The sequence below is a fragment of the Paenibacillus polymyxa genome (genome assembly GCF_018614975.1).
GTDB lineage: Bacteria > Bacillota > Bacilli > Paenibacillales > Paenibacillaceae > Paenibacillus > Paenibacillus polymyxa_E.
On the sequence record NZ_JAGGNR010000012.1, the window covers coordinates 1 to 57,671 of the forward strand.

The following is a 57,671-nucleotide window of genomic DNA, read 5'->3' on the forward strand; positions in this document are numbered from 1 at the left end:
GAGCTCGGTTTTTCACCAACACAAATTTACATAATTAGGATATTCAACAGGCGTGATAAAAAAGCAATTAACTAAATAAATTGAACTGAATAATTACACGAAACGGAGAGGACAGAAAAAACTGTCATCGGAGTGATAAGTGTAAATATTCAATAGTTTAACTTATATAGAATATAAAGATGGAGTGATTACGATGAAACAACTTCCAGTAGAATGGAAGTCAGACCGACTTATTATCTCAAATGTGGAAGAATCCGATATTCCTGAACTTGAGTCCATATATGAGACCAGTCGGTACTTGCATCAGTGGGATGGACAAGAGCATGATCGGAACTATGTGAAAGAATGTTTTAAAGAAGGCCACCTTCCGCCGGGAGGCAGGCTGGAGAATTATCGAATTCAATCTATTCGCACGAATGAAGATGACCGCTATGTTGGTTTGTTAAGTGTATACCATGGGTACCCCTTGGAGGATTCGATCTATCTCGAATTTCTATATATCCAGAGCGAGATCCAGAAGCAGGGATATGGACAAGAATTAATTCAGGCGTTGACTCGTCACTTTTCCGAACTTGGTTACAAGGAAATTCGAATCAACGTGGCACTCAAAAATTGGGCTGCATTACGCTTCTGGATTAAATCCGGATTCAATCAGATTAGCGGAATTTATGGTGATCTTCAACATTCGGAGGATACCTTTGCCAATATAGAATTGATCAAATCTCTCTGAAAAATATAGCCAATAATGGGGAATAGACTGATGAAAACCTTCTTTCGTTATAACTGGATGGTACGTGAGCAATGGTATGTATGGTGTGAAGATGTACCGCTTGAAGAATTGCTTCGGCCTCGCACGGGCGGAGTAGGCAACATATTACAAACATTATTTCATATCATTGATGTAGAGTGGAGCTGGCTGCAGTTGCTTCAGGGCAGACCGGATGATGCAGAAGATTTTGCAAACTACCAGAATCTTGAGGCGGTAAGGAGACTCGATCGCAAGTTACGTCCTGATGTGGAGGCATTTGTTACAGCCTGGGATTCGAGTATGGAAAAAAGAGCTTATATCGATCATCGCTCAGCTGGCAAGGCTAGTACATATTCATGGGGAGAAGTTATGCGACATGTGATCGCCCATGAGATTCACCATATGGGACAGCTCTCGGTATGGGCCAGAGGATTGGGCAAACAGCCAGTATCCGCCAATGTCATTGGCAAAGGCCTGATTATACCTGACTAACAGGGAGAGAGCGGCATGACATGGAAGGAGGGGAATGATGACGATTCAACTTAGCCAGATAAATTGGATAGAACTGGATGAACGTATTCAGCAGGTGATGGAACAGGAGTATCAGATCATTCCCTTGCCACCTGGACTGGAAGCTAGTGTAATGAGAATTGAAATGGGTGATCAGCAGTACGTATTGAAAGTCTGGGACAAGGATTCCAAACCGGATATCGCCAAACAATATCGATTATTGTCCAAGCTTCATCAAAGTGGAATTCGTGTTTCCAAACCCTATGGTTGGGGATTAGACGAGCAAGAGAATCAAGTGCTGTTAACGAGCTATGATGGAAAGCCGGTTAACCAATTAACACAAACCAAACTGACATATTTGGCTGAGCGATTAGTGGAGGTCCATCGTTATCCGGTGAATGAAGTGGGGACTGGAGAAGATGAAGAATACATATTCAGGTATGATTTTGTTCAATACTTTTTCCTCAAATTGAATTACATGACGATATAAATGATCTTCTGGCAAACTTGATCCAGCAGGTCTAATGGAAAGGGTTCACAGCATGACTGTCCATAATCCATATTTGCATGAGAATCTGCTGTAATCGTAATACGAGGATATACAATGACGACAGTATACGATTAACTCATAGTAAGGCAGCGTTTTTCAAATAAAATAAACAGCCAGTCCTAAACTAGCGATCCTCGCATACCTATGATAGTAGAGGAGCGTGATCGATATGGAGCAGAAAGTGCAAACTTACTTTGAACTGAAACAGCAGCAAAAAGATATTGAGCAGCAGTTGTCTGTACTACGAGATGAGATTGTCGCGTATTGTGCAGAACAAGGGGTCTATGAGACACAGGTTGGTGGTTACACCGTGAAAACAGTGCTTCAGAACCGGAAGGAATACGATGATCAGAAGCTGTATGCTTCTCTTCCAGACCCGGACATCTGGCGATTGTTATCCAAGGTAGACAGCCATAAGCTGAAAAGCTTGATCAAGCTGAACATTCTGTCCGAGGAGCAAATTAACCCGGCATGCACCGTGAAACAGGTGACCTTGTTACAGGTGGACAAGCTGTAACGTTTCATACCCTTTTCGTATATGAGTTGAATTAAACGGAACATCACGATGAAATAGCACCTTCCAAGGAATAGTTCTGTTGCGATGAGCAGTGGGACATAGGTGGAGGTGTTTTTGTTGTGCGAACGGGGAACCGGATCATAAATAGTTAAATATGAGGGGGAAGAAGTATAATTTGTTCATTGTAAGCGTATTCAACAAACGATATGATGGATAAAAATGGGCAGGGAGGAATTGTAAATGCCAACCGAAATTCCATCACTACATGCTGCGTACGCTAATACGTTCAAAATAGGTGCTGCTGTACATACCAGAATGTTGCAGTCCGAAGGGGATTTCATCGCCAAACACTTCAATAGTATCACGGCTGAAAATCAGATGAAATTCGAAGAAATTCACCCGGAAGAGGATCGTTATACTTTTGAGGCGGCGGATAAAATTGTTGATTTTGCCGTTGCCCAAGGGATTGGGGTTCGCGGACATACTTTGGTCTGGCATAATCAAACATCCAAATGGGTCTTTGAGGATTCCTCAGGTGCTCCCGCTTCCAGAGAGCTGTTATTATCTCGATTGAAGCAACATATTGATACGGTAGTAGGTCGGTATAAGGGGCAAATATATGCGTGGGATGTCGTCAATGAAGCTGTTGAAGATAAGACCGACCTGTTCATGCGGGACACGAAGTGGTTAGAGCTGGTGGGGGAAGATTATTTGCTGCAAGCGTTCAGTATGGCTCATGAAGCTGATCCAAATGCCCTTCTTTTCTATAATGACTACAATGAGACGGATCCGGTCAAACGGGAGAAGATCTACAATCTGGTTCGGTCTTTGCTGGACAAGGGAGCGCCTGTACATGGGATTGGGTTGCAGGGGCATTGGAATATTCATGGTCCTTCGATTGAGGAGATCCGAATGGCTATTGAGCGTTATGCTTCACTGGATGTACAGTTGCATGTTACGGAGCTGGATATGTCCGTGTTTCGTTATGAGGATCGTCGAACGGACCTCACCGCGCCAACTTCGGAGATGGCTGAGCTACAGGAGCGTCGATATGAGGAAATCTTTAATTTGTTCCGTGAGTATAAATCATCCATTACCTCTGTGACGTTCTGGGGAGTAGCGGACAATTATACATGGCTGGACCATTTCCCGGTTCGTGGGCGCAAAAATTGGCCTTTTGTATTTGATCAACAGTTGCAGCCTAAGGAATCATTTTGGCGCATCATTAACCCTATGTCCTGAACATCAGGGAAGTGGAGAGAATCGGTCACAATGTGGCCGATTTTTTGCTGTACTCAATATAGATTATACAGTACGGCAATCTCTTTCCTGAAATGAGATGAGAAGATGGATTGCATCCGAAACTATTTAATTACTTTTGCCGGAAATTTTGCATTTAGTTATTATATTTTTGAAGAGGGTACTTTTGCCAAACCGCTGATGTTTGCAACATTGATGCTGTTGCTGATCATGACAATCGATTACATGAAAAGTAGAAACAAATATACATTGGATTAGGACATGTCCATGTTTTTAAACGATTCTGGAGCATAGGGTCGTTTGTTTATTGTATATAGAAACGCTTCCATTTACATCAAGACCATTGTTCATTACACTTGATGAGTAGCACATCATTAACTCGGTTTTCGTTAACTCAATTCAGATCATCAGGAGGATATCATTATGCATCAATCCGCACATATTCAGAAAGCAAGAGATTACATATTAAACCGAATCCATACCAAACCTGCCGTAGGCATGATTCTGGGTTCGGGACTGGGAGCGCTCGCGGACGAGATTGAAAATGCGACCGTTATTCCGTATACAGATATTCCGTATTTCGCCCAATCGGAGGCTATCGGTCATGCCAATGAATTGGTTATTGGTGAACTGATGGGCAAAACGGTTGTAGCGATGAAAGGCCGTCTTCATTATTATGAAGGTTTCACATTGGACGAAGTGACTTTCCCCGTTCGGATCATGAAGGCGCTGGGTGTCGAGCAATTGCTTATCACCAATGCCTGCGGAGCCATCAACACAAGCTTTGAGCCGGGTCAACTGATGCTCATTACAGATCATATTAACCTGGTAGGCAATAACCCGTTGATGGGACCGAATAATGCTGAACTGGGTGTGCGCTTCCCAGACGTATCACAGGTATACAATCGCGAACTGCGCAGCATTGCCCTTAAGGTTGCAGAAGAGCAAAATGTTGGCCTGCAGCAAGGTGTCTATGCATGGTGGAGTGGCCCGGCATATGAGACACCAGCGGAGATTCGCATGATTCGTACGATGGGTGCGGATGCAGTGGGTATGTCCACGGTACCTGAAGCCATTGTTGCCATTCATGGTGGCATGAAGGTACTAGGTATTTCCTGTCTGACCAACATGGCCTGTGGTATTCTGGATCAGCCGTTAAGTCATGATGAAGTCATTGAAGTGGCTGCGCAAGTGAAAACAACCTTTATCGGACTTGTAAAAGGCATCTTGAAAGAGATCTAATCGCGAGATGATTTCTATTCTAGGCCGCGATGGATAGGATAGAGTTTTCATACAGCCAAATCGAAACCACAAAAAAACGTATGCTTCACGAGTTGTTACTCGTGAGACATACGTTTTTTTATTTTGCAGAACTATGAACCATCTGAGAATTAGCCGGCATGATTGCTGGTGTAGACTCCCTGATGATGGGTTTGGTCACAATATGTGAGACCTGATACGGTTGTGTCGGGCTATTAATCCGGGATAACAGCATCTCCGCAGCCTTGATGCCCATCTCATTGCTATAAATATGAACCGTCGTTAATGCTGGCTCAATAATTCGAGATTGGGGTGCATTATCGAATCCACATATCGCAATATCCTGTGGCACAGCGACATTTCTGTCTTTTAACGCCCTGATCAGATCAACTGCTATAAAGTCATTAGCGCATACGTAAGCGGAAGGTACGGAGGCCAGCTCTGCCACTCGCTGGTTCAACCATCCTGGCTTGGAGAAACACAGGCGATCATTATCTACGATGCAATGGGACAGGTCGACCTGCAACCCCGCCTCCAACATAGCACGCTGATATCCAACCCATCGTTCATTAAAGCTCTTGCAGTGATTGTAATCTCCGACGAATCCAATACTTGTGTAGCCGCTCTCAATTAATTTTGTGGTTAACTGATAGATGCTGTGTTCATTCTCCATGAGTAGCAGATCTGCTTGGAATTCGGGATAACATATGTTGGAAGCGCAATCGATAAAGATGGTGGGAATGCCCAGATCGGTAATCAGCTGTGTATATTCCAGATCAAATAATTCTATGCAAATAATGCCGTCTACTTTGGCTATATCAAAATTGTTGGGAAGTGTAAGTGTATCTTGATCGTCTTCACGCACGATATGAATCGAGAGATTGTATCCCTCCGCACTGATTCTTTTCTCCAAACCACTGATTAACAACGAACCAAAGTGAGATGTATTCGGCAGGTTTTCAGTTAACAGGGCAATATTGCCCGGAGCCTTGGTTAGAACATGCTCATTGTCCATATAGGCAAACTGTTTATATTTAAGTTCAATTGCTTTTTTAATTACACGATTTCGGGTCTCATCCGGGATGTTTCCGCTATCGTTTAATGCTTTGGAAGCTGTATTCCTGGAGATCCCCAAAGCATCAGCGATGTCTTGTATCGTGACTTTTTCCTTTGCCATCTAATGCTTCACCTCTAATCATCAATAGTCATCCATATTCTTCTCTAAGTCAAATGTATAATAGAACGGGACAAATAGCAATCTCTGTTTTACAAATGCACAATTGTATTTACATTTAGATAAGCGAATTCTATTTTCATAATTGTTCCAGAAGTTTCGTTGACTAGTGTAACAATGATGATCTATTACAGTAATGATATAGAAATATCTATGCTGGTATTAACGATTCAGTGCTGTATATATGCAAATTTAATCCTCTTTAGTTACATTAATGCAAAGGAAAAATGATCAAATGCACAAATGTTTTTTTACAAAACGTATTGACTTAATCCGTTGAAACCTGATAAATTGTAAATTATTAAATAGGCAATTGTAAATATTGAAAGCCCTTACTGAAAACAATTGTCAACTTCTAGAATGAACGGGGGTATCGTGTTGGATAACATAGCCGACAGCAAAAAGGGCGAAGGAAGGGTACTGAAGGTGAGGGCGACAAGTGGTCATAGGTTGCAGCAGCTCAAAAAAAATTACTTTTTATATATGTTGCTTGCACCAGCCTTAATTTTGACTCTTATCTTCAAGTACATTCCGATGTACGGAGCCATCATTGCGTTTAAGGATTTCAGTCCGATCAAAGGCATCATGGGCAGTGATTGGGTAGGACTGAAGCATTTCGAGAAATTTATAGCTTCACCCAATTTCGATATCATTTTAATGAATACGCTTAAACTCAGCTTTTTGGGATTGATATTCAGTTTCCCGGTGCCCATTTTACTGGCACTCATGCTTAATCAGGTACGCAAAGCTGGCATCAAGAAAAATATTCAATTGTTTCTGTACGCACCCAATTTTATCTCGGTTGTCGTCGTTGTGGGTATGCTGTTCATCTTCCTCTCACCGACAGGGCCGATTAATCAATTAGCCACATGGATTACAGGTCAGCCAATCATGTTTATGTCTGAACCGGAATATTTCCGCTGGATCTACATTTTGTCCGATATCTGGACCGGAGCCGGTTGGGCTTCCATCATATACGTCGCGGCTCTGGCCAATGTTGATCCGGAGCTTCACAATGCGGCTAATCTGGATGGAGCCAATCTCCTTCAGCGTATTCGCCACATTGACCTTCCAACGATTCGTCCAATTATGGCCATCGTCTTTATCCTTGCAGCTGGCGGGATTATGTCCATTGGATTTGAGAAGGCCTATCTGATGCAGACGTCCATGAACCTGCCATCCTCCGAGATTATTGCCACGTATGTCTACAAGGTGGGGTTACAGTCTGGAGATTACGCTTATTCTGCGGCAGTGGGATTGTTCAACTCGGTTATCAATGTGATTTTGCTGGTGACGGTGAATCTGATTGTGAAGAAATTGAATGAAGGCGAAGGCCTCTATTAGGAAAGGAGTATTATCCATGGTTGTTAAACACACGGGAATGGATCGATTGATCCTCACACTCAATGCCATCTTTCTCACCTGTGCTGTACTGGTTGTGGTTGTTCCCCTGATTTATATTGTTATCGCCTCATTCATGGACCCCACTGTGCTACTGAATCGTGGACTGTCCTTTAATGTATCGGACTGGAGTCTGGACGGATATCAGATGATTTTGTCCAATCCAGCCATGATCCGGGGGTTTGCAAATGCGGTATTGTACTCGGTTTCCTTTGCACTGATCACCGTGACCGTATCCATATTTGCAGGTTATGCATTGTCGGATGAAAGGCTCGCGGGACGTGGATTTTTCATGATTATCTTTATCATTACAATGTTCTTCGGCGGGGGATTAATCCCTACTTATCTACTCATACGTAATCTCGGCATGCTCGATACGGTGTGGGCGATCATCATCCCTGGAGCCGTTAACGTCTGGAACATCATTCTCTCCAGAACCTTTTTCAAAGGAGTCCCTCGAGAACTGAAAGAAGCTGCAAACGTGGATGGCGCCTCTGAGATGAAGATATTCTTCCAGATCGTCATACCGTTGTCGAAACCGATCATTTTTGTACTTGCACTCTATGCGTTCGTTGGGCAATGGAATTCCTATTTTGATGCAATGATCTATCTCGATAATCCGAACCTGCATCCGTTACAGCTCGTTCTGCGTTCTATTCTGATTCAGAACCAGGCTGCACCGGGCATGATCAGTGATCAGCTAGCAATGGCAGAACTGAAACGGCTCTCCGAGATGATTAAATACTCAGCAATTGTCATTTCGAGTCTGCCACTCATCATCATGTACCCGTTCTTCCAGAAGTATTTTGAAAAAGGTGTCATGGTCGGTTCCCTCAAATAGTGAACAGCCTGCGATACAGTAAGTTGATCCAATCCAACTCATGGAGGTCATTATGATGAAAAAAGTGAACAAGTCCAGAAAAGCCGTTACAACGGCGTCCATTTCCATGTTATCTGCAATGCTCTTTCTAACCGCCTGTGGCGGGGGTGGAGGCGGCGCGGCAAGTGAGGCGCAATCACCTGATGGCAAGGTGACATTGAATTTTATAACACAGAGCTCTCCGCTGGCTCCCGCTGATCCGAACGACAAGCTGATTAACAAGCGACTCGAAGAGAAAACCAATGTGCATATCAACTGGAAGAACTATACGAGTGATGTGTTTGCGGAGAAAAGAAATCTGGCGGTCGCCAGCGGTGATTTGCCGGATGCCATATTTGATGCAGGTTACGGGGATTATGATCTCCTGAAACTGGCGAAGGATGGGGCGATCATTCCACTTGAGGACATGATTGAACAATACATGCCCAATCTGCAAAAGGTGCTGGAGGAAGCTCCCGAATACAAGAGCATGATCACGGCTCCAGATGGACATATCTATTCATTCCCATGGATTGAAGAACTCGGAAGTGGCAAACAACGCATTCAGGCAGTAGATAACTTGCCCTGGATTAATGTGGAATGGCTGAACAAGCTTGGACTGAAGATGCCGACGACAACCGAAGAATTGAAAGAAGTGCTGATCGCGTTTAAAACCCAAGATCCAAACGGCAACGGCAAGGCTGACGAAATTCCGTTATCTTTCATTAACAAACCGGGCGGAGAAGATCTGACATTTCTCTTTGCGGCATTTGGACTCGGAGAGAACTGGGATCATACCGTGGTAACCAATGATGGGAAAGTGGTCTTCACGGCAGCTGATGAAGGCTACAAGGAAGCGGTTAAATACATTCATGAGCTGGTTAAGGAAGGCCTCGTGGATGTCGAATCGTACCAACAGGATTGGAACACGTACCTAGCGAAAGGCAAGGATAACAAGTACGGGATGTACTTCACATGGGATAAGGCTAACATTACAGGCATGAATGATACGTATGATGTTCTGCCTCCGGTTGCCGGGCCTAACGGAGAGGTCAATGTCACAAGAACAAACGGGATTGGGCTTGATCGTGGTCGCATGGTCATTACCAGCAGCAATAAAAACCTGGAATCCACAGCGAAGTGGGTAGACCAACTGTACGATCCGCTCCAATCTGTGCAGAACAACTGGGGTACCTATGGAGACGAGAGTCAGCAAAATATTTTTGAATTCGATGAAGCCAAAGGGATGCTGAAGCATCTTCCACTGGAAGGATCTGCACCTGTGGAACTCAGACAAAAAACCAGTATCGCAGGACCATTGGCCATTCTCGACAGTTATTATGACAAATACACAACCAAACCGGAAGATGCAGCTTGGCGGATGGAGCTTCTCGACAAGGTTATGGTTCCGCATATGAAAGCGGAGAACGTATATCCAAGTGTGTTCTTCTCCATTGATGAACTGGATCGATTGTCCACGATTGAGACCGATCTCTTCGCCTACGTGTTACGTCTGCGTACAGAATGGTATCAGAACGGGAAAGTAGATCAGGAATGGGATGCTTATTTGAAAGAGCTGGATCGCCTTGGATTGCAAGAATGGCTACAGATCAAACAAGCAGGATATGACCGTAACAACAAATAAAGAAAAGTACGGAGGAGAAACCATAATGTCGACTATTCTTAAACAAGATTACAGAAATGAATACCATTTTTCACCGAAAGAGAAGTGGATGAACGACCCAAACGGCATGGTGTTTTTCAATGGGGAGTATCACTTGTTCTATCAGTATCATCCGTTTGGTACTACATGGGGGCCTATGCATTGGGGTCACGCGGTAACCCGAGATCTCGTCACTTGGGAGGAACTTCCTGTAGCTCTGGCACCGGATGAACATGGCATGATCTTCTCCGGCAGTGCGGTAGTGGACTGGAACAATACTTCCGGATTTTTCGAAGATGAGCCGGGGTTGGTAGCCATTTTTACACATCATCTGGAAGTACCAAATGAGCATCCTGTACAGCGTCAGAGTCTGGCGTATAGCAAAGACAACGGCAGAACCTGGACTAAATACGAGGGTAATCCGGTATTAACGCATGAGTCCTTTGTCGATTTCCGTGATCCAAAAGTGTTCTGGCATGAGCAGACCAAGGAATGGATTATGATTATCGCTTGTGGTCAAACGGTATGTCTGTACCGATCTCCCAATCTGAAGGATTGGACGCTAGGAAGTGAATTTGGCGAAGGGATCGGTTCACACGATGGCGTGTGGGAATGCCCGGACCTTTTCCCTCTTGCAGTGGATGGAGATTCAGGGCAGGTGAAATGGGTGATGCTTGTTAGCATCGGTGCAGATCCTGCATTCATAGAAGGGTCCAGAACGCAATATTTTACCGGGGATTTTGATGGAAGTACATTTGTCCCAGATGAGGCATCCTATACGATTCGCTGGATTGATCATGGCCGGGATAACTACGCGGGAGTTAGTTGGTCTGACATTCCGGCTGAAGACGGCAGACGCCTGTTTATGGGGTGGATGAGCAACTGGATGTATGCCAATCAGACGCCAACCAATGATTATCGTGGAGCAATGACCATTGCGCGTGAGCTGTCACTGGAGACAAGAGCCGGAGAAGTAATACTGATTCAACGTCCTGCGCGTGAACTTGAGCAAGCCCGTACGCCAGTATTGTCCCTACAGGATGCTTCGATTCAGCAAGTGAGTGAGCAGTTGAACGCTTTGCAACTTGTGAATTATGAGATCCATGCAGAGTGGGCTTCGGATCAGTCGTTTCATTTTGCCTTAAGAAGTGGAGCAGATAACGAAACGCTCGTTGGCGTAGACGCCAACCGAGGGGAAGTGTATATCGATCGTAGTGGATCGGGTATCGGCGATTTTCATGAACATTTCCTGAGCCGCCAAGTAGCTGAGTTAAAAGATGTAAATGCGAATCAAAGTTTGCGTATCTTTGTAGATCATTCATCTGTGGAGGTATTTGCAAATGATGGTCAGGCGGTTATTACGGATCTGATCTATCCGGATGTGGATTGCCAGGGCATCTCTGTTCATGCCGACAATACGGATCTGGTCTTCTCTTCACTTCATATCTATGAGATATCACCAACCAAGGCTAAAGGTTAATTGTAATGAAGGAAAGGAGCCCAGAACGATGCGTATTGGAGCCATAGAAGCGGGCGGAACGAAGTTTGTATGTGGTGTAGGTAATGAGCATGGACAGATTGAAGATCGGATCAGCTTTCCAACAGAACAGCCGGAGACAACTCTTGCCAAGGTGATCGACTATTTCAGGGATAAAAATGTGGAAGCCATGGGGATCGGCTCCTTTGGTCCGATTGATCTGCAACCGGATAGTCCCACCTATGGTTATATAACGACCACACCTAAGCCTGGGTGGGGAAACTGTAATGTGGTTGGAACCTTGAAGCATGAATTTCCGGTTCCTTTTGGATGGGATACGGATGTGAATGCTGCCGCGCTCGGTGAAGTGACGTGGGGATCGGCGCAAGGACTGGATAACTGTGTATATTACACGATTGGCACAGGCGTTGGTGTCGGACTTGTGGCAGGGGGCCAACGAGTACACGGATTGTTACATCCCGAGGGTGGACATATTCGCACAAGACGCCATCCAGACGATCACTTTGCCGGATTATGCCCGTATCATGGCGATTGCCTGGAGGGAATGGCAGCAGGTCCAGCCATTGAAGCTCGCTGGCAGATTCCTGGCAGTGAACTGCCGGCAGATCATCCGGCGTGGGAGATCGAATCCTTTTACATTGCGGAGTCGATTACAACGGCCATCTTGCTTCATTCGCCGCAGAAAATCATCTTGGGTGGTGGTGTGATGCAGCAAGATCATCTGTTTCCTATGATCCGGGAGCAGGTTGTACGGAATCTCAATGGTTATGTGAATGCAACCCCAATTACACATCAAATCGACCAATATATTGTCCAGCCCGGATTGGGCCAGCATGCAGGCTTGTGTGGTGCGCTAGCATTGGGTCTGGAAGCATTGCAACATGCAGCACAAGCTTCACATGTTTCATAGTTTTCTAAAATAATCTACAATCTACATCCCAGAAGGGATGGCTGCGGGTTCGCTTATTTGTATAAGCAAGACTGCACCGTCCTTTTTGGGCTTTTTTATTTTTTGAGGAGTTCAATAGGTTTGAAAAATATAGTACGTTCTAAAATCCGATGTTGCTCAAGTGAGCTGCCAAAGGTATGATTTTTAGTGTTCTATCGTGCGATATGACATTCAAAAATTAACGTGTCTCCACTGGAAAGGAATTCAACAAATGAACCCAATAACAATGCGTCAAGCTGTACAGGCAGACCAAGAGCAACTCGCTGATTTGCGAGCCTTGGTACTGTACGATGATCTAACCAGGCTGGGAAGGTACGATGATGTGAAGGTACGTGAACGTTTCCGGAATACATTCGACCCTGCCCAGACACAGATTATTGAACTTGAAGGATCAATGGTGGGTTGTGTAGCATTGAAGCCCAAGTCTGAGGCATATCTATTGGAACATTTCTACATCTATCCCGATTATCAAGGCCAGAGAATAGGAACTCAGGTACTGAACATGCTGCTGGAACAGGATGAAGTTCAGGGGAAAAGGGTTATTTTAAATGTTTTGCAGGGAAGCCCTGCTCGGCGATTGTATGAACGATTTGGATTTATATTGGACTGTGAAGATGAGGTCGATGTGTTTATGTCGGTCCAATTGCCACTTTGATCATATACATAATCCAAACGGGGTTGAATGCTTCATCAATTGAGGGCGCATCAAAGCACCTTTGAGAGAATGAATCCTTGTCGCAAGATAGGGATATCATCTTGAAGGGGGAAACCCATTAAATATTTGTGAATACATGGCAATAGTGATTGCTTGACTCAGGAAGATTATGATAGTATCGAAGTCAGAGAATATATGGAATATTTACAAAATGCAGGACTTTTTTGTTCCGATTCCTATACTCTTAAGCAAACGTTCAAACAGATTATGATCACAGAAATGGTGCTACAAAAATGGATTTTCTAAGATTACATGTCTCACATGGAGGAGGAATCTTTTTTGCAAGAATATCCTGTGGCTTATGATCAGTTTGATATACACTTCTATCAGGTAGTGGAAATGTTTTCTGAACACAAGCTGGATGTAAGTGCGTTAGAGGAGGATTTAAGAGTTCTTGGATTAAACTCCATTTCATTTATCAAACTGATCATTGCCTTGGAGAACGAGTTCAATATTGAGATGGACGATGAGTATCTTGAATTGGAGAACTTCACAACATTGCAACATCTGAAAGACAGTTTGCGTAAATGCATCAATTATGAGATTCCCAATGAGTCATAAAGGGAAAATGATGAAACAAGCTCATATCAGACAATCACAGCATCGAGTTCCGTTTATTGGACTTATAACCTTAAAATCAGGAGTGATATGTGATGAAAGTTGAACTGAATGCGGAGCAATTGATGTGGCAGGAGCAATTCAAGGATTTTGTAGACAGCGAGATTATTCCATATGCTAGTTTAAATGACAGCGAAGAACGAATTCACCCGGAACTCCTTGCGAAAATAACTGAGGCTGGTTATCTGGGCTCCATGTTGCCAAAAGAATATGGCGGGATGGAACTGGACAATATCACTATCGGGATTCTTAACGAAGAGGTTGGACGTGGGTGCTCCTCTGTAAGAAGTTTGTTAACCGTTCAGGGAATGGTGGGTTTAGCCATCTTGCGTTGGGGAACGGAGCAACAAAGACAGTACTGGTTGCCTGCACTAGCTACGGGAACAACTTTGGGTTCATTCGGATTGACAGAACCGAGTGTTGGAAGCGATGCCAAAAGCATTGAAACAACGGCCGTATTAGACGGAGACGAATACATACTTAACGGTCATAAAAAATGGATCACCATGGGGCAGCTTGCAGATGTATTTTTGATTCTTGCCCAATGTGAGAACAAGCCGACAGCGTTTATCGTGGAGAGAGATTCCATTGGGTTCAGCGTTGAACCTATGAGCGGGTTGCTCGGAGCGAGAGCATCGATGATTGCTGAACTGAAAATGGATTCTTGTCGTATTCCGAAGGAAAATCTCCTGGGTCAAGTCGGTACAGGGTTATCACATGTTGCTTTACCTTGTCTGGATTATGGAAGGTACACGATCGCTTGTGGCTGTGTCGGTTTAGCCAAGGCATGTCTGGATGCATCGGTGCATTATGCCAATTCCAGAATCCAATTCGGTAGAGCTATACGCGAGAATCAAATGATACAAAAAATGATCACTGAAATGTCAGTAAATATGAAAGCGGCACGGATGCTTTGTTACAGAGCAGGATATTTAAGAGATGTGGGTGATCCAGAGAGCATTATGGAAACTTGGACTGCCAAATACTTTGCTTCAACCATGGTGAATAAAGTTGCCAGTGATGCGGTGCAGATTCATGGTGCCAATGGTTGCCATCGAGACTATCCTGTAGAGAGATATTATCGGGATGCCCGAATCAATGAAATTATCGAAGGCACGACTCAAATGCATGAGATTTTAATTGCAACACAGGAGGTTGTAACACACCGTCGTGAAATGAGACGTTCAAATAAAGCAGAAAAAGTTAAGGATAGCGCAAATCGAAACGTTTAGATTTTGCATTTCAGGACCTAAGGAAGAGCCCTTTTTTTGCATTAGGCAGGTTCATTTATTATGCTATGGAAAAAGGGCTTGATCATTAGGTTCTTTGATGTTGTACCATAATTGATTTAGGAAAGATACGGAGTTGATTAGGATTGAAACGGATTGGGCAGGGACAGACAGCGGAAATATTCAGACATGGTGAAACTTCAATTCTGAAACTTTTCAGAGAAGATTTCTCTACGGAAGCGATTCAGCATGAGTTTGATAATACTCGAATCGTTTTGGAACTTGGAGTTAAATGCCCACAAACAATCGATATGGTGACGATCAATAATCGTAAAGGTATCATATTTGAGTTGGCAAGTGGAAGGACGCTATTGGAAGAGATGATTATCAAACCATGGTCCATTGAGCGCAGATCAAGGCAGATGGCAGCACTTCATCATCAAATACACCAGCAATCGGGTGAACAGATTCAACAAAAGCATAAGACTGTATTAGAAAAGAATATATCAAACGCAAGTGATCTATCGGACATTGAGAAGCAACAGATTATGGACTATGTACATAGTTTGCCGGAAGGCAGCTCTCTATGTCATGGGGATTTCCATCCCAATAATGTGATTACAGGCAAAGAATCCTGGATCATAGACTGGATGACAGGTGCATCGGGCTGTCCAGCAGCAGATGTGGCAAGGACGCTGGTGTTATTGAAATACGGAAATTTACCAAAAGGCACTCCATTGATGATGAAAGTTCTGTTGAAGATAATCAAAAGCAGGATGAGTAAGGCGTATATCGAGTATTACTTGTCTCTCTCGGGCATGGACATTCGCGAGATACATCGATGGGTTCTTCCCATTGCTGCAGCCAGACTAACGGAGTGGATACCACCTGAGGAAAAAAACGATTTATTGGATTACATTCGTAATCAGCTTAAAAAATTCAATACAACTTAGATCAAGATTGGGAATGAATGATAGCACCGTACTTGTCAAAACCGTCCGAAAAACAATCAGGAGGTTAACGATAATGGATTTCCAACTACGTTCTGTTGTTTCTTATGATATGGTCGTCCGTGAAAAAAAACATCTATTTGACTTGTCTCTCAGAAGACAGATTGCCATATTCGAGGTTATGGATGCATTGGAAATCAGTGTATTTAGCAAAACGGTGCAGGTTAAAGCAGGGGCTGTGCTGCTGGCAAATAAAATAAGACTGCAAAACTACGATAAACCTGTTCTGAAAATGAGAGGTATTATTTTTGGATCGGATCTGCTTGAGCGACTGCCAAGCTGTCACATATTAAGTGAGAATGGTAGTAAACACTATGATCTTGCTGTAAGTCTGTTGAACCGAACGGTAGAGAGTAGAGAGGACATCGAAATAGCTGAAAGAGATTTTCTTGAAGTATACTCCAGTTATTATCAAACGAATCTGGCTAATTTGATGCGACCGGAAACGGATCGGGAGGACTCGGTCAAACGGAACTTGGTCATGATATGCAAGTATATCCAAAACAATTATGAGCAGCCAATTACTCTGCAATTTCTGGCTGATATGGTTGGATATAATCCAGTGTATCTGTGTAATCTGTTTTCTAAGGTTTTCAATGTTTCGCCACTGAAGTACCTGCAGCAGATTCGGGTGGATAAGGCACAGGAGTACGTAACCAAGACGGATCTTCCAATCTCTGAAATTACGACGAAGCTAGGGTACAGTTCCAGTACACAATTTAGTGCAATGTACAAGAAAAAGGTGGGGCAAAGTCCGACCGAACATCGCAATCAATTCAAAAGCACTAAGGGAGATTTGCCCCTATCTATTCAATCTACATAATGTATTCAATAACACAGAAAATATTGTATTTTTTTACGTAAAATGATAAATTACGATAAAAATAAGAATACGAGGAATGATAGGGCTAATGAAGAAAATTCAACTTTTTTGTTTGCCTCATGCAGGTGGATCAGCCATGATTTTTCACCGCTGGAAATCATCTTTAAGCCCTTTTATTGACGTAATACCGATCGAATTAAAAGGAAGAGGCGCTCGAGTGGGGGAACCATTCTATGAAAGCTTTGAAGAAGCGATTGAAGATATCTACCCTGCGGTTTCCTCGCTAATTCATGGGCCTTATGCTATTTTCGGACATAGCATGGGAAGCTGGATGGCGCTTGAACTATATTACCGACTTGCACAGTCAACGAAACAATTACCTCAACATATGATGCTTTCAGGCAATCGTGCACCACATATTTTCAAGGATGAGAATATTCACGCATTGCCAGACGAAGAGTTCAGAGAGACGATTCAGAACATGGGTGGAACGTCGGATGAGATCTTTACCAATAAAGAACTCTTTTCGTTATTTGCACCTGTACTTAGAGCCGATTTCAGGATTGTCGAACTCTATCGTTTTCAGCCTAAGCCTTTCAAGGTTCAGAGTGATATTACCGTGTTAACTGGCAGAAGCGATACCCGAGTGAAATCTAGCGATCTGATCGGATGGAAGAAGTACGCTGGTTCACAATGTGATATTGTCAAATTGGATGGAGGACACTTCTATATCCAGGAAAATATTCAGGAAACAACGAGAATTATAAATGAAAAACTGCAACCTTATGTAATCTAGTTGACAAGGAGTGTGTTCCAGTTATGAGCATGTATAACTTGGCTCAATTATTTAACTCCCTTGGTTCAGTCACAGACAGAGGTATTACTTTTCTGAATGGCAGCAAAGAAGAAAAGGTTGTATCGTACAAATCCCTTCTGCAATCAGCCAAAATCCGATTAGGAGAACTTCAAGCATTCGGGATGCAGCCGGGTAATGAATTGATCTTCCAACTGAACTCGGAAGAAGAGTTTATTGTCACCTTTTGGGCGTGCACGCTTGGAAAAATCATACCGGTTCCGATAACCGTAGGCGGAAATCAGGAGCAAAGAATGAAGCTTTACAATGTGTGGAAAACGTTGAACCATCCGTTTATTGTTGCTGATCAGGATCTCACGGAAAGCTTGGACAAGTTTGCCCGGAAGAATGGACTGGAAGAGGTTGTCCGTGAAATGCATGCCCGAATCTTTATAGTACAGGACTTCTCGAACTTGCGAGAAGAACCTATTGTTGAGGGAATTGAAGCTAGCATCCAGCCGGATGACATAGCCTTTATCCAATTTTCTTCAGGTTCTACAGGACAAACCAAAGGTGTAGTAATTACACACCGCAATGTCATGATAAATATACAAGCTATGAATATAGCAACCCAAATCTCCTCTAAAGACCGTTCTTTGAGTTGGTTACCCCTGACCCATGATATGGGTCTGATTGCATTTCATCTTACAAGTACCTTCCAAGGTCTGCAACAGTTTATTATGCCAACTTCCTTATTTATCCGTCACCCTACATTATGGTTAACCAAAACTTCTGAACACCGTGTCACCCAACTATATGCCCCTAATTTTGCTTATAAATATTTTCTGGATTCATATAATCCACTAACCTTTTCATCAACAGATTTGTCTACGGTACGTTTTATTATGAACGGTGCTGAGCCGATATCTCCGGCACTTTGTTTGAATTTTTTGGAGGCGATGAGTCCTTATGGACTGGCTTCCAATACAATGCTGACGGCGTACGGCTTGGCCGAAGCAACCGTTGGTGTTTCCTTTGGTAACGTAGGTGATTTGACTTGTTATGTACTGGACAGAAGATATTTGGAGACCGGAAAACCTTTCATAGAAGTTGTAGCGGGCTCAGAACATGCTGTTTCTTTTGTAGAAGTAGGCAAGCCGGTTCAATACTGTGATGTACGAATATGTGATGATTATGATAAGCCGGTCGAGGAATTGGTGCTGGGCAGTATTCAAATTAAAGGATTGAGTGTTACGAGCGGTTATTACAACAATGCGGCAGCTACGGAAAAAGCAAGTACAGCTGATGGATGGATTCGTACTGGAGATATTGGATTTATGAATGATGGGGCACTAGTTATTACCGGCAGAACCAAGGACATTATCTTCATCAATGGTCAAAACGTATATCCGCATGATATTGAACGTGTAACGGAGGAACTGGAGCAGTTTGATCTGGGGAAAGTCGCTGTATGCGGGGTCTCCAATCCACTTACAGGATCGGAAAGCGTTGTAATGTTTGTACTGTATAAAAAGGACTTGCCATCTTTTATTCCAAGAGTTGGAGAAGCCAAAGCACATATTCAGCAGCGGATGGGGATTGAACTCAAGTCCGTGCTACCCATTAAGCAAATTCCTAAAACGACGAGTGGAAAATTTCAACGTTACAGGCTTCGGGAACGTTACGAAACAGGAGAATTTAGTGAAATGGAACAATCCATTCAGAGCATGTTAAGCCATATGCAGGAGATCAAAGAAGTACAACCAGCTCGTGATCATATCGAACAAAAGCTGATTGAGATTGTTGAGTCCGTAGCGGGACTCAGGAATGTCGGAGTAACGGACAACCTGGCTGAAGCTGGATTCGATTCACTCAAAGTAACGCAGATTCATCAGGCAATCGATGAAGCATTTCCAGACAAAATGGCAATTTCCAGCTTGTATTCACATACCTCTATTGTCTCATGGGCAAATCTGATCAGACAAGACAGCGTGGAACTGGAGCCTGTACGGATGGATCGGAGCTTTTTCCATACGGATCGAGGTTACGAAGCTTTGTCGTATCAATTCACTCTCCCAGCTTCATTGGTACAGGATATGCGACTGATTGCACAATCTGAAGCGATCAGTATTCATGTGTTGGCATCAGCTATGTATGCTTACTTACTACACACTTTGTCAGAACAACCCTCTATTGATATGCACGTATCCTATGGTACGGCGAGAATGATCACACCTGTACGATTGAATTTCGATCAATACAAAACAATGAAAGAGCTCTTTCAAAATGTTCATCAACAGATCATAACCAGGTCTTCGGATCAAGCGTTTTCCGTCGAGCAGATGAGCCAGATCAGAACAAGCAGCACGGAGTGGGCAATTATTCCTTTATATGGTGAACAGCATCTGTTCAAGGCATCGGATGATGTACTGAACTATTACGATCTGATTATCCTGGTGTCTGACGAAGGTGATATTCTGCAGTGCAATTGTCGTTTTAATGGACGTAAATTAAAACAGAGCCGTGTGAAGCGTCTTATTGCCAATTATGTGAGAGGACTTCAACTATTGGTACAACCGGAATTGAAATGAAATTTCATAGGGGGACGGCCATGCTTGATCAATTGTTCAACAGAGAGCTATGGGAAGAAGATGACCAGGATACCACTACCGTACTGGATATAACAACGTATAATACACATGATATAGCTGTTATAGGTATCGGTGCGAAGTTGCCGACCGGAGAGTCGCTGGATGAATTTTGGAAGATGCTTGATTATGGAATTGATTGCATACGTGAATTGCCCAATCGTCGAAAGGGCCAGTTGGATCAATACTTGCTTCACAAGCAAGGTTCATTGGAGCATGTACGTTATTTGAACGGAGCTTATCTGGACGAAATCGATGAATTTGATTATTCCTTCTTCCGTATGAGTGCACAGGAAGCCAAGCTGATGAGTCCGGTTCAACGATTGTTTTTGCAAACGGTATGGCGTGCGGTTGAGGATGCAGGTTATGGTGGTGACCGTTTGGCCGGAAGTTCAACAGGGGTGTACGTGGGTGTAATCGGAGATCAGGAAGGTTACAAGTACAAACAGATGGTCGAGGAATTAAGTCCGGACATGTTACCAATCTCCACCGTAGGCAACCTTTCGTCCATCATTCCTGCAAGAATTGCTTATCTACTTAATCTGACGGGGCCGGCTATGGTTGTAGACACAGCATGTTCTTCTTCGCTGGTTGCTCTGGATATGGCAGTACGTGCGTTACGTGAAGGAAGCTGTGATATGGCTATCGCTGGAGGGATCAGGCTGAATATGATTCCACTGGATAAAGAGTATTACAAAATCGGTATTGAATCCAGTGATGGAACTACAAGAACCTTTGATGAAGATGCGGATGGGTCAGGAATGGGTGAGGGTGTAGTGAGTGTTGTACTTAAACCTGTGGAACAGGCATTGCAGGATCATGATCATGTGTATGCAGTCATAAAAGGCACAGCTGTGAATCAGAATGGGTATTCGGCAGGGATCACAACGCCTAATGCGGTAGCTCATGAAAAAGTGCTGACGCATGCTTGGCGTGATGCTGGAATTCATCCAGAGAGTCTTTCCTATCTGGAAGCACATGGAACAGGTACGCTCATTGGGGACCCGATTGAACTGGAAGGAATTCAATCGGCTTTTCGCAGATTTACGGACAAAAAACAATTCTGTGCGATAGGATCGGTTAAGTCCAATGTGGGCCATTTGTACGACAGTGCAGGGTTAGCGGGGCTGCTGAAGGCGATTATGGCACTCAGATCCAAACGTATTCCCTCTACACTTCATTTTAATAAGCCAAACCCAAAATTCGAATTTGATAAATCACCAGTCTATGTCAATGTCATTTCAAGAGAGTGGGAAGCGGCCACTCCTCGAAGATGTGGAGTTAGTTCATTTGGGTTAAGCGGCACCAATTGTCATGTTGTACTGGAAGAAGCTCCGAACATATCAGTGGAATTGAGGCGCGATGAATATTATCCCTTTTTGATCTCAAGTGTATCATCCGGAAATCTCTCCCGTCAGGTGCAATCATATGTGAATTGGATCAATGAGAATCCGAGGGCCGATGTAAGGGATGTATGCTGCACAGCAGCTACAGGAAGACAGCATCATGCACACCGTGCAGTATGGGTGGTCAGTTCGTTGGATCAATTGCTGCAGCATTTAAACGACTTTCTTGCAGAACCCAAGACCGGTAAATATGAACAAGATACATTCAGGAAAAGTAATCAGTTATTCACTACAGAAGAACTTATCTCGAAGTGGCATATCGAAGGATGTGATAGAGCAACCGTCCTAGAGGAGTTGTGCACACATTATCAAGGCGGAGCTCAGATCAATTGGTCAAGAATCTATCCAGATGTGAACTATTACAAGTTGAGCTTGCCCGCATATTCATTTGAGGAGAGTAAGTGCTGGATCGATACGAATCCCGATAATTCGGTACAGACTGAGGAAGAAGCGATGTATTATTCATTGTCATGGAAGCCTTGGAGCGAGATCCCCAAGACTAATTCATCCAGCATCCATAATGTTGAATGTATTTTATTAATAAGAGATGATACACAGCCACATGCAACCCAGTTGGTGAACCGAATTCGTGAAGCTGGAGTAGCAGTTATCGAAGTTATATTGGGAACATCTTACCTTCAACAGGATGCACAGACATATGTAATTCGAAATGACGAGAGTGATTACATCAAACTTTTGCAGGAAGTGTCCTTTGGAGGGCCCTATCGGATCGTGCATATAGCATCACTTGACCATGTAGAAACTAAGGAAAACAGGCTCGACAAAGGTCTTATGTCTGTATGGAGACTTACCAAGGCATGCTCACACGTCATTGCAGAGCCGGTTCAGATTATTTTGGTGACAAGCTTTGCTAATGAAGTGACGGGTGACGAGAAGGTTCTGTATCCGGAGAATTCAGCGATGTTGGCTTTCGGACAGACGATACAGCGTGAGATTCAGAATCTCGAATGCTTCTGTATAGATGTTGACCAAGATTGGGATACCTCTCAGTATTTGCGTTACATTTTGGGGCCGTTGGAGAAGAAGTCTTTGGCGATTAGAAAAGGACAGTCATATCAAGCTGAATTCGCACCTGCTGATGTGTGTTCCATGCCTGATGCTGAGATGAACTGGAAAGAAGACGGCGTATACATTATTACAGGCGGACTTGGTGGTCTGGGGATGGAGATTGCTGAACGCTTACTGTCATTAGGACGTATGAATCTGGCTTTGATTGCAAGAACGCCACTGCCCAAACGTCACAATTGGGACATCATTCTAAATGCTAAAAATACTTCACCGGTTCTAAAAAGCAAGCTTCTTCGGTTGCTTGATATGGAGAAACGGGCCGGACAGATGATGTATCTTGGAGCCGATGTTGCCGATGCGGATCAGTTAAGTAAAGCCATTGAACAATTAAGAAGTCGATTTGGTTGTATACGTGGCATCATCCATGCAGCAGGCGTTGGTAGTACACAACATGCTGACCAGATGACCGAGGAAGAGTTTACGGCAATGCTGGCTCCGAAAGTGAAGGGGACTCATCTACTGGATCAGCTGACAGCCGAAGACCAGCCGGATTTTCTAGTCATGTTCTCGTCCGTCGCTACGTTATTTGGTTCTACTGGACAGGCTGCTTATGCCGCCGCGAATGCATATCAGGATGCCTATGCCCCACTGCGGAACCGCAAGGGAATGCGCACAATAACGATTAATTGGACCACCTGGAAAGAGGTGGGCATGGCTTCCAGAGCCGGGTTTGATTTTGACACCTTATTCAAAGCGATGCCCAAAGAGTGGGCATTAGATCGATTGTTCGAAGTAATGCGAAAACAGACCGACCGTCTGCTGGTGGGGGAACTAAACTGGAATTCACCCTATTTAAATATTTTGAATAACTACCACTTTCATCTTGATGCAAACATCGGACAAAGGTTACAAAAATTGATGAGAATGCCGGAGAGGGCAGAGCAAATATCAGTTAAGAAGGAATCCGCTTCTGCTGTTCAGATCGCAACGGAAGAGTATGGACTTGATATGGAATCTTCCGTGGAGATGGACCGGACTATTGCGAATATAGTCGGACATTATTTAGGCATTAAAGAGATGAATGTGCATGACAGCTTTTTCGAACTCGGTGCAGACTCCATTATGATTAAGCAGATATTCTTGAAATTGGACAAAACCTACCCTGGAAAACTCATACTGACCGATCTGTTTGAATATCCAAGTATCTCCAGACTAACTACTTATATGAGCACCACAGAAAAGCAGAAGCCTCACCATTCTCCTCAAAAGGAAACTTTTGAAGAGGAACGGGACACAGATCTTGAGAATCTGTTCGATGAGATCGAACGTGGAGCAATGGATCTGGATGAAGCAATCATCAACCTTCAAAAGATGTAGGGGGACGTGAAGCGTGGAGAAAATTCTGAAGCTCCTGGTAGAGAGTGTCAAGGACCAGAAAATGAACAAAACAACGGCGGCTCAGATCGTGAAAATGCTAAAAGAAGGGGAAAAGAAACCCGTTAAGGATATTGCCATTATTGGTGTATCAGCCAAGTTGCCCAATATGGAGACACTGGATGACTATTGGGACAATATTCAAAGTGGTGTGGATTGCATACGTCCTATTCCCAAGACACGAAAATCGGATATGGACGCTATTCTCTCTTATATGGATATACCTGAGGGAGATATTCAATATTACGAAGCGGCGTACCTGGACAATATTGACCAATTCGACCATGAATTCTTTCGTTTGCCTCCCAAAGAAGCCAGTTTAACGGATGTTAATCAGCGTTTGTTTATGGAGACGGCATGGGATGCCATGGAGGATGCAGGATACGGTAACGATAAATTATCGGGCACCAATACAGGTGTCTATGTAGGCTTTTCCAACAATATCAAAGATATGTATATGCGATATATTACCGAAACGATGCAGACAAGTGCACTGTCCATTGTTGGGAATTTGGCTTCCATATTATCCAATCGAATCTCGTATCTTCTGAATCTGAAGGGACCCAGTATTGTTGTTGATACAGCGTGTTCCTCTTCGCTCGTAGCTGTCGCCATGGCATGTCAGGCCATACGGAACAAGGAATGTGATATGGCAATCGCGGGCGGTGTGAAACTTCATCTCATGACACGCGAGAATCAGAATGAGAAGATCGGGATGGAATCTCCAGACTACCGGACCAAAACATTTGATGATTCTGCAAATGGGGCTGGAATGGGCGAGGGAGTCACTGCTTTATTGCTGAAAACACTAGACGCTGCAATACGTGATGGTGATCAGATCTATGCGGTAATTAAAGGTTTGGCCGTCAATCAGGATGGAAGTTCTGGCGGATTGACTGTACCAAACCCGTCCACTCAGGCTGAGTTGATTGTAAAAGCGTGGGAGGACGGTAACATTGATCCCGAAACGATCTCGTATTTCGAACCGCATGGTACGGGGACAGAATTGGGAGATCCTATTGAGATTAAGGGAATCCAGAACGCGTTTAAGAAATATACTTCCAAGAAACAATTTTGTGCGATCGGTTCGGTTAAAACCAATATCGGTCATCTGTACGAAGCAGCTGGAACTGCTGGCTTAATTAAAGCAATTCTGGCACTGAAAAATAAAAAACTCCCTCCAACCTTGAACTTTGAAAAGCCAAATAGAGCCATTGACTTCAGTGGATCACCCGTTTATGTGAATACTACATTGCGAGATTGGACCACGGATGGCACAACTCCAAGACGGTGTGGTATCAGCTCTTTTGGCATTGGGGGAACCAATTGTCATCTAGTGCTTGAGGAAGCACCAGATCGGGCAACTGCAGAGCCTAAAGCGAACACTTCTGTAACAGCTCCATCCATTCTGACGTTGTCCGCCAAGTCTGAGCAATCGCTACGTCAGATGATCAGTAAGTATATCTATTTTCTTGAAAAAAAAGAACTGCCGACATTACAAGATATATGTTATACGGCCAACACGGGAAGAGGGAAATTTCCATATCGGGTAGCAATCATAATGAACAGCAACATCGATTTGCATCAGAAACTTACCCAGCTGGAGCGTTCAAAGCAGCTATTTGGTACTTCACATGGTTCGTACATCTATACCGGCTTTCACAAGCTAGTTCAAGATGAGGAGGCAGCCGATCAGGAATTCAGAATGTCGCTCTCATCCAGGCATGAGCTGAGCGTATCACTGGGGCAAGCTCTTGGAAAATTTATGAACAGTGGGCAGCAAGACGTCAATGCGTTACATCAGGCTGCTTCATTCTATGTCTCTGGAGGCGATGCTGACTGGGAAGCGCTATATGCGAATCAGAGTGTATTCAAGGTCAGTTTGCCATCCTACGCATTTCAGACGCACAGATGTTGGATCGACATTCCAAAACGAAACAGAAGATCGGAAAAGGTACAGGCAGAGGGCATGTTTTATCAAGCTGTATGGCAACGATACACGCCCGTATCTCGGGATTCTGTTGTCTCAAAAATGAAAGGCACCGTACTTCTCTTCCGCGGAAACGATCAAGTCAGTGCTGCCTTGGCGGTCCGATTGGAGCGTGAGCCCGAAGTACGAGTCATTCAGGTAGCCTGGGGGGATTGTTACGAGAAGTATGATGATTCGCACTACGTGATTCGTGGCGATGAAAGTAACTACTTTCAGTTATTGGATGATATTAAGGGTCAGGGGCTAACCAGTATTATTCACGGGTTTACTCTGGTAGAGAACGATTCAGATGATTATTTACAAAGCGAGGAACAATTGAAGTTAAGCCAGGACCGTGGAATTCAGAGTGCATTCTATTTGACCCGTGCGATTCTACATCATCATATGACAGAGGGACTTCAACTTCAATTCATATCCTCTCTAGCGAATGCAGTTACGGGTTATGAAAGTCAGGTAAGACCGGAAAATGCAACGCTTAACGGATTCGCGAAAGTCATTGAACAGGAGTATCCGGAGATATCCTGCCGATTCATTGATGTGGATTCAAATACCGATGCGGATACGATCTATGCAGAATTGAATGGCTCCCATGACCGTTTCCAAGTGGCATATCGACATAATCAGTCATACGTAGAAGAATTGGATATTGCCAATATTCTGGAAACCAGTCATGAGGAAGTGACTATTCGTGAGAACGGTTTATATCTTATTGCTGGTGGAACAGGCGGAATTGGCTTGCAATTCGCGAAGCATCTGGCTGATGAACGCTGCATTCGTCTGGCACTAATCAGTCGTACATCGATGCCTGATCGAACTGTGTGGGACAAGCTTATTCAAGAAGAAGATCCAAAGATAATATCCATAGAAATGATTGAACGAATGAAAATCATTATGGAGCTTGAAGCCGGAGGATCAAGTGTTGAATTAATCAGCGCAGACATCACCGATCTGGAGCAGATGACTCAGGTTGTGCAGAGGTTGAGAACAAAATATGGGCAAATCCATGGGGTGATTAATAGCGCTGGTGTTGCCAATGATGGCTTGATTATCCGTAAGGAAGAGGCTGCATTCCAAGAGGTTCTGCGACCGAAGGTTCAGGGAACCTGGGTTTTGAATCAAGTTACAGCGCAGGAACCACTCGATTTCTTCGTTATGTTTTCTTCTGGCATATCCATGTTAGGAGAACCGGGACAGAGCGATTATGTTGCTGCAAACTGTTTTCTGGATAGCTTTGCGTCTTACCGCGCAAATGGATCCGGCCGAACGCTAACCATTAACTGGCCTGCCTGGAAGGAAACCGGGATGGCTGCCAGATTTGGTCTGAATGTGGATACAGCATTCAAGACGTTAGCGACTCATCAAGCGATCAGTGCCTTTGATATGGTATTGAGCCGTCGTATACGCCGAGTGTTGATCGGTGAGCCCAATTATGCGAGTGAACTCCTACCGTTGTTAGAGTCGTCAAGAGTTATTCGATTTTCGGAAGCCATGACAGCTCGAATTCAACAGGAACGTAATCATTTGAATTATCATAACAACCAGCTGACGAGAACTGAATATGAACAGAAGGTTGAACTGCACGGACGAGACAACGGTATATATACAACTACGGAGAAGGAACTTGCCCAACTGGTGGGACATGTTCTCGGGTTTACCGGGTTAGATGTATACGACAACTTGTTTGAACTCGGCGTTGATTCAATATCAATGATGCGCATTATTACTGAAATACGGGTACGCTACCATGTTCACCTAAACTACCACACTTTCTTTGAAGGTATGAATCTGGCGAAGCTTGCAATTCATCTGGTGGGTGCACTCAAGGAAACTGGAGCGATATCCGAGTATCCCCAGCAAGAGCCGGAACCGGCGACCCTGTATGAGGACTTCCCTTTGACAGAAGTACAGATGGCTTATCTGTTAGGTCGAGACGAGCGGTTTGAGATGGGGGGGACATCCACTCATTATTATCTGGAATTGGAAACCAGATTGAACATGACGCATTTCCAGACTGCATTGCAAAAAGTGATTCAGCGCCATCCAATGCTGCGAGCGGTCATATTGCCGGAGGGCATACAACGAATATTGCCACAGGTACCCGACTATCAACTGGAAATCGTTGATGTGTGCCATCTGAATGAGCAGGAAAAGTGGAAACACATTGAGGTGGAACGGGATCGAATGTCCCATCATGTGTTTGAGCCGAGTCAATGGCCGCTGTTTGAATTCAAAGCTTTTAAAATAGATGATACACGGCATTACCTGTTATTCGGTTATGATCTGCTAATCTGCGATAGTGCTAGTATCCAGATCCTTGGAGAGGACCTGGTGCATTATTGCCGTGAGCCGGAAACGGAACTTCCTGCACTCAAGTTTTCGTTCAAGGATTATATGATGGCATACGGACAACTGAAAAAGAGTGAGATGTACGCACGTGACAGGAAGTACTGGATGGATCAATTGGACACATTCCCTTCCGCTCCAGCACTTCCGTTGAAGCAGGAGCCCAGACATATCAAGAAACCGCAATTTTCACGGCTAAGCTGGATATTGGAACAGGATCCGTGGGAGCAATTAAAGCATAAGGCGCAGCAAAAAAATGTGACACCTTCCGCGCTTCTGTGTACTGTCTTTGCTCGAGTTTTGGCCCGTTGGAGCAATCAGGATCGACTTGCCATCAATCTGGCGGCGTTCAACCGCTTTCCATTTCATGAAGAAACCAATCAAATTATCGGTGATTTCACATCCATCATGTTGCTCGAAATTAACGAACAAAAAAATAAGCCTTTTTGGGAACAAGCAAGAGATGTGCAGAGTGGCATGCTCAATATGTTGGAACATCGCCATTATGACGGCGTGGAATTCATTCGAGAACTGGCCCGTCATCGAGAAGCGGGTACTTCCGCCATTATGCCAATTGTATATACCAGCACATTATTTGTGGATGCCATTGGAAGCTGGCAGCATATCGGAGAGCTGAAAATGGGTATCAGTCAGACCTCCCAAGTCTACCTTGATAATCAGGTAATGGAGACTGACGGGAAATTGACCATTAACTGGGACTATATACAGGATCTTTTTCATTCCGATACACTTTCCGCCATGTTCGATGATTATACAGCGATAATTACTCATCTGTGTGAGGAAGAGGATATCGAGTTTTTACCAGGTTTGCCTGAACAGGATAAGGCCATCTGGAATGCATTTAATGCAACAGCACAATCATTTCCTATATCTACACTGCATGGGTCTTTTATGGAGCAGGCGACCAAGACTCCTTATCAGACAGCATTGATTTACGGTAATCAGCAATTGACTTATCAACAGCTGGATGAACGTTCCAATCAGCTCGCTCATTACTTGACGCAACAGGGAATAACACGGGGAGACCGGGTGGGGTTGCTAGCCAAACGTGGTATGGAGACTATTGTGAATACCATCGGCATTCTAAAAGCAGGAGCGGTATACGTACCTGTTGATCCCGATTATCCTGAAGATCGTCAGCAATACATTTTACAAAATAGTAACTGTAAAATGCTGCTATTACCCGAACTTTATACCTTTGAGGGACTGGCTGAATTGTCGGTGGAGCCACTGGAAAATAGCGGAGCACCTGACGATCTTGCCTACATTATTTATACGTCTGGCAGCACGGGAACTCCAAAAGGGGTGGCTACTGCCCATGGCCCGGCAATGAATACCATTCGGGATATCAATATGAAGTTTGAAGTGACGGATCAAGATCGGATGCTTGGTATCTCTTCAATGTGCTTTGATCTGTCAGTCTATGATATTTTCGGTGCACTTGCGACGGGTGCGGCACTTGTGATCATTGCTGATCAGCGTGATATTCATGACATGTACGACGCGATACAACAGCATAAAGTAACCATCTGGAATTCGGTTCCAGCCATTATGCAACTGATGGCAGATTACGTAACCGATCAAACCAATGAACAATTAAGACTCATCCTGCTCAGTGGGGACTGGATACCTAAGAAATTGCCAGAGCAAGTACATGGGTGTTTTCCTTCGGCACAGGTTATTAGCTTGGGAGGTGCGACAGAGGCATCCATTTGGTCTATCTATTATCCCATTGATACTGTCAAGTCTGATTGGAAGAGCATTCCTTATGGAAGACCACTTGCGAATCAGACATTCTATACGCTTGACTACACGGGTTGCCTGAGTCCAGTCGATGTTATTGGTGAGCTCTGTATCGGTGGAGTAGGGTTGGCTCAAGGATACTTTAATGATCCGGTGAGGACCGACAATGCCTTTTTTAATCATCCGGAATTGGGACGCTTATACCGCACAGGTGATTTTGGAGTTTTGCGAAGAGATGGTTACATTGAATTCCTTGGCAGACGGGATTCCCAAGTGAAAATCAGGGGTTATCGGGTTGAACTTGGAGAAATTGAAAGCCGACTATCTGCAATTCCTAGCGTGAAGCAGGCTGTCGTTATAGATAAAGTGGACATGCAAGGAACAAGGGTACTAGTAGCCTATTACTCAGCGGAGCGCAGCTATGACGAATTGGAGATGAAGCGTCTTTTGGCAAAAGCACTCCCGGATTACATGGTTCCTCAGCATTTAATCCAGTTGCCTGAATTTCCACTCACACCCAATGGAAAGATTGATCGGAAAGCGTTACCGGAACCAACCTTTGGACAACAGTCCAGTGCACGTGCAGGAACGGAAAGTCCAACGGAGCAAAAGCTGATTGAACTCTGTGAATCGGTATTCGGTATGAATGGGATAGGAACTCACGACAGCTTTTTCCAGATGGGGATCAATTCAATTCTAATGGTGCAGCTGGTGAATCGGATTGGGCAGGAATTCAATCAGCGTCTCAGCTTCAAGGAATTTATGGCCCTGAGAGATATTTATGAACTGGCGGCTCTGCTTGAGAGCTCTGTGGAAAATGAAGAGTCAGTGGGAACAATTCATTATCCGCAGCATGATCCATGCCCTGATCCTGAAGGCCGGCCATTCCCGCTAACCGAGGTACAGATGGCTTATGTCGCAGGAAGAAGTCAGGCTTTTGAAATGGGAGGCACTTCGACACACGGGTACCTCGAATTTGAAACTCAACTGGAGATGACGCGCTTCAATGAAGCACTAATCAAGCTGATTGAACATCATCCTATGCTGCGGGCAATTATCCTGCCTACCGGAGAGCAACGAATCCTGCCACATGTACCGGTATACCGGATGGATATTGAAGATATTAGTGGTTTGAGTCCTGACGAGATGGAACGGGTGATCACAGCCGAAAGAGAACGCATGTCTCATCATATTTTTGAATTGGAGCAATGGCCATTATTTGAGATACGTGCGAAAAAAATATCTAAGGATACACATCTGCTACTGTTTGGATATGATCTGCTCATTGCTGATGGGGCAAGCATACAGATCTTTAATAATGATCTACTGAAATTTTATCATCATCCAGAGATTGATCCGGAGCCTAATCCATTTACATTCCGCGATTATATTCTTGCTTACAATGAATTCCGTAAATCGAATACGTACCTGGCTGACAAACAATACTGGCTTGCCCGAGTAGAGGAGTTCCCAGCAGCACCTGCACTCCCATTAAAGACAGATCCTGCACAGATCAGCGAACCGAAATTCAAGCGACTCAATGAAGTGTTTGAACCACAGCGTTGGGAGATATTGAAAAAGATTGCTAATGGACACGGGCTAACACCTTCAGCGCTTCTCTGTGCAGCCTATGCCCAGATCTTGTCGTACTGGAGCAATCAACAGAAGATTGCACTGAACCTGACGGTCTTTAATCGTTATCCATTCCACCCAAGCATACAGGATATCATTGGGGACTTTACTTCCATGATTTTAATTGATGTGGATATGACTTCGGGGAATGATTTTATGGGTCATGTGCGTCATGTTCAGGACAGTATACTGGAGGCGCTGGAGCACAGGCATTATGAAGGCATCGAATTCATACGTGATCTCTCCAAGCATCATCAAATGGGGAACAAGACCGTAATGCCAATTGTCTTCACAAGTATGATCTTTAATGAACGTGAGACATCTGAAGCAACTCAAGGACTGATTGGAAAAGTTCGAACTGGGGTCAGCCAAACATCGCAGGTATATCTGGATCATCAGGCTTCGGATGCGGGAGGGCAGCTAACGCTAACCTGGGATTACGTGGATGACTTGTTTGACCAACAGGTGGTCGAAACGATGTTTGCACAATATATTGCACTGCTGGATGGCCTAATTGTGGGAGAAACGATTACGGGGCCTGACATTCCTCCAGTCGATCGCAGCATTTTGGAAAGGTATAACCAATCAGAAGAAAATATCATGCCAACAACATTGCAACATTTGTTTGACCGTATGGCCAAACATTATCCAGATCAGGATGCATTGTTGTTTGAGGATGAGCGGATGACGTATTCGGAGCTGGACCGAAGATCCGGTCAACTGGCAGGATATTTACTTGAACAGGATATCGGGCGAGGGGATCGAGTTGGCGTTGTAGCAAGGCGCCGTATGGAGACCATTGTAAATGTAATGGCTATACTTCGCACTGGTGCGGCATATGTACCACTTGATCCGGATTATCCCGAAGAACGGCAAGCTTACATGCTTAAGAATAGTGATTGCCGAATTGTATTGGACGTGGATGCCTATGATCAGGTCTCGGCTTCAGGTTATCCTCTACTCGAGGGTGAGCCATCTGGAGCACCTGATGACATTGCATATGTAATCTATACCTCGGGAAGTACGGGGAGACCGAAGGGCGTTGCCATTACTCATGGGGCTGTAACGAATACGATTCAGGATATGAACAGAAAGTTCGGTGTTCATGAGAAGGATCGCATGCTTGGCGTATCTTCCATGTGTTTCGATTTATCCGTATATGACGTGTTCGGTGCACTTTCCTCGGGTGCAGCTCTCGTAATTGTATCTGACCAAAGAGATATCCGAATGATGAAAGAGGCCGTTGATCGTCATCAGGTTACAATCTGGAATTCGGTTCCAGCGATTATGGATATGTTCATGGATCGACTGGAATCCGATGCTGGACGAAGCTACCGTTGGGCAAGTGATGAAGAGATTCAAGCGTCAACCCAACTGGCTGTGGAGAAAGAGTCAGTAGAATCGGTGTACCACTGGTCATTCTCCACGCTGTGGCGAATGGATGGAAAGCATATCTACGTGGATGAGTTCAAATGCCCTGAATATGCAACAGGTATGTTCCCTGAACTGTATTTCTTGGCACAAAAGGGGATTCGGCAATCCGAGATTCCTTCTTTCTTCCCGAATGTACCTGCTAGTGAAGTGAATTCGCTCGTAGAACTTCTCATTCGCAAACGTGCTTTGGTCAGCGGACTTATGGAGCCAGCAGAAATTTTCAAGAAGCAGACGCAGTTATTCCGCAATCCGTATGACGAAAAGGTGACATACGATGCACAGGCATACGAGGCATTCAAAAAAATACAGTTGCATCGTAATTTCGGTGAGAACACCACACTTGAGGTCTCACTGGAGCGTGGTGTTGAATATCCTGATTTTATCTCCAAGCGACGTTCTCATCGTTCCTTTAAGGAGGATCAGCCTGTCACCATGAAACAGTTCTCCGATCTGATGGGAGTTCTGGGTCAGTATGATCAAGGACAGGAAATTCGTTATTACTATCCTTCTGCGGGAGGACTATACCCGATAGATGTGTTTGTGTATGTGAAGGAAGGAAGAGTTGCGGGAATGGAGGCGGGCTTGTACTACTTTAGTCCAGTGGATCACACGGTACGCCTTATTCATGGGAATCAGTCATTCACTGATGAAATGCACTATTACACGAACAGGTCCATTTATCAGTCTTCAGCGTTTACTGTTTTCTTCATTTACAACGCGGAAGCAACCATGCCGAAATATGGCGCGCAAGGCTATTTATACTCCCTTATTGATACCGGAATTATGGTGTCCACACTAAACAGTGTTGGAGAGATGTTGGGCATTGGGATGTGTTCGATCGGAGATATGCCTTTTGATAAAGTAAAACCGTTATTCAATTTAAATGAAAATCAGATCTGGCTTCACACGGTGGAAGCAGGATTGAAGCCAGATGATGAAATGGCTTCTACGGAAGAATGGAGCAGCAGAAATTATATCAGACAAAATCCAAGCGTATCGATATCCTATGGCGAAAACCCAAAGGCTGCTGACCCATACCTATTATCGGAACGTTCCGTAGCAGTCCTGGGTGCACAGACCGCTCCGCTGGTTAAGTTAAATATCCAAAGTTCTGATATAGAAAGAGCAGTAAACATCACAAACGAGGGTAACCATCAAAGCAGTCTTCGTCTTATACTACTCAGCGGTGACTGGATACCTCTATCGTTACCGGGCAAAGTCAGAAATCTGTGTCCTGATGCAAGCATTGTGAGTCTCGGTGGTGCAACAGAGGCTAGCATTTGGTCCATTTATTACCCTATTCATTCAATATCTGATGAGTGGAACAGTATCCCTTACGGGTATCCGTTGGCGAATCAAACATTCCATGTGCTCGATTATAAATTGCGTCCATGTCCGGTTGATGTTCCAGGTGAGATGTTTATCGGCGGAGTAGGTCTTGCAAATCAATATGTGAATGACTTGGATAAAACGGAGAAAGCATTTATTCAGCATCCGCACCTTGGTCGATTGTATAGAACGGGAGACCATGGCGTCATGCGCAAAGAGGGATACATTGAATTTTTGGGCAGAAAGGACAACCAGATCAAAATCAGGGGGCATCGTGTGGAACTTGGTGAAATTGAAGCCATATTCATTCAGCACCACGCCTTGAAGCGTGTGTATGTAATGGACAGGCAGAACGAGCATAAGAAAAAATATCTGTGTGCCTATTATGTCTCTGATCAAGAAGTTTCCATTGCTGAATTGCGAGAGTTTCTGATATCCAGATTGCCGGAGTACATGGTGCCTGCATTCTTTATCCAATTGGAAGCCATCCCTCTAACAGCAAATGGAAAAATCAATCGTAATGCATTACCTGAACCAACAGCTCTACACACTGCTCAGGTCCAGTACAAGGCTCCCGCCAATGATATTGAGAAACAATTGGTACAGATATGGAGCGAAGTACTTGGCAATGCTCACATTGGTGTGAATCAGCATTTCTTTGAGATCGGCGGCGATTCTGTTCTGATGATCAAAGCACATGCCAGACTTGATGACCAATATCCGGGAATTGTGAAAATAACCGATATGTTTAATTTGCCAACTATTTCGGATATAACCGCATTTATCGAGAATCAGTTGGACGAGATGGATGTAATCCATGTATCACGCTCCCGCATTCCCTTGTCCATGGATTATTTCGTGGAAGGAGATTCAACATCAAACGAAACAGAAGAGTTGCAGTTTGCCTTATCAGCAGAACTCTATGATCGTGTGTTGAATGCTGCCAGCAGGTGGGACGTGGAAGTGGATGATATTTTATTTGCCGGCTTTGCGTACCTTCTCGCACAGACCTCCAACAGTGATCAGATGAGTATACATGCAGCCATTGGGCAATCCGACCATATTCAAGTATTTGATCTGGACTTCGGCTCGTTGGAACAATTTAATGAATTATTCCAGCTTATCCATCAATCCAAGGGTCAAGATGGCAGAGAGACCTTCCACACCAAGCATGTTAGTACACTTTTACAGGAGCCCGGTACAGGAACATTACCTTTGTTCTATAACGCTGGTGCAGTTGCTTCGGGAGTGCCGTTGTCTGAACTGTACGACTTAACGTTACAAGTGGTTCATCAGGAGGACAGCCTGCACTTTGTATGTGGATTCCGTTCAATGAAATGGCGGAAGAGCAAGGTCGAGTCACTCTTGCAACTCTACTTTAAACTACTGAACCCGATACTCGAATGATCTCAAGCCGACTGTAAAGGAGAGCAAAATGAGAAAAGGATTAATGGGAAGTATTAAACTGGATGATCTCCTGGAATCCGGGGCAGAATCGGTCGATATTGAAAGTGTTTCAACTAAGGATATTGCCATTATTGGAATGTCCGGCAGATTCCCGGGTGCAGAGGAACTCGAGGCATATTGGAGCAATCTGATCAACGGTGTCGACAGTATCAGCGATTTCCCCGCAGAACGACAATCTTTCACAGATTATTATATGAAGACACGGGGAGAGTCGGTCGCGTATACCAAAGCAGGGTTTTTGAATCATATTGACCGATTCGATTATCGTTTCTTCAACCTGTCTCCCCGTGAAGCTTCTCTCATGGACCCCAATCAGCGGTTGTTTCTTGAAACGGCCTGGCACGCCATTGAGAATTCGGGATATGGAGGCGGGAAACTTAAAGGAAGCAACACAGGTGTGTACGTTGGGTTTCGTAACGATGAAGTATATGACTACAAAAGATTAATCACTGACTTGGAACCTCAGGCAGATCCCAGTGCAGTTCCGGGTAATCTGGCCTCCATTCTGGCTAGCCGGATTTCTTACTTGCTGGATCTGAAGGGGCCGAGCCTTTGTCTGGATACAGCATGCTCATCTTCTCTCGTAGCCATCCATCTCGCGTCCCAGGCCATTCGAAACGGGGATTGTGATCTGGCTGTCGCTGGTGGCGTAAAGATACGTTTGTTTCCCCTGGATGAAGGGAACAAGCTTGGTGTGGAAGCGCCAGATGGCAAAGTGAAGGCGTTCGATGCAGATTCGGATGGGACGGTGTGGGGTGAAGGCGCTGCCGCTATTATACTCAAACCTTTGAACAAAGCACTCAGGGATCGAGACCATATTTACGCAGTCATTAAAGGAAGTGCTGTGAATCAGGATGGAACTTCCGTAGGTATCACAGCGCCGAATACCGCTTCACAGACAGAATTGCTGGTGAAAGCATGGAAAAATGCGGGGATTAACCCGGAGACGCTAAATTATATTGAAACGCATGGTACAGGGACAGATATGGGAGATCCCATTGAGTTTGAGGCCATTCGCAGAGCGTTCCAAAAGTTTACGAACAAGAAACAATTCTGTGCTATCGGTTCAGTGAAGACAAATGTGGGCCACTTGGATTGTGTAGCTGGTATGGCTTCGCTTTTCAAGGTCATTATGGGAATGCGTGAAGGCATGATGCCACCCACACTTCATTTTCAGCGTCAAAACTCAAAAATCAACTTTGAAGATTCTCCGGTCTATCTCAACACACGCCCTAGAATATGGCATGCCGAAGGAGCTCCACGCAGATGTGGTGTCAGCGCGTTTGGTCTAAGTGGAACCAATAGTCACATCGTAGTTGAAGAGCCGCCACGTTATCACAGGCCAGATCCCGCAACGATTCCGGATATGCAAATTTTGACGATCTCTGCCAAAAGTGCTGCCAGCTTAACAAAGCTGGTGCACGCCTATCAGGCCTTGCTCGTTTCAGATCCTGAACTTTCGCTGGCAGATCTATCATTTTCGGCTAATACCGGAAGGGGTCACTATACTCAAAGGCTTGCGATCACTTACAGTGATCGCAAGGATTTGGAAAGAAAATTGAAGCTTGTATCAGACGCAAATGGTAGTCCGGATCTCCAGATAAACGGAGTACGCAAAGGCATGCATCGGATTATAACAGCGGGTGCAGGGGAGTCCACGCGAAGTACAGGGGAAATCACGGAGCAGGAGGTCAAGCTACTTGGACAGAAGGCCCAGGCATGGCTTACTGAACCTCATGTTCATTCGAGGCAAGTGCTGTTGGAGGCCATTTGTGATTTGTATGTTCAGGGAGCCGATGTGAGTTGGGAAGATCTATATAGAGAAAAGTCTGTGCGCAGGATTCCACTTCCGTCATACCAGTTTGAACCGAACATATGCTGGCTGGACTGGAAATCGGACATGGATCAACGGCAGACAGATGACATGTATCATAGCATGTATAGAACACGCTGGATCGCGGATTCTTTGGAACCGTCCAAACCCGATGAGGCGCAGCAGCCAATTGATGATGGGATAACCCTGATATTGCGAAAAGATAAAGACCCTGAAGGCGAAAGGCTTGAAACCACCTTGCGTAATCTGGGACGAAAGCTGGTATCCGTGACATTTGACGGAGATGTTGCCGTTATGGAAGGACTCTCAGGTCTAGTGCAACTTTCTTCAGAAGATGTTTATGATCATCTGCTTGGTGCACTGCCTTTCAATGATATAACCCGTGTTATTCATCTACTGAGTTCAACGCCCAGAATGCAGGTGCATAATCTGGCGGATCTATCTCAGGCGGAAATAGAGGGTCCTCTGAGTCTGTTCAGACTGGTCAAATCCCTTGTGCAGAGAGCAGTGTCTGGCCCTGTAGAAATATCAATTGCTACGACAACTGCTTATCAAGTGACGGGGGACGAAGTGGAACTGTATCCTGAGCACGCTGCCTTGATTGGCTGGGCTAAGGTTATAGGAAAGGAATATCCGCATATCCGTTGTCAGTGCATTGACAGAGATGAACATAGTTCACTTGAATCTATTCCGGAGTTGATTAGTGGCACAGGCATCTCCAACGAGAATTTTGCCTATCGGAATGGGATTCGTTATGTTGAACAGCTGGATGAATGGAACACAGAGACTCAGGAAAACAGGGACTGGCAACTGGTTGAAGATGGAGTATACATCATAACTGGTGGAGCAGGGGGGATAGGTTCAGAGATTGGGAGATGGATGGCTGGCCAGGCAAAGGTACGAATTGTCCTATTGGGACGGACAGAATTACCCAACAGAGAGCAATGGCCAATGCTTCATAAGAATGGGAAAGACCAAACTGCTATTCAGCAGATTATTCGTGAAATAGATGCCATGGAAAGTCTCGGAGCAATGGTAACTTATTTTAGCGTAGATGTATCCGATGAAATGCGTCTTACCCATACATTGGATATGATCAGAAAAACGTTTGGTTCTATACGTGGAATTGTGCATTGTGCAGGAACGGGCAGTGATCTGTCTACCGATCAGAAGAGTGAAGATGACGTCAAGCGCACGTTGGCTCCCAAGATCAGGGGGACATGGCTGCTTGATCAACTTACCCGACAAGATCAGCCTGATTTTATGCTGCTATGTTCTTCTGTCGCTACAACATTCAGCACGTTGACTATGGGGGATTATGTTGCAGCCAACGCCTACCTGGATACGTTCGCTGCACAACGAACCAAGCAGGGACTTCACACACTCGCCATTAACTGGGTGACCTGGAGGGAGCGGGGAATGGCAGCACGTTCGGGTTTTACGGCGGATACTATATTTAAGGCCATTTTGCCTGAACAGGCGATCCATACTCTCGCAGACGTTGTTACTCAAAAAGTAGACCGCGTTATTATCGGGGAATTAAACATAGATGGTGGGGGCATTCCTTTACTCGAACGTTCAGGGATTCGGGTTGCTCCACATTTGCTCGAACGATTGAAGAGAATGAAGTCTACGACCAGGTCTATAGCAGATATGGCTTCTGCCCGATCACTTTCACAACATGGCACGGGTCAGGTGATCCTCACGGGAAAAGAAAAAGAGGATTACACCGAAGCAGAACGACGTGTCGCTGATGTTTGCAGACAGGTATTGGGTTTCGAGGAAATTAACATCCATGAAAATTTCTTTGAACTGGGAGCCGATTCCCTCCTGTTAAAAACGATGCATGCCAGATTGGAACTGCTTGATCCAGGTTCACTTATGATTACGGATTTGTTTGAGCACGCAACGGTTTATAAGCTGGCCCGTTTTCTGGTAGATAAACGCCAGGAAAGCAACAACAACATGACTCATCATGCAACGATGAAAGGAACGGAACAGGACATAGCCATTATTGGCATTTCCGTCAAGCTGCCTAACGCCAACAACACGGATGAATTCTGGGACAATATTCGCAACGGGTTGGATTGCAGGACCGCATTGTCTGCAGAACGAAAGGATGCCATTGATCGCTATATTCGATATAAACAGTTTCCTGAGGGCAGCGTTGCTCTTGTGGAAGGGTCGTATATTGATGAGATTGATAAGTTTGATAGTACCTTTTTCCGTTTGTCTCCCAAGGAAGCAAGCCTGATGGACCCGCATCAGCGTCTCTTCCTGCAGGCATGCTGGGAAGCAGTTGAAGATGCCGGTTGTGTAGAAGGCATTAGTGGAAGTCATACCGGGGTATTTGTTGGATACTCGCCGAATATTCGCGATATGTATTCACGACTCATTTATGAAACCAATCCGACTCTGCTATCCAGCGCTATGGTGGGCAACACAGCAGCAGTTACCTCTGGAAGAGTATCTTATATGCTGGACTTGAAGGGGCCATCGATGGTCGTAGACACAGCCTGTTCATCTTCCCTCGTTGCTGTAGATGCAGCATGTCAATCGATTCGTAGTGGCAAATGTGAAATGGCCATAGCTGGTGGGATTAAAATCCATACCATGCCGATTCATCACACGAATACACGCATGGGAATAGGCATGGAATCCATGGATGGAATCACTCGTGCATTTGATGAGGAATCGGAAGGAACGGGATTTGGCGAAGGCATTGGAGTAATCATGCTCAAACCACTCGAAAAAGCTAAACAGGATGGCGACCAAATCTATGCGGTCATTAAGGGATCAGCATCCAATCAGGATGGCAGTTCTGCCGGGATGACAGCACCAAATCCGGCAGCTCAGGAAGACGTGATTCGCAAGGCATGGGATGATGCTGGCATTGATCCTGCGACCATTGGTTATGTGGAAGCGCACGGGACGGGTACACCTTTAGGGGATCCGATTGAAGTAAACAGTTTAACGAATGCATTCCGTATGTTCACCGACAAACGAAATTTCTGTGCTATTGGATCTGTCAAAGCCAATATGGGCCATCTGCTTGAGGCAGCCGGAATCGTCGGGTTGATCAAAGCGGCGTTGGCACTTAAAAACAAGGAATTGCCTGCAACCATTCACTTTAATCGGCCGAATGAAAACATCCCGTTTTACGATTCTGCCATATACGTCAACACCGTTACTCGTAAGTGGGAGGTTGAAGGCCATCCGCGGCGAGCTGGCGTCAGTGCGTTTGGCATGAGTGGAACCAATGCCCATATTGTGCTGGAAGAGCCACCGGCAGACTATGCCCATAAAGAACTGCCTGATCATGTTCCTCACGTTTGGCCACAGTTTTTCATGCTTTCGGCCAAATCACGTGAGAGCTTGCAGCAACTTGTTATAAGGTACGTTGCATATGGTCCGCAATTATTACAAATGGATCTGCAGGATATTTGTTACACGGTCCAGGCTGGTCGCAGTCATTATCCGCATCGATTAATTTTTGCAGTGAATACGACAATGGAACTTGTTTCACGTTTGAATGAGCTGAACCGGCTCGATTTCTGGGAATCTGAATTGGGTGACACCGACACGGTTTTCTATCGTTATGGAGAACACCGATTGGTGTCAGGCACGGATGGGATTAGACGTCCGGATGATCTTACTCTAGTTCAGAAGGAAAGTTTGAACGCCGAAATTCAAGAAGTGGCATTAGCGTGGAGGGACGGCCTGTACCGGGACGAATCCATGCAGGTCAAAATTAGTGAGTTGTATTCGGCGGGCGCAGATTTGCCACCATTATTATGGAATGACGGACAGACACCTCGTAAAGTGCGGCTCCCGGTGTATGCTTTCGAGCGTAAGACACACTGGCTGGACATACCCGACGTCGCCCCGGTAAAAGTGGAACGTATGGAACAACCATTTCATGTTATTCGTTGGGTTAACACGCCATCCAACGATGGGACATCATGGATGTCCTCCGAATCTGGAGATGTATTATTGTTCACAGGAAAAACCGCTCTTTCGGCATCGATCTATGAGAGATTACTGGCTGCGGGTCGGAAGGTTGTAAGAGTGGAGATTGGACTTCAAATGGATTCTACTCCAGGTGATGGATGGTATGGCGTTGATTCAAATAAACAGGCGTATGAGGATTTGTTAACAGATATTCAATCTGATTATCAATTCACACATATTATCCATATGTCAACGACTGAACAAACAGTATTTCCCGGGAGTATTGAACAATTAGAGGTTACCCAGCAACGTGGGGCTCGCAGCCTGATGTATCTTACACAGGCGCTGGCACACGTGGGTTATGAACGCGGGCTGAGCCTTACGCTGGTATCTGATTATGTGAACGAAGTGACAGGCAATGAACGTGTCCTTCAGCCACAACAAGCTCCTTTTATGGGAATGGGACGAGTTGTAGGGCAGGAATTGACGGGCATATCCTGCAAGTTTCTGGACGTGGATGATGTTGTCTCTGCTGAAGATGTGTTACAAGAGATCGGCCGAAAGTCTGATTTATATCTTGTTGCTTACCGGGAAGGTACTCGTTATGAGGAGCAGTTCGAGACTTTGGACGAAACGACGGTGATCGGCCATTCTCCAGCAATTCAAAATGACGGTGTATATGTGATAACTGGCGGCACGAAAGGCATTGGACTGGAAGTTGCCCAGTACTTGGCTGACAAGGGAGCAGGACATGTTGCTTTGCTTGCCCGATCACCTTTTCCGCCGCGTGACCAGTGGACTGAATGGCTTGATCAGAACAGAGACAGGGAAGTTTGCGAGACGATAAACCGGGTGATGGATCTGGAGAAGAAGGGAACATCATGTTTATTTTATCAAGTGGATATCGGTCATCTGGATAGGCTACGTGAGGTATTTGATGAACTTCGACATACCTGCGGTCCCATTCGTGGCGTAGTCCACAGTGCCGGTGTACCTGGTGAAGGCATGCTGATGCGCAAGACGGAGGAACAGTTCTCAGCAGTGTTTGGTCCCAAAGTCCAAGGAACGTGGGCGCTTGATCAGGTCACGCTTGAGGATAATCTTGACTTCTTCCTGCTCTTCTCCACGATCTCTTCGGTGTTTGCTGCTCCGGGCCAGGGGGACTATGCTGCTGCCAATGCATACCTGGATGCGTTTGCTGCATATCGAAGCAAGCTCGGGAAACGAACACTAACTATGAATTGGAACACATGGCGAGATACGGGGATGGGGGTTCGTTACGGCATCAATGTGGATGGCGTATTCTCCGCCATTCCTACGGAGCAGGGCATTGCATGGCTGGATCGTGCGATGGGAATGACCTTGAATCGGGTAATCGTCGGCGAGATCAATCGTGAAAGCAAATTGCTTGGCATGATGTCAAGTGTTGCTGTGAGACTATCTGATGACCTGAGATCCCTGGCTACTGGTGAGAAAACTGTGTTTACTGGAGCTCAGAATCAGACCGGTTATGCAGAAGTTACTCTGGATGGCAGGACAGGAGAAGGAGCATATAGCGATGCTGAGGATCTGATTGCCAAAATCTTCGGTTCCGTACTAGGGTTCAGTGAAATCAATATTTATGACAGTTTCTTCGAATTAGGGGGAGATTCGATCATGTTGGGCCAGATGCATGAGTTACTGGATCGTCATTTCCCCAATAAGATCAAACTGGTTGATCTGTTCGAATATACAACCGTAGACAAACTCAGCAATTACATTGCAGGCAATGAGCAACATATCCTGCAAGCTGCACCGATCACATCCGCATCAGAAGAGCAGGACGGAGATTGGAATGACTCATTAAGCCATATGCTGGACAAGTTGCAGGACGGGGAAGTATCTGTCGAAGACATTCTTCATCGTTTGGATGAAATACGGCCAGGGGAGTGAGCTTGTGGAGAAAGTCTACAAACATGTTGTTGAAAACATAGCCTCCGGCAAAATTGACAAAGTGACGGGGATTCAGGTCATCAATCTGCTGAAGCAGGAAGAAGCAAATCATCAAGAGGATATAGCAGTCATAGGCATGAGCCTTAAATTTCCCCATGCAAATCGCCCGGAGGATTACTGGCACATTGTTGAGCAGGGGATTGATTGCATAGGTGATTATCCATCTGATCGAAAATCTGTAACGGATGAGTACCTCAGACTAAGCGGATATTCAGACGAATTCCTTCAATATCTGGATGGTGCTTTTCTGGATGAAGTGGATCAATTCGATTATAAGTTCTTCCGTCTCTCGCCAAAAGAGGCCAGTCTGATGGACCCTTGTCATCGTTTATTTTTGCAAACGGCATGGCATGCCATCGAAGATGCCGGTTACGGCGGGCAAAGGCTTGCAGGAAGCAATACCGGCGTCTTTACCGGATTTGCCAATAGCAACAACTATAAGGAAATGATCAAGGATACCAACCCGGAAGAGTTGTCTATTGCGATGACTGGAAATATCGCGTCAATGCTTCCTACCCGCATCTCGTATCTGCTCAATCTAAAAGGACCGACTATGGTAGTGGATACGGCTTGTTCGTCCTCGTTAGTATCCGTTTATCTGGCTTGTAAATCGCTGATGAACGGGGATTGCAACATGGCGATTGCCGGAGGAGTTAAGCTGGATATTTTGCCAGTGGATAATGATTTTCTGAAGATTGGGATTGAATCCACCGACTACCGAACAAGAGCTTTTGATAAAGAAGCAGATGGGTCCGGTATGGGTGAAGGTGTGGCTGCAGTCATTTTGAAGCCGCTTCGTCAGGCTCAGAAGGATGGAGACCACATCTACGGTGTAATCAAAGGCATCGCCTTGAATCAGGATGGAACGTCCATGGGCATCACGGCCCCCAATCCGGTTGCTCAATCCGAAGTAATCGAGGAAGCGTGGAAGCGAGCAGGCATCCACCCGGAATCCCTGGCCTATATTGAAACCCATGGAACAGGAACGAATCTGGGTGACCCTATTGAGATTCAGGGGCTGGAACGTGCTTTCCGAAAATATACAAATAAAAAGCAATTTTGTGCAATTGGTTCGGTCAAAACCAATGTCGGGCATCTGTATGAGACAGCAGGTATGGCCAGTCTGATCAAGGGACTTTTATCATTGTATCATCGGAAGCTCCCGCCTTCCCTTCATTTTAATTATCCAAACCTGAATATTGATTTTGGGAATTCACCCGTCTATGTCAATACAAGGTTAAGAGAGTGGGAGCGAGGTGCTGATCCGCGTAGATGCGGGATAAGTACATTTGGTTTGAGCGGAACGAATTGTCATATGGTGCTGGAAGAAGCTCCTGTACAGGCCACATTGACCGTTACGGATGATGCGCATACGGATGTTCATCCATTCACGTTGTCTGCGGGATCTGATAATGGAATTCAAGTTCTGATGAAACAGTATCTGGACGGAGTATCTAAATTCCCCGACAGGTATTCATTACTGGATGTGTGTCGAACAGCTAATGCATGTCGCGGACATTATGCTCACCGAGTGATCATTTTGGCTGAACATTTGGAGGATTTGCGCATTAAGCTGACCCAGGTTATATCTGGAGACATTCACACGTTCACAGCACCTTGGTTTCATTATGGGGAACATCGACTGATCAGCGACAATAGGGAAGTTTCAGGGGTACATGATGTTACCCAGAAAAACGTTCGTGCGTTAAGTGAAGAGGTCAGACAAGAATTGAACCAGATGAATGAGGCTACATTCGACTGGGGGCGCCTGTGTACTCTTTACGTGCAAGGGGCATCGGTGGACTGGTGGCGTCTGTATGAGGGTAAGTCTACGAAGACCGTACCTCTGGCAGGTTATCCCTTCGATTTTCAGAAATGCTGGATTGACATGGGAAGCAGACCAGCAGAAGAGGGTGTCCACCATGATAACGGATTGTTTTCTCTCACGTGGCATGAGCTTGAGGGAGAGTACGAGGATAACGAAGTTCATTCAAGCGAGAGAGTTGTACTCTTTACAGCTGATGACAAAGGTGGGGCTGACCTTGCATTGTTATTGCAACAATCGGGTAAGGACGTCATTATGGTTTGCCCGGGAGATTGCTTTGAACAGAGGAATGATACTGATTTTCGAGTTGGTTCGAAAGAGGTCGATTTTGATTCTTTAGTCAATGCTATGGATTCAAAATCATGGTCACAGGTCATCTACGCACCTACCTTTGCTTCGGACACTTCTGTTCAGAATCTGGTGGAGTTGAATGAATCACAGGAACTCGGCGTTTACAGCCTGCTGTATCTGGTTCGTTCATTGACCAGACATGGTATTGATTATGATATGGATATGGTGATTTTGACCCAATGTGTCCATCATGTCACAGGCAAAGAACAGGTTCTTAGACCCGAGCTCGCACCGCTAGAAGGTCTTGCTAAGGTCATACGCAAGGAGCATCTGAACATACAATGTCGAGTTATCGACCTGGAAGATATGTTATGGAGCAAGGGGAGTGCAGAGTCTGTTTTCAGAAAAACAGATCACTTCCTTACCGCCATTCGAGACGGAAAACGGTATATTCAGTCATTCGGTACACTCCAGCCTGTTGCAGAGTCGGACAGTAACAATGGACAATTTCCAGCTCTTCATTCAGAAGGGATATATCTTGTGTCTGGTGGAGCCGGAGGTATCGGGATTGAAGTATCCAAATATTTGGCTGGCAGGGACAAGGTACATCTGGCCTGGATTAATCGTACTGCCTTTCCACCCCGGAGGGCATGGGAAGCGATTTTGGAAGCAAAGCAGGATCAGTCGTTATGCCGCAAGATTCAGGGAGTTCTTGATATTGAAAATATGGGAGCTACCGTTGAAATATACAGCGCTGACATTTCCAAAAAAGAAGAGGTAGTTCCAATTGTAGAAGAGCTGCGTCAACGTCATGGGAAGATCCGGGGGGTTATCCATGGCGCGGGAATCGGAAGATCCGACCTGTTGATGAATCGTACGGATGACCAGTTTAAAAGCATTTTCAATCCGAAGGTGATGGGTACACGTATCTTGGATGAAGTTACCCATTCGGATGATCTGGACTTCTTTATCCTGTTTTCTTCGGTAGCAACGATGTTTAGCGGAGCCGTTCAAGGAGATTATACCGCAGCCAATGCTTATCTGGATGCCTACGGTGAATATCGGAACAAGCTCGGCAGAAGGACACATGTGGTGAACTGGACGACCTGGAAAGAAACCGGTATGGCCCTCGAAGGTGGTTTCACAATTGATACCATTTTTAAGACGCTGCCAACTGGTAAGGCTCTTGAAGGGTTCGAGCAGGTGTTAGCCCATAATGTACCGAGAGCACTTGTAGGTTATCTCAATTATGAGAACGGTGGAGTCTTCCTGCTCGAAAAATCAGGGGTGATGCTATCTCCTGTGCTGACTGCGCAAATTGAACTATTCAAGGAGAAAAAGAAGCAGGAAAAAGCGACCAAAGCAAAGAGTGTAACGACAAATCCAGCAGGAGAAGTAAGTCTGACAGGAAGTCTCAACGAAGAGTTTAGTGATACGGAAAAACGTGTGGCCGAATGTTGCAGAAAAATATTGGGTTTTGATCAAATCGACATTCACGACAACTTCTTTGAACTAGGTGCAGACTCTATTCTGCTGATGAAAATTCAGAGTGAGATTGAGCGGATTTTTCCAGGAGCCATTAATGTTACGGACCTGTTCGAATACTCCAATGTTCATCATCTCGCAAAATTTATCGGTGGAAAAAACAAGAAGGAGGAACAGCGTCCTTCTCCAGCGATGCATCTCAGGAAGCGTACTGCGGCGGAACGAGATGGAGATATTGCGATTATCGGTATGGCTGTGAATGTGCCGCTTGCGTCCACACCTGAGGAGCTGTGGGAACATCTCGTTAATGGCACGGATATGGTACGTTCATTTCCGGAATCGAGAAAAGTGGATATTGACAAGCATTTTGCGTTCACAGGTCATGACCAGACACAGATGAAATACAACGAGAACGCGTATCTGGAAGACATAGACAAGTTTGATGCAGGTTTCTTTCGGTTATCGCCCAAGGAAGCAAGTCTTATGGATCCCAATCAGCGATTATTTCTTGAAGCTGCGTGGACTGCAATTGAGGATGCAGGGTATGGCGGCACCAGATTGAGTGGTAGTAAAACAGGCGTATATCTGGGATATGCGGCAACCTTGCGAGATCTGTATGCACGTCTCTTATATGAAGTTGATCCTGGGAGCGGATCAAGCTCCATGGTGGGTAATATGACAGCAATGATGTCTGCCCGGATCTCATATTTATTGGATCTAAAGGGTCCAAGCATGGTTATTGATACGGCCTGTTCATCTTCATTGGTGTCTGTAGACATGGCTTGCAAAGCTATTCGTAGCGGACAATGTGATTATGCACTGGCTGGCGGAATCAAGATTAACCTGTGCCCGGTGGATGATGAAAATATGAAACTTGGCATTGAGTCTACAGATCATCGCTCCAAAGCTTTTGATGATGAAGCAGATGGAGCAGGTATTGGAGAAGGGGTTGCAGTGGTACTGTTGAAATCACTTCAGCAGGCATTGGATGACCATGATTCGATCCATGCTGTAATTAAAGGCGGGGCTGTGAATCAGGATGGCAGTTCAATAGGCATCACGGCACCTAATCCGGCATCTCAAACAGAGGTAATTATATCTGCTTTGGAGGATGCAGGAGTCGAACCGGAGACAATCACCTACATTGAAACACATGGCACGGGCACGACATTGGGAGATCCGATTGAAATTAAGGGCATATCCGATGCACTGTCGAGCTACACAGATCGCAAGCAATTCTGTGCGGTGAGTTCCATCAAGACAAACTTGGGGCATTCTTCGGAGGCTGCTGGAGTGATTAGTTTGGTGAAGGCGGTTATGGCGCTGCGTGAGAAAAAGCTGCCTCCGACACTGTTCTTTAATCGACCTAATCGAATTATTGAATTTTCCAATTCACCGGTCTTTGTGAATACCCGTCTTCGTACTTGGCATTCTGAGGAAGGACCGCGACGTTGTGGGATCAGCGCGTTCGGGATTAGTGGAACCAATTGTCACGTTATCCTGGAAGAGGCCCCAGTACAGACATTTGTCCAAGCAGAGGAACGCAGACCTTATATTTTGCCTCTTTCCGCCAAAAGTAAAGACTCTCTGTCCAGATTGATCGCAGCTTATCGTGATTATCTCGATAGTTACGATGAACTGGATTTGTTAAGTCTGTGCGGAACAGCCGCTCAGGGAAGAGGACACTACAAGTTGCGTATCGCCATTGCTTTTAGAGACAAAGAAGAGCTGGTAGCCCGATTGGACAAGCTGCGTGGATGCCCGTTTAGCGAGATTAAACCGCCCGTTGCTTATGCATCTGAACATCGAATGGTTCCCGAGACGAAGGAGCCGGGTGTTGGTGAATTGACGGAACAAAAACTTCGTGAATTAAACGAGCAGTCAGATAGGGTACTGAAGCTCATTAACGAGCACGGATGGGAAGATCAGCATTTGGAGGAGATATCGATTCTTTATACACAGGGAGCCGATATTGACTGGTCAAGGTTGTACGCAGAAGAGGAAACTTTCCGGCTACATCTTCCAACGTATCCTTACGAGCGCAATCGTTGCTGGATTGATATTCCCGAACGAGCTGCGGTTCAACCATCCGTTGTGCAGAAGGAAGAACCAACGATGCATTACACCATTGGCTGGGTGGAAGCGAGTAATCCTGAGAGGCTCATTCCGAATCCGCAAACCGTCTTGCTTTTGAAGGGGACAATTCCGTTATGTGACAGTCTCTCCCGGGAACTTACTGAACGTGGAGCGCATGTCATTGAAGTTACTCTTGGTGCAACATATGCGAAGCTCTCTCCGGTTCATTATCAGATCGATGGTTCGGAGGATCAGTATCTGCAATTATTGAAGGCTACGAAGAACCACAGAATAGATCAGATTATTCACACCTTTACCATCAATGGTCATACAGCACCCGAGAGTCCGAAGGAACTGGAGGACGCCTTATGCCGAGGGGTGCATAGCTTGTTTTACCTCACAAAAGCCATTGCAGGTGCAGGATTGCGAAATCGAATGCGCATTGTGCTGTTATCCCAGTACGTTCACGAAGTTAGCGGCCACGAATCAAATCTTGCTCCTGAATACGCAACAATGTTTGGCTTGGGCAAAGCGATTGGACAAGAGCATCCTCAGCTGGAATGCAAGGTCATGGATATAGATGATGACACCGCTATTCCTATTTTGCTCAATGCAATGAATGCAGATGATGTTTTCTACTCCACTGCTTATCGGAAGGGTCAACGATATGTGGAAGAGTTTAGGAAAACAGATCTGTTGGGAGCTGAGCTCTCTGAAGTAACCATTAAGGAGCAAGGGGTCTATCTCATCACCGGTGGAATGGGCGGCATTGGCCGAGCATTTGCAGAACATTTTGCCAACAGACACAACGTTACCTTGATTCTTGCAGGCAGATCGGATTTCCCTGATCGGGAAACATGGCCAGCCATTGTGGAGGATAACAAGGATCTGGAGCAATGCAACAAAATTAAATGGATACATTCGATTGAGAACAAAGGTTCCACAGTAGGTCTCTACAGCGTGGATACAGGTGATCTTCAACAAGTATCAAGACTCATGGAGAACATCAGAGAGCAGTACGGCAAAGTGGATGGCATTGTTCATGGTGCAGGGGTAGCAGGTGAAGGATTCCTTGCGTCCAAGGATGCGGAGACCTTTAACCGTGTGTTGCTTCCAAAAGTGCAGGGAACCTGGAATATTGATCAGGCAACAGCCCACGACTCTATGGATTTTCTTGTTCTGTTCTCAACCACTTCAACATTATTCAGCTCTCCGGGTCAGGGAGATTATTCAGCAGCGAATAGTTATCTGGATGCTTATGCAGCGTATCGCAATCGCAGGGGTGGACGAACGTTAACGATCAATTGGGTGGCCTGGAAAGAGACCGGGATGGCCAAAGATTTTGGCGTAAATGATGACATGGTGTTCAAGTCTGTTTTAACAAAGTCTGCATTAAAGGCCTTTGACCACGCTTTTCAGCGTAAAGTGCCTCGATCTATCATCGGCGAACTGAATTATGACTCGGAATATATGGCCTACGTAGGTGATATGCCAATGATGATGTCGGAGGAAGTATACAACACGATTCAGGATCAAAGTGCCAGCGTGATTGCTGAAGTGGAGATGAGAAAGGCAACGCTGAACCAAGAAGTCTCGTTACACGGCCGCAATGATGGTCAATATACAGCCATGGAACAGATGTTATCCCGGATCTGGTCACTTCATTTGGGACTGACAGAAATGGATCTGTATGATGATTTTTACGAATATGGTGGAGATTCCATTATTGGACTCAAGATGGCATCGGATATATACAGGGAAACGGGGATACAGGTTAATCCTTCGGATGTGCTGCAATATCCGACGATCTGGGGACTGGGAGTTCACCTGCAATCTCTGGTCGATGTCGAGAATGCAACAGTCGGACAACAGTCTATCCCTCATGCAGAAGTCAAAGAAAAATATCCACTTTCATCAGCTCAAAAAAGGATATTCTACCTTTGCACGCAGGACCCGGACAACATCAGCTATAACCTGAACAAAGCGTTGATTATGGAGGGGAATTTTGACCCATTCACGTTGAACGGTTATATGAACACTCTGATTCAGCGCCATGAATCGTTCCGTACATCATTTCACTGGGAACAAGGAGAGCCGATTCAGAGAATTCACGAGAACGTGGATTTTTCAATCGAAACGTTGCCAGATGTCATTCGTGGAACGGAAGCAATGGAAGATGTAGTGAAGACGTTTGTCCGGCCGTTTGATCTGGAAGCGGCACCGCTAATTCGCATGATTGTCGGTTCGTTGGATGACGGTCGTCATCTGTTGATGTTCGATGTGCATCACTTGGTTACAGATGGTATGTCGATGGACAATATGATGTACGAAATCACGTCAATGTACAGTGGTTCACCTCTACCGGATATTCCTTATCAGTATAGGGATTATTCGGAGTGGAGCAACCATTATCAGCAATCGGATTCGATTAAATCACAGGAGGCCTTCTGGCTGGAAACGCTGAAAGGGCCATTGCCGACACTGCAACTTCCAACAGACTTTTCACGGCCTGATCGAAAAACCTATGATGGAGCCAAAATGACTTTTTATGCCGACGGGGTACTCACTGCTCGTATAGGCAAGCTCGGAGCACGTACAGGAACCACGCTATACATGTTGCTCTTATCCGCCTTAAATGTCCTATTGCATAAATATACGAACCAGAGTGATATACTCATCGGTTCGCCTGTAACGGGTCGCCAACAGGGTAACTTTGATGCCACCATTGGTATGTTTGTGAATACAATCGTCCTGAGAAACCACCCTGTGCCTGATGACTCATTCAGGGAGTTACTTCTGGACGTGAAGCAGCGTACGTTATCGGCTTTTGCGCATCAGGACTGTCAATTCGACCGAATTGTACAGCTTGTGAATAGTACACGTGATCCGAGCAGAAACCCGCTGTTTGATGTGTATTTTGCCCTGCAAAATGTTGGGATGTACACCGGAGAGATTGAGGCCTTCAAAGGTACATTAATCGATTATGACAGTGGAGTTTCAAGGTTTGATCTGGCACTGGATGCGATTGAGCGGGACGGTACGATCGAGTTTATTCTGGAATATAATACGAGTTTGTTCTTGCCTGGCACAGCTGAATATATCGCCAAAGATTTTGTGAAAATTCTTGAGATAATTTCAGAGCAGCCGGATACATTGATCTATGATATTGAAGTTGATCGTGTCACGGATATCACGGATGAAGCTGTAGATGAAGAAGTGAATTTCAATTTCTAGCCAGATCACAGAGGGGCGTTGATAGGAATGAAGGTTGGTGTAATCGGAGCAGGCGTCATGGGAAAAGGGGTTGCGCAGAGCCTTGCCCAGTCCCGGCACAACGTGGTTTTGATCGATGTGAGTGATGAAGTTTTGGATCAGGCGAGAACAGCCTTGTTTACTAATATCCGATTTTCGGGATTTTACAACAAGGATACCGAGGCCGAAGACCCGGAAACTGTGCTCTCGCGTGTGGAGTTTACGACACATTACGATTCGCTCAGCGATGCTGATTTTATTATTGAGAACGTGCCTGAGCAATGGGAGGTGAAAAAAGAGGTCTATGCACAACTTGAAAACTATTGCCCCGATTCTTGCATTTATTTGGTCAATACATCATGCATTTCGATTACAAAAGTTGGTTCCATCACCAAACGGCCTGACAAGGTCATCGGTGTACATTTTATGAATCCGGTCCCGTTAAAGCCCGTAGTCGAAGCTATTCAGGGTTATCACACTTCGGATACAACGATTGAAGCGACCAGATCCCTGCTCCATACCATGGGCAAAGAAGCCATACTGGTACAAGATCTCCCCGGTTTTGTATCTAACCGAATATCCCATCTGCTCATGAATGAAGCTGCCTTTGTCGTTCAGGATCAGGTAGCTTCACCGGAAGAGGTTGATGACATATTCGTCAAATGTTTTGGACATAAGATGGGTCCACTTCACACAGCCGATTTGATTGGTTTGGATACTGTGGTTCATTCATTGGATGTACTCTATGAGAGTTATCAGGACCCAAAATACAGAGTATGTCCCTTGCTTCGCAAGATGGTGGATGCCGGATTGTTAGGAGCAAAAAGCGGTCAAGGCTTCTTTGAGCACATGATTCTGTAAGTGTATCGACTATAAATTATACGAGGTGACTGTGCATGGAGTCCAAAGTCAAAGTAAAAACATTTCTGAGTCGTTTCTATCGCAAACGTGAAATTCAGGATGATGAGGATATCTTCGAATTGGGTTTTGCCAATTCCCTGTTTGCAATGCAGATGGTGATGTTTCTGGAGAAAGAATTCAACATTCGGATTGAGACCCAGGATATGGATCTGAGCAACTTCCGTACGTTGAACAAGATTAATGAACTGATTGAACGAAAGACAGCATAGACTGCCTGAAGGTCTTGAAGCAATCGTTTTGAACAATATACCAAGGAGGGGTTCAGGTATGGGTGATCCATCAGTAAGTTCGGTAATGGACAAGCAAAAGCAAGAGAAGGTGAAGCTGGTCGTCTGGGATCTGGATAATACAATTTGGGAAGGTGTCCTTCTGGAAGATGAGAATGTTGTCTTGAGAGAGGGAATTATTGATGTGATCCGGACACTGGACGAGCGTGGGGTTCTGCAATCCATCGCCAGTAAAAATGACCATCAGACAGCCATGGAGAAGCTTGAGGAATTCGGAATTCATGAATATTTCCTATACCCCCAGATTCACTGGAATTCCAAGTCCAGCTCCATTCAATCCATCATAACTTCTATTAATATCGGAGCGAATACGGTTGCTTTTGTGGATGATCAGATGTTTGAGCTGGAAGAGGTAAAGTTTGAGCATGCTGAAGTTCGATGCATAGATGCTGCCCAGTACCTGGACATTCCCCACATGGAGATGATGAATCCCCGTTTTATTACGGAGGACTCCAGACTTCGCCGTTTAATGTACAAAAGCGATGAGATCCGTAATAAGGCGGAAGAGGAATTCACAGGTCCCAAAGATGACTTTCTGGCTTCACTTGGCATGATATTTACCATTTCTCCTCTCAAGGGAGATGATCTGCAGCGTGCAGAAGAGTTGACGGTGAGGACTCATCAGCTGAACACCACAGGGTATACCTATTCCTATGAAGATCTGGAACAACTCAGTCAATCTCCTAATCACAAACTTCTCATTACAGGACTGGAAGACAAGTATGGAGCATATGGAAAAATTGGACTCGCTTTGCTTGAGATGGAAGAGGAATACTGGACCGTGAAGCTGCTGCTGATGTCTTGCCGTGTAATGTCGCGAGGTGTAGGCACAATTCTCATGAATTATATTCTGGAACAGGCGAAAGAAGCCGGGGTAAAGATACGGGCTGAATTCAAAATGACCGATCGTAATCGGATGATGTATCTGACCTATAAATTTGGCGGATTCAAAGAAATCCATCAGGAAGAGGACCTTGTCATTTTTGAACACGACATGAGCTATATTCAGAAAATTCCTTCATATGTGGAACTGAACATTATTAATAATTAAGACACCAACCCTATTAATGGAGGTTACGACATGGAAAAAATAGCACTGCTGTTTCCGGGACAAGGTTCTCAGTATGTAGGTATGGGAAAGAGTTTCTATGATCAATATAGCATTGCCAAGCAAACGTACGAGGAAGCGAGTGACGTTGCAGGTGTGGATCTGGCAAAACTATGTTTTGAAGGAAGTCTATCTGAACTGAATCAGAATGAGAACATGCAACCTGCTCTTCTGGCAACGAATGTAGCGGCCTTCAGAGTGTATATGGAAGAAGTGGGGATTCGACCACAATTCTGTGCTGGTCACAGTATGGGTGAATATTCGGCGTTGGTATGTTCAGGTGCCATGACATTTTCCGATGCTGTTCGAATCACCAAATTGCGCGGTGCAATGATGCAGATTCATATAGATCGTGGCACAGGATCAATGACCATTATGGACGGTATTGATGCATCCATCGTGGAGCAACTCTGTGAACAATACAGCGGCGAGCAGGGGGTAGCTGTGGTCTCCTGTTATAATTCGCCAACACAAGCTGCCGTATCCGGTCATCAATACGTACTGGAGGAGATCGAAGCAGCCGTATTGGATGCCGATGGTCAGGTTACTCCCCTAATGTCCAGTGCACCCATTCATAGTTCGCTGATGGCGGAAGATGCAGAGCAGCTCGGTCAAGGACTGGCAAAGTATTCGTACAATATGTTCAAATGGCCGGTACTATCCAATGTTACAGGTCAACCCTATGGTGATGTGGAGCGAATTCCGGGATTGCTGACAGATCAGATGGTCAAACCTGTGCAATGGACACGGATTCTTCAATACCTTGAGCGTTTTGGTGTCACACTTGCCATCGAAATGGGACCCAAAAATGTACTGAACAAATTGACCAAAACGAATTGTCCTGATATCCATTCGCTCTGCTTTGGGGAAAAAGCGGAACGTCAAAAATTGATCAGCATGTTTCAATCGGATGGCAAGAAGAAAAAAGGAGTACCCACAGTCATAACTAAATGTTTAGCAATTGCAGTGGCAACACCGAACCAGAATTGGGATGAAGCAGAGTATCAACAAGGTGTTGTTCAGCGTTACAAACGAATCCAGGCAATTCAGGAGCAGGTTGAAAATGCGGGGGACAAGCCCTCAAAAGAGCAGATGATAGAAGCGTTGGAACTGCTCAAGGGCATCTTTGAAACCAAAAAGTTACCCGTTAAAGAAAGAAATCAGTGGATGAATCATATCATTGATGATACTGGACATCACTACGAACTGGCGGAGTATCTGGTACACGAAGTTGTCGGCGTAAAGTGATAACATTAGGGGCGAAATGCGCTGAAATAGCGTATTCGCCCTCCCATGAATTCAGCAATACAGGCAATACATAAAGGGGGAGAACAAGTGAGAGTACTATCCGCTGAGAACGTCACTAAGTCCTATGGTAAACACCTAGCGTTAGATAACATGTCCTTTGAGCTTAACAAGGGTGAGATCCACACAATTCTGGGGACCAACGGTTCAGGTAAAACGACATTTATTAAAGTCCTGGCGACCCTGTTGACCAAGGACTCCGGAATTGTTAATATCGGCGGCTACGATTTGGATACCGATGCGAACATTATCAGGAGATTAATCGGATACGTGGGTCAAGATACTGAACGCTCTGCTTATGCGAGATTAACTGTTCGAGAGAACTTGATATTCTTTGGAAGACTTACCGGACTTAGCAAGCAAGAGATTTCAAACCAGATTGACAAATTAAGTACGTATCTGGATTTCTCGGAACATCTGAACAAGCAATTTATGCAATTATCGGGAGGCCAAAAGCAAACCGTTGTCATTATGCGAGCCTTGCTGCATGATCCTGAAGTGATATATCTGGATGAACCGACCAAGGGTCTGGACCCCGTGATCTCCAGACGTGTACGTGAGTTCATTAAAAGTTATGTGCGGGATGAGGGGAAATCCATTATTCTGACCTCTCACATTCTGACTGAGGTAGAAGACATGACGGACCGTGTGTCCCTGATGCGCAAAGGAACGCTCCTTAAAACAGGTACAATTGCCGAACTAAAATCCAATCTGGGCGCAGTCGAATTCATCGACATTCCCAGAGCAGATTTGCCCCCTTCCATTCAGGAGCGAATCACTGCTCTGCCGGAGGTAGCTTCCACCATTATTCGTGAGGAGGAAGATACGGTTTCCTTCGGAATCACGAACCTGTACGACGGGATGGGTGCGGTTATTAGTGAATTAAAAGAAGGCAATATCCATACGACCATTCAGCATAGACAACTAACACTTGAAGATTTGTTTGTTCAGCTCTATGTGAAGTCTGATGAGAACTTAGAGTACACATTGGCAGGAGGCAGAGAACAGTGAGTATCGAATACGCTAAAACCGGGACTGGTCAGGAAACGCTAAAGCTGCAAGCCATAGGTAAACCTACCGGATTTTTCACCGTCGTGTGGGCGACAACCGTGAAAGAATTGCAGATTGCTATAAGATATCTGCCCAACTTCTTCGGTAACTTCCTACAGTTGGGTCTACGAGTACTCTTTTTCCTGCTGATGTCCACGTTTGTTGTATACGAGGGAGAGAA

The 57,671-nt window shown here is 45.1% G+C and carries 30 protein-coding genes (1 of these 30 running past the window's edge); 29 read left to right on the plus strand and 1 reads right to left on the minus strand.

What is annotated here, in order from left to right; all coding sequences use genetic code 11:
- Positions 1-193: 193 nt before the first annotated feature.
- From J7E78_RS11005 to J7E78_RS11035, 7 genes are all read left to right on the plus strand, one after another.
- Positions 194-730 carry a GNAT family N-acetyltransferase gene (locus tag J7E78_RS11005; RefSeq protein ID WP_215076220.1) on the plus strand — a complete coding sequence of 179 codons (537 nt, stop codon included), beginning with the start codon at positions 194-196 and terminating at the stop codon, positions 728-730.
- Between the two features lie 30 nt (positions 731-760).
- Positions 761-1,240: a DinB family protein gene (locus J7E78_RS11010; RefSeq protein ID WP_215076221.1), complete on the plus strand. Its 480-nt coding sequence runs from the start codon at positions 761-763 to the stop codon at positions 1,238-1,240.
- 34 nt (positions 1,241-1,274) lie between these two features.
- Positions 1,275-1,748 (plus strand): phosphotransferase, encoded by a 474-nt coding sequence (locus J7E78_RS11015; protein WP_215076222.1) that lies wholly within the window; start codon positions 1,275-1,277, stop codon positions 1,746-1,748.
- Positions 1,749-1,977: 229 nt separating this feature from the next.
- On the plus strand, positions 1,978-2,325 hold the full coding sequence (locus J7E78_RS11020; RefSeq protein ID WP_081746078.1) for a hypothetical protein: 348 nt from the start codon (positions 1,978-1,980) through the stop codon (positions 2,323-2,325).
- A gap of 240 nt (positions 2,326-2,565) precedes the next feature.
- On the plus strand, positions 2,566-3,567 hold the full coding sequence (locus J7E78_RS11025) for an endo-1,4-beta-xylanase (protein ID WP_215076224.1): 1,002 nt from the start codon (positions 2,566-2,568) through the stop codon (positions 3,565-3,567).
- Positions 3,568-3,672: 105 nt separating this feature from the next.
- On the plus strand, positions 3,673-3,843 hold the full coding sequence (locus J7E78_RS11030; RefSeq protein WP_215076226.1) for a hypothetical protein: 171 nt from the start codon (positions 3,673-3,675) through the stop codon (positions 3,841-3,843).
- 165 nt (positions 3,844-4,008) lie between these two features.
- Complete coding sequence (locus J7E78_RS11035) at positions 4,009-4,827, plus strand: purine-nucleoside phosphorylase (RefSeq protein WP_215076227.1); 819 nt, start codon at positions 4,009-4,011, stop codon at positions 4,825-4,827.
- Between the two features lie 118 nt (positions 4,828-4,945).
- Here the strand turns inward: J7E78_RS11035 and J7E78_RS11040 are convergent, their stop codons facing one another.
- Positions 4,946-6,022: a LacI family DNA-binding transcriptional regulator gene (locus J7E78_RS11040; protein ID WP_215076229.1), complete on the minus strand. Its 1,077-nt coding sequence runs from the start codon at positions 6,020-6,022 to the stop codon at positions 4,946-4,948.
- A 540-nt stretch (positions 6,023-6,562) separates the two neighbouring features.
- On the opposite strand from J7E78_RS11040, the gene J7E78_RS11045 reads away from it, so the two are divergent.
- The 22 genes from J7E78_RS11045 to J7E78_RS11150 form a co-directional block, all read left to right on the plus strand.
- Positions 6,563-7,423, plus strand: coding sequence for an ABC transporter permease (locus J7E78_RS11045; RefSeq protein WP_223200008.1), 861 nt, complete (start codon positions 6,563-6,565; stop codon positions 7,421-7,423).
- A gap of 16 nt (positions 7,424-7,439) precedes the next feature.
- The gene (locus J7E78_RS11050) at positions 7,440-8,321 is read left to right on the plus strand and encodes a carbohydrate ABC transporter permease (RefSeq protein ID WP_215076232.1); all 882 of its coding nucleotides are present in this window, start codon (positions 7,440-7,442) and stop codon (positions 8,319-8,321) included.
- Positions 8,322-8,376: 55 nt separating this feature from the next.
- On the plus strand, positions 8,377-9,984 hold the full coding sequence (locus J7E78_RS11055) for an ABC transporter substrate-binding protein (RefSeq protein WP_215076501.1): 1,608 nt from the start codon (positions 8,377-8,379) through the stop codon (positions 9,982-9,984).
- Between the two features lie 25 nt (positions 9,985-10,009).
- Positions 10,010-11,482: a glycoside hydrolase family 32 protein gene (locus J7E78_RS11060; protein WP_215076234.1), complete on the plus strand. Its 1,473-nt coding sequence runs from the start codon at positions 10,010-10,012 to the stop codon at positions 11,480-11,482.
- Between the two features lie 28 nt (positions 11,483-11,510).
- Entirely contained in the window at positions 11,511-12,410 is a 900-nt protein-coding gene (locus J7E78_RS11065) for an ROK family protein (protein ID WP_215076235.1), read from the plus strand.
- Positions 12,411-12,660: 250 nt separating this feature from the next.
- Positions 12,661-13,104 (plus strand): GNAT family N-acetyltransferase, encoded by a 444-nt coding sequence (locus J7E78_RS11070; protein WP_215076237.1) that lies wholly within the window; start codon positions 12,661-12,663, stop codon positions 13,102-13,104.
- Positions 13,105-13,443: 339 nt separating this feature from the next.
- Entirely contained in the window at positions 13,444-13,725 is a 282-nt protein-coding gene (locus J7E78_RS11075) for an acyl carrier protein (RefSeq protein WP_215076238.1), read from the plus strand.
- A gap of 92 nt (positions 13,726-13,817) precedes the next feature.
- Positions 13,818-15,014 carry an acyl-CoA dehydrogenase family protein gene (locus J7E78_RS11080; RefSeq protein ID WP_047843977.1) on the plus strand — a complete coding sequence of 399 codons (1,197 nt, stop codon included), beginning with the start codon at positions 13,818-13,820 and terminating at the stop codon, positions 15,012-15,014.
- Between the two features lie 143 nt (positions 15,015-15,157).
- Positions 15,158-15,964 (plus strand): phosphotransferase family protein, encoded by an 807-nt coding sequence (locus J7E78_RS11085; RefSeq protein ID WP_215076239.1) that lies wholly within the window; start codon positions 15,158-15,160, stop codon positions 15,962-15,964.
- 73 nt (positions 15,965-16,037) lie between these two features.
- On the plus strand, positions 16,038-16,844 hold the full coding sequence (locus J7E78_RS11090; RefSeq protein WP_215076241.1) for a helix-turn-helix domain-containing protein: 807 nt from the start codon (positions 16,038-16,040) through the stop codon (positions 16,842-16,844).
- 88 nt (positions 16,845-16,932) lie between these two features.
- Entirely contained in the window at positions 16,933-17,640 is a 708-nt protein-coding gene (locus J7E78_RS11095) for a thioesterase II family protein (RefSeq protein WP_215076242.1), read from the plus strand.
- Positions 17,641-17,663: 23 nt separating this feature from the next.
- Positions 17,664-20,228 (plus strand): non-ribosomal peptide synthetase, encoded by a 2,565-nt coding sequence (locus J7E78_RS11100; protein WP_215076244.1) that lies wholly within the window; start codon positions 17,664-17,666, stop codon positions 20,226-20,228.
- Between the two features lie 20 nt (positions 20,229-20,248).
- Positions 20,249-24,097 carry a type I polyketide synthase gene (locus J7E78_RS11105; protein ID WP_215076245.1) on the plus strand — a complete coding sequence of 1,283 codons (3,849 nt, stop codon included), beginning with the start codon at positions 20,249-20,251 and terminating at the stop codon, positions 24,095-24,097.
- Positions 24,098-24,110: 13 nt separating this feature from the next.
- Entirely contained in the window at positions 24,111-36,053 is an 11,943-nt protein-coding gene (locus J7E78_RS11110) for a non-ribosomal peptide synthetase (RefSeq protein WP_215076247.1), read from the plus strand.
- Positions 36,054-36,081: 28 nt separating this feature from the next.
- The gene (locus J7E78_RS11115) at positions 36,082-43,830 is read left to right on the plus strand and encodes an SDR family NAD(P)-dependent oxidoreductase (RefSeq protein WP_215076249.1); all 7,749 of its coding nucleotides are present in this window, start codon (positions 36,082-36,084) and stop codon (positions 43,828-43,830) included.
- Positions 43,831-43,834: 4 nt separating this feature from the next.
- Entirely contained in the window at positions 43,835-52,801 is an 8,967-nt protein-coding gene (locus J7E78_RS11120; RefSeq protein WP_215076250.1) for an SDR family NAD(P)-dependent oxidoreductase, read from the plus strand.
- A gap of 27 nt (positions 52,802-52,828) precedes the next feature.
- Positions 52,829-53,680 carry a 3-hydroxyacyl-CoA dehydrogenase family protein gene (locus tag J7E78_RS11125; RefSeq protein WP_215076251.1) on the plus strand — a complete coding sequence of 284 codons (852 nt, stop codon included), beginning with the start codon at positions 52,829-52,831 and terminating at the stop codon, positions 53,678-53,680.
- 35 nt (positions 53,681-53,715) lie between these two features.
- Entirely contained in the window at positions 53,716-53,949 is a 234-nt protein-coding gene (locus J7E78_RS11130) for an acyl carrier protein (RefSeq protein ID WP_017686948.1), read from the plus strand.
- A gap of 58 nt (positions 53,950-54,007) precedes the next feature.
- On the plus strand, positions 54,008-55,078 hold the full coding sequence (locus tag J7E78_RS11135) for an HAD-IIIC family phosphatase (protein ID WP_215076253.1): 1,071 nt from the start codon (positions 54,008-54,010) through the stop codon (positions 55,076-55,078).
- 30 nt (positions 55,079-55,108) lie between these two features.
- Entirely contained in the window at positions 55,109-56,383 is a 1,275-nt protein-coding gene (gene fabD / locus J7E78_RS11140; RefSeq protein WP_215076255.1) for an ACP S-malonyltransferase, read from the plus strand.
- Positions 56,384-56,470: 87 nt separating this feature from the next.
- On the plus strand, positions 56,471-57,451 hold the full coding sequence (locus J7E78_RS11145; protein ID WP_215076257.1) for an ABC transporter ATP-binding protein: 981 nt from the start codon (positions 56,471-56,473) through the stop codon (positions 57,449-57,451).
- A protein-coding gene (locus J7E78_RS11150; RefSeq protein WP_215076258.1) for an ABC transporter permease crosses the window boundary here: on the plus strand, positions 57,448-57,671 show its beginning. 649 nt of this gene lie beyond the right edge of the window; the window shows 224 of its 873 coding nt (coding positions 1-224); the start codon lies at positions 57,448-57,450; its stop codon lies beyond the right edge, outside the window. The genes J7E78_RS11145 and J7E78_RS11150 overlap by 4 nt, the downstream gene beginning before the upstream one ends.

Bases quoted from the DNA above. Each gene is read 5' to 3' on its own strand.
- J7E78_RS11005 (WP_215076220.1), top strand. From the start codon at position 194: ATGAAACAACTTCCAGTAGAATGGAAGTCAGACCGACTTATTATCTCA.
- J7E78_RS11010 (WP_215076221.1), top strand. From the start codon at position 761: ATGAAAACCTTCTTTCGTTATAACTGGATGGTACGTGAGCAATGGTAT.
- J7E78_RS11015 (WP_215076222.1), top strand. From the start codon at position 1,275: ATGATGACGATTCAACTTAGCCAGATAAATTGGATAGAACTGGATGAA.
- J7E78_RS11020 (WP_081746078.1), top strand. From the start codon at position 1,978: ATGGAGCAGAAAGTGCAAACTTACTTTGAACTGAAACAGCAGCAAAAA.
- J7E78_RS11025 (WP_215076224.1), top strand. From the start codon at position 2,566: ATGCCAACCGAAATTCCATCACTACATGCTGCGTACGCTAATACGTTC.
- J7E78_RS11030 (WP_215076226.1), top strand. From the start codon at position 3,673: ATGGATTGCATCCGAAACTATTTAATTACTTTTGCCGGAAATTTTGCA.
- J7E78_RS11035 (WP_215076227.1), top strand. From the start codon at position 4,009: ATGCATCAATCCGCACATATTCAGAAAGCAAGAGATTACATATTAAAC.
- J7E78_RS11040 (WP_215076229.1), bottom strand. From the start codon at position 6,022: ATGGCAAAGGAAAAAGTCACGATACAAGACATCGCTGATGCTTTGGGG.
- J7E78_RS11045 (WP_223200008.1), top strand. From the start codon at position 6,563: ATGTTGCTTGCACCAGCCTTAATTTTGACTCTTATCTTCAAGTACATT.
- J7E78_RS11050 (WP_215076232.1), top strand. From the start codon at position 7,440: ATGGTTGTTAAACACACGGGAATGGATCGATTGATCCTCACACTCAAT.
- J7E78_RS11055 (WP_215076501.1), top strand. From the start codon at position 8,377: ATGAAAAAAGTGAACAAGTCCAGAAAAGCCGTTACAACGGCGTCCATT.
- J7E78_RS11060 (WP_215076234.1), top strand. From the start codon at position 10,010: ATGTCGACTATTCTTAAACAAGATTACAGAAATGAATACCATTTTTCA.
- J7E78_RS11065 (WP_215076235.1), top strand. From the start codon at position 11,511: ATGCGTATTGGAGCCATAGAAGCGGGCGGAACGAAGTTTGTATGTGGT.
- J7E78_RS11070 (WP_215076237.1), top strand. From the start codon at position 12,661: ATGAACCCAATAACAATGCGTCAAGCTGTACAGGCAGACCAAGAGCAA.
- J7E78_RS11080 (WP_047843977.1), top strand. From the start codon at position 13,818: ATGAAAGTTGAACTGAATGCGGAGCAATTGATGTGGCAGGAGCAATTC.
- J7E78_RS11090 (WP_215076241.1), top strand. From the start codon at position 16,038: ATGGATTTCCAACTACGTTCTGTTGTTTCTTATGATATGGTCGTCCGT.
- J7E78_RS11095 (WP_215076242.1), top strand. From the start codon at position 16,933: ATGAAGAAAATTCAACTTTTTTGTTTGCCTCATGCAGGTGGATCAGCC.
- J7E78_RS11100 (WP_215076244.1), top strand. From the start codon at position 17,664: ATGAGCATGTATAACTTGGCTCAATTATTTAACTCCCTTGGTTCAGTC.
- J7E78_RS11105 (WP_215076245.1), top strand. From the start codon at position 20,249: ATGCTTGATCAATTGTTCAACAGAGAGCTATGGGAAGAAGATGACCAG.
- J7E78_RS11115 (WP_215076249.1), top strand. From the start codon at position 36,082: ATGAGAAAAGGATTAATGGGAAGTATTAAACTGGATGATCTCCTGGAA.
- J7E78_RS11125 (WP_215076251.1), top strand. From the start codon at position 52,829: ATGAAGGTTGGTGTAATCGGAGCAGGCGTCATGGGAAAAGGGGTTGCG.
- J7E78_RS11130 (WP_017686948.1), top strand. From the start codon at position 53,716: ATGGAGTCCAAAGTCAAAGTAAAAACATTTCTGAGTCGTTTCTATCGC.
- J7E78_RS11135 (WP_215076253.1), top strand. From the start codon at position 54,008: ATGGGTGATCCATCAGTAAGTTCGGTAATGGACAAGCAAAAGCAAGAG.
- fabD (WP_215076255.1), top strand. From the start codon at position 55,109: ATGGAAAAAATAGCACTGCTGTTTCCGGGACAAGGTTCTCAGTATGTA.